At 34.5% G+C, this 57,671-nt stretch carries 49 protein-coding genes and 2 rRNA genes (1 of these 51 running past the window's edge); 23 read left to right on the forward strand and 28 right to left on the reverse strand.

Going from position 1 to position 57,671, the window contains the following annotated elements:
• Both AMQ68_RS14770 and rrf read left to right on the forward strand, forming a co-directional pair.
• Positions 1 to 922, forward strand: a 23S ribosomal RNA gene (locus AMQ68_RS14770); the annotation flags it as partial.
• Between the two features lie 207 nt (positions 923 to 1,129).
• Positions 1,130 to 1,237: ribosomal RNA gene (gene rrf, locus AMQ68_RS14775) — 5S ribosomal RNA — on the forward strand.
• A gap of 1,235 nt (positions 1,238 to 2,472) precedes the next feature.
• Here the strand turns inward: rrf and AMQ68_RS14780 are convergent.
• The 10 genes from AMQ68_RS14780 to AMQ68_RS14825 form a co-directional block, all read right to left on the reverse strand.
• Positions 2,473 to 2,997 (reverse strand): hypothetical protein, encoded by a 525-nt coding sequence (locus AMQ68_RS14780; RefSeq protein WP_241775144.1) that lies wholly within the window; start codon positions 2,995 to 2,997, stop codon positions 2,473 to 2,475.
• Positions 2,998 to 3,008: 11 nt separating this feature from the next.
• Positions 3,009 to 3,461, reverse strand: coding sequence for a hypothetical protein (locus tag AMQ68_RS14785; protein WP_241775145.1), 453 nt, complete (start codon positions 3,459 to 3,461; stop codon positions 3,009 to 3,011).
• A gap of 4 nt (positions 3,462 to 3,465) precedes the next feature.
• Positions 3,466 to 6,303 carry a hypothetical protein gene (locus AMQ68_RS14790; RefSeq protein WP_241775146.1) on the reverse strand — a complete coding sequence of 946 codons (2,838 nt, stop codon included), beginning with the start codon at positions 6,301 to 6,303 and terminating at the stop codon, positions 3,466 to 3,468.
• The gene (locus AMQ68_RS14795; protein ID WP_054511412.1) at positions 6,296 to 7,096 is read right to left on the reverse strand and encodes a DUF3324 domain-containing protein; all 801 of its coding nucleotides are present in this window, start codon (positions 7,094 to 7,096) and stop codon (positions 6,296 to 6,298) included. Before AMQ68_RS14795 ends, AMQ68_RS14790 begins: the two co-directional genes overlap by 8 nt.
• A 190-nt stretch (positions 7,097 to 7,286) precedes the next feature.
• Complete coding sequence (locus AMQ68_RS14800; protein ID WP_054511413.1) at positions 7,287 to 7,865, reverse strand: hypothetical protein; 579 nt, start codon at positions 7,863 to 7,865, stop codon at positions 7,287 to 7,289.
• A 199-nt stretch (positions 7,866 to 8,064) separates the two neighbouring features.
• Complete coding sequence (locus tag AMQ68_RS14805; RefSeq protein WP_054511414.1) at positions 8,065 to 10,410, reverse strand: phosphocholine-specific phospholipase C; 2,346 nt, start codon at positions 10,408 to 10,410, stop codon at positions 8,065 to 8,067.
• Positions 10,411 to 10,684: 274 nt separating this feature from the next.
• Positions 10,685 to 12,160, reverse strand: coding sequence for a SusD/RagB family nutrient-binding outer membrane lipoprotein (locus tag AMQ68_RS14810; protein ID WP_054511415.1), 1,476 nt, complete (start codon positions 12,158 to 12,160; stop codon positions 10,685 to 10,687).
• A gap of 19 nt (positions 12,161 to 12,179) precedes the next feature.
• Positions 12,180 to 15,356: a SusC/RagA family TonB-linked outer membrane protein gene (locus AMQ68_RS14815; protein WP_054511416.1), complete on the reverse strand. Its 3,177-nt coding sequence runs from the start codon at positions 15,354 to 15,356 to the stop codon at positions 12,180 to 12,182.
• A 187-nt stretch (positions 15,357 to 15,543) separates the two neighbouring features.
• Positions 15,544 to 17,121, reverse strand: a complete 1,578-nt coding sequence (locus AMQ68_RS14820) for a hypothetical protein (protein ID WP_241775147.1) — start codon at positions 17,119 to 17,121, stop codon at positions 15,544 to 15,546.
• Positions 17,122 to 17,167: 46 nt separating this feature from the next.
• Entirely contained in the window at positions 17,168 to 17,956 is a 789-nt protein-coding gene (locus AMQ68_RS14825; RefSeq protein ID WP_054511418.1) for an SDR family oxidoreductase, read from the reverse strand.
• Positions 17,957 to 18,329: 373 nt separating this feature from the next.
• On the opposite strand from AMQ68_RS14825, the gene AMQ68_RS14830 reads away from it, so the two are divergent.
• On the forward strand, positions 18,330 to 20,156 hold the full coding sequence (locus AMQ68_RS14830) for an alkaline phosphatase (RefSeq protein WP_054511419.1): 1,827 nt from the start codon (positions 18,330 to 18,332) through the stop codon (positions 20,154 to 20,156).
• Between the two features lie 103 nt (positions 20,157 to 20,259).
• Here AMQ68_RS14830 and AMQ68_RS14835 read toward each other — a convergent pair whose 3' ends face one another.
• The 5 genes from AMQ68_RS14835 to AMQ68_RS14855 all read right to left on the reverse strand — a co-directional run bounded on the left by AMQ68_RS14835 (position 20,260) and on the right by AMQ68_RS14855 (position 24,480).
• Complete coding sequence (locus AMQ68_RS14835) at positions 20,260 to 20,925, reverse strand: hypothetical protein (RefSeq protein ID WP_054511841.1); 666 nt, start codon at positions 20,923 to 20,925, stop codon at positions 20,260 to 20,262.
• 16 nt (positions 20,926 to 20,941) lie between these two features.
• Positions 20,942 to 21,427 carry a hypothetical protein gene (locus tag AMQ68_RS14840; protein WP_054511420.1) on the reverse strand — a complete coding sequence of 162 codons (486 nt, stop codon included), beginning with the start codon at positions 21,425 to 21,427 and terminating at the stop codon, positions 20,942 to 20,944.
• Positions 21,428 to 21,447: 20 nt separating this feature from the next.
• Positions 21,448 to 22,671: a 3-phosphoshikimate 1-carboxyvinyltransferase gene (locus tag AMQ68_RS14845; protein WP_054511842.1), complete on the reverse strand. Its 1,224-nt coding sequence runs from the start codon at positions 22,669 to 22,671 to the stop codon at positions 21,448 to 21,450.
• A 73-nt stretch (positions 22,672 to 22,744) separates the two neighbouring features.
• Positions 22,745 to 23,071 carry a nucleotide pyrophosphohydrolase gene (locus AMQ68_RS14850; RefSeq protein ID WP_034678907.1) on the reverse strand — a complete coding sequence of 109 codons (327 nt, stop codon included), beginning with the start codon at positions 23,069 to 23,071 and terminating at the stop codon, positions 22,745 to 22,747.
• Positions 23,071 to 24,480, reverse strand: coding sequence for a hypothetical protein (locus AMQ68_RS14855; protein ID WP_054511421.1), 1,410 nt, complete (start codon positions 24,478 to 24,480; stop codon positions 23,071 to 23,073). The genes AMQ68_RS14850 and AMQ68_RS14855 overlap by 1 nt, the downstream gene beginning before the upstream one ends.
• 184 nt (positions 24,481 to 24,664) lie before the next feature.
• Here AMQ68_RS14855 and AMQ68_RS14860 point away from each other — a divergent pair, with 184 nt between their 5' ends.
• The 10 genes from AMQ68_RS14860 to guaB all read left to right on the forward strand — a co-directional run bounded on the left by AMQ68_RS14860 (position 24,665) and on the right by guaB (position 35,390).
• Positions 24,665 to 24,916 carry a type B 50S ribosomal protein L31 gene (locus AMQ68_RS14860; protein ID WP_054511422.1) on the forward strand — a complete coding sequence of 84 codons (252 nt, stop codon included), beginning with the start codon at positions 24,665 to 24,667 and terminating at the stop codon, positions 24,914 to 24,916.
• 230 nt (positions 24,917 to 25,146) lie between these two features.
• On the forward strand, positions 25,147 to 26,307 hold the full coding sequence (locus tag AMQ68_RS14865; RefSeq protein ID WP_054511423.1) for a GlmU family protein: 1,161 nt from the start codon (positions 25,147 to 25,149) through the stop codon (positions 26,305 to 26,307).
• A 99-nt stretch (positions 26,308 to 26,406) separates the two neighbouring features.
• The gene (locus AMQ68_RS14870; RefSeq protein WP_054511424.1) at positions 26,407 to 26,916 is read left to right on the forward strand and encodes an RNA polymerase sigma factor; all 510 of its coding nucleotides are present in this window, start codon (positions 26,407 to 26,409) and stop codon (positions 26,914 to 26,916) included.
• The gene (locus tag AMQ68_RS14875) at positions 26,891 to 27,550 is read left to right on the forward strand and encodes a hypothetical protein (RefSeq protein WP_123905715.1); all 660 of its coding nucleotides are present in this window, start codon (positions 26,891 to 26,893) and stop codon (positions 27,548 to 27,550) included. The genes AMQ68_RS14870 and AMQ68_RS14875 overlap by 26 nt, the downstream gene beginning before the upstream one ends.
• A gap of 69 nt (positions 27,551 to 27,619) precedes the next feature.
• Entirely contained in the window at positions 27,620 to 28,900 is a 1,281-nt protein-coding gene (locus tag AMQ68_RS14880; protein ID WP_054511425.1) for a DUF4252 domain-containing protein, read from the forward strand.
• 12 nt (positions 28,901 to 28,912) lie between these two features.
• Complete coding sequence (locus AMQ68_RS14885; RefSeq protein ID WP_054511426.1) at positions 28,913 to 29,416, forward strand: DUF4252 domain-containing protein; 504 nt, start codon at positions 28,913 to 28,915, stop codon at positions 29,414 to 29,416.
• A gap of 410 nt (positions 29,417 to 29,826) precedes the next feature.
• Positions 29,827 to 30,327, forward strand: coding sequence for a helix-turn-helix domain-containing protein (locus tag AMQ68_RS14890; protein WP_054511427.1), 501 nt, complete (start codon positions 29,827 to 29,829; stop codon positions 30,325 to 30,327).
• The gene (locus AMQ68_RS14895) at positions 30,236 to 30,826 is read left to right on the forward strand and encodes an IS630 family transposase (protein WP_123905716.1); all 591 of its coding nucleotides are present in this window, start codon (positions 30,236 to 30,238) and stop codon (positions 30,824 to 30,826) included. The genes AMQ68_RS14890 and AMQ68_RS14895 overlap by 92 nt, the downstream gene beginning before the upstream one ends.
• A 606-nt stretch (positions 30,827 to 31,432) precedes the next feature.
• Positions 31,433 to 33,778 (forward strand): fibronectin type III domain-containing protein, encoded by a 2,346-nt coding sequence (locus AMQ68_RS14900; protein ID WP_054511429.1) that lies wholly within the window; start codon positions 31,433 to 31,435, stop codon positions 33,776 to 33,778.
• Positions 33,779 to 33,929: 151 nt separating this feature from the next.
• Positions 33,930 to 35,390 (forward strand): IMP dehydrogenase, encoded by a 1,461-nt coding sequence (gene guaB, locus AMQ68_RS14905; RefSeq protein WP_054511430.1) that lies wholly within the window; start codon positions 33,930 to 33,932, stop codon positions 35,388 to 35,390.
• Positions 35,391 to 35,486: 96 nt separating this feature from the next.
• On the opposite strand, the gene AMQ68_RS25350 is transcribed toward guaB, so the two are convergent.
• The 4 genes from AMQ68_RS25350 to AMQ68_RS14920 form a co-directional block, all read right to left on the reverse strand.
• Positions 35,487 to 35,660, reverse strand: coding sequence for a hypothetical protein (locus tag AMQ68_RS25350; protein ID WP_160317992.1), 174 nt, complete (start codon positions 35,658 to 35,660; stop codon positions 35,487 to 35,489).
• Positions 35,661 to 35,972: 312 nt separating this feature from the next.
• Positions 35,973 to 36,491, reverse strand: coding sequence for a thioredoxin domain-containing protein (locus tag AMQ68_RS14910; RefSeq protein ID WP_054511431.1), 519 nt, complete (start codon positions 36,489 to 36,491; stop codon positions 35,973 to 35,975).
• Between the two features lie 12 nt (positions 36,492 to 36,503).
• Positions 36,504 to 36,962 carry a redoxin domain-containing protein gene (locus tag AMQ68_RS14915; RefSeq protein WP_082384107.1) on the reverse strand — a complete coding sequence of 153 codons (459 nt, stop codon included), beginning with the start codon at positions 36,960 to 36,962 and terminating at the stop codon, positions 36,504 to 36,506.
• A gap of 132 nt (positions 36,963 to 37,094) precedes the next feature.
• On the reverse strand, positions 37,095 to 38,165 hold the full coding sequence (locus AMQ68_RS14920; protein WP_054511432.1) for a DUF4407 domain-containing protein: 1,071 nt from the start codon (positions 38,163 to 38,165) through the stop codon (positions 37,095 to 37,097).
• Positions 38,166 to 38,384: 219 nt separating this feature from the next.
• Here AMQ68_RS14920 and AMQ68_RS14925 point away from each other — a divergent pair, with 219 nt between their 5' ends.
• From AMQ68_RS14925 to AMQ68_RS14935, 3 genes are all read left to right on the forward strand, one after another.
• Entirely contained in the window at positions 38,385 to 40,292 is a 1,908-nt protein-coding gene (locus AMQ68_RS14925; protein ID WP_054511433.1) for a GEVED domain-containing protein, read from the forward strand.
• A 51-nt stretch (positions 40,293 to 40,343) separates the two neighbouring features.
• Entirely contained in the window at positions 40,344 to 40,811 is a 468-nt protein-coding gene (locus tag AMQ68_RS14930) for a lipocalin family protein (RefSeq protein WP_054511434.1), read from the forward strand.
• 86 nt (positions 40,812 to 40,897) lie between these two features.
• Positions 40,898 to 41,308: a hypothetical protein gene (locus AMQ68_RS14935; RefSeq protein WP_123905717.1), complete on the forward strand. Its 411-nt coding sequence runs from the start codon at positions 40,898 to 40,900 to the stop codon at positions 41,306 to 41,308.
• Positions 41,309 to 41,343: 35 nt separating this feature from the next.
• On the opposite strand, the gene ruvC is transcribed toward AMQ68_RS14935, so the two are convergent.
• Entirely contained in the window at positions 41,344 to 41,898 is a 555-nt protein-coding gene (ruvC, locus tag AMQ68_RS14940; protein ID WP_054511436.1) for a crossover junction endodeoxyribonuclease RuvC, read from the reverse strand.
• Between the two features lie 80 nt (positions 41,899 to 41,978).
• Positions 41,979 to 42,509: a 2'-5' RNA ligase family protein gene (locus tag AMQ68_RS14945; protein ID WP_054511845.1), complete on the reverse strand. Its 531-nt coding sequence runs from the start codon at positions 42,507 to 42,509 to the stop codon at positions 41,979 to 41,981.
• A 104-nt stretch (positions 42,510 to 42,613) separates the two neighbouring features.
• Between AMQ68_RS14945 and AMQ68_RS14950 the strand changes: the two genes are divergently transcribed.
• The gene (locus AMQ68_RS14950; RefSeq protein ID WP_054511437.1) at positions 42,614 to 42,940 is read left to right on the forward strand and encodes a PadR family transcriptional regulator; all 327 of its coding nucleotides are present in this window, start codon (positions 42,614 to 42,616) and stop codon (positions 42,938 to 42,940) included.
• Positions 42,941 to 42,951: 11 nt separating this feature from the next.
• Positions 42,952 to 43,674, forward strand: coding sequence for a hypothetical protein (locus AMQ68_RS14955; RefSeq protein ID WP_054511438.1), 723 nt, complete (start codon positions 42,952 to 42,954; stop codon positions 43,672 to 43,674).
• On the opposite strand, the gene AMQ68_RS14960 is transcribed toward AMQ68_RS14955, so the two are convergent.
• From AMQ68_RS14960 to AMQ68_RS14970, 3 genes are all read right to left on the reverse strand, one after another.
• Positions 43,655 to 44,824, reverse strand: coding sequence for a serine hydrolase (locus tag AMQ68_RS14960; RefSeq protein WP_054511846.1), 1,170 nt, complete (start codon positions 44,822 to 44,824; stop codon positions 43,655 to 43,657). The genes AMQ68_RS14955 and AMQ68_RS14960 overlap by 20 nt on opposite strands.
• A gap of 149 nt (positions 44,825 to 44,973) precedes the next feature.
• The gene (locus AMQ68_RS14965) at positions 44,974 to 45,870 is read right to left on the reverse strand and encodes a hypothetical protein (RefSeq protein WP_054511439.1); all 897 of its coding nucleotides are present in this window, start codon (positions 45,868 to 45,870) and stop codon (positions 44,974 to 44,976) included.
• 42 nt (positions 45,871 to 45,912) lie between these two features.
• The gene (locus AMQ68_RS14970) at positions 45,913 to 46,623 is read right to left on the reverse strand and encodes a diphthine--ammonia ligase (protein ID WP_054511440.1); all 711 of its coding nucleotides are present in this window, start codon (positions 46,621 to 46,623) and stop codon (positions 45,913 to 45,915) included.
• 124 nt (positions 46,624 to 46,747) lie between these two features.
• Here AMQ68_RS14970 and AMQ68_RS14975 point away from each other — a divergent pair, with 124 nt between their 5' ends.
• Complete coding sequence (locus tag AMQ68_RS14975) at positions 46,748 to 49,480, forward strand: pitrilysin family protein (RefSeq protein WP_054511441.1); 2,733 nt, start codon at positions 46,748 to 46,750, stop codon at positions 49,478 to 49,480.
• A gap of 98 nt (positions 49,481 to 49,578) precedes the next feature.
• Here AMQ68_RS14975 and AMQ68_RS14980 read toward each other — a convergent pair whose 3' ends face one another.
• Positions 49,579 to 52,926, reverse strand: coding sequence for a methylmalonyl-CoA mutase family protein (locus tag AMQ68_RS14980; RefSeq protein ID WP_054511442.1), 3,348 nt, complete (start codon positions 52,924 to 52,926; stop codon positions 49,579 to 49,581).
• A gap of 185 nt (positions 52,927 to 53,111) precedes the next feature.
• Between AMQ68_RS14980 and AMQ68_RS14985 the strand changes: the two genes are divergently transcribed.
• Positions 53,112 to 53,444 (forward strand): hypothetical protein, encoded by a 333-nt coding sequence (locus tag AMQ68_RS14985; RefSeq protein WP_054511443.1) that lies wholly within the window; start codon positions 53,112 to 53,114, stop codon positions 53,442 to 53,444.
• A gap of 40 nt (positions 53,445 to 53,484) precedes the next feature.
• On the opposite strand, the gene AMQ68_RS14990 is transcribed toward AMQ68_RS14985, so the two are convergent.
• On the reverse strand, positions 53,485 to 54,606 hold the full coding sequence (locus AMQ68_RS14990; RefSeq protein ID WP_054511444.1) for a DUF3667 domain-containing protein: 1,122 nt from the start codon (positions 54,604 to 54,606) through the stop codon (positions 53,485 to 53,487).
• Between the two features lie 346 nt (positions 54,607 to 54,952).
• Here AMQ68_RS14990 and rplM point away from each other — a divergent pair, with 346 nt between their 5' ends.
• From rplM to rpsB, 3 genes are all read left to right on the forward strand, one after another.
• Positions 54,953 to 55,408 (forward strand): 50S ribosomal protein L13, encoded by a 456-nt coding sequence (gene rplM / locus AMQ68_RS14995; RefSeq protein WP_054511445.1) that lies wholly within the window; start codon positions 54,953 to 54,955, stop codon positions 55,406 to 55,408.
• 8 nt (positions 55,409 to 55,416) lie between these two features.
• On the forward strand, positions 55,417 to 55,803 hold the full coding sequence (gene rpsI / locus AMQ68_RS15000) for a 30S ribosomal protein S9 (protein ID WP_054511446.1): 387 nt from the start codon (positions 55,417 to 55,419) through the stop codon (positions 55,801 to 55,803).
• A gap of 181 nt (positions 55,804 to 55,984) precedes the next feature.
• On the forward strand, positions 55,985 to 56,752 hold the full coding sequence (gene rpsB / locus AMQ68_RS15010) for a 30S ribosomal protein S2 (RefSeq protein ID WP_054511448.1): 768 nt from the start codon (positions 55,985 to 55,987) through the stop codon (positions 56,750 to 56,752).
• A gap of 231 nt (positions 56,753 to 56,983) precedes the next feature.
• Here rpsB and AMQ68_RS15015 read toward each other — a convergent pair whose 3' ends face one another.
• On the reverse strand, positions 56,984 to 57,433 hold the full coding sequence (locus AMQ68_RS15015; protein ID WP_054511449.1) for a DUF6759 domain-containing protein: 450 nt from the start codon (positions 57,431 to 57,433) through the stop codon (positions 56,984 to 56,986).
• Between the two features lie 31 nt (positions 57,434 to 57,464).
• Positions 57,465 to 57,671, reverse strand: partial view of a DUF6759 domain-containing protein gene (locus AMQ68_RS15020; protein ID WP_054511450.1) — the 3' end only. The gene runs 438 nt beyond the window's last position; only the last 207 of its 645 coding nucleotides appear in the window; its start codon lies off the right edge, out of view — the gene reads right to left on this strand; its stop codon occupies positions 57,465 to 57,467.

The following is a 57,671-nucleotide window of genomic DNA, read 5'->3' on the forward strand; positions in this document are numbered from 1 at the left end:
AGTTCCGACCTGCACGAATGGTGTAACGATCTGGGCACTGTCTCAACCATGAGCTCTGTGAAATTGTAGTCTCGGTGAAGATGCCGAGTACCCGCAATGGGACGAAAAGACCCTGTGAACCTTTACTATAACTTCGTATTGACTTTGAGTAAGTAATGTGTAGGATAGGTGGGAGACTTTGAAGCAGGCACGCTAGTGTTTGTGGAGTCAACGTTGAAATACCACCCTTTACTTACTTGGAGCCTAACTTCTTTTAGAAGGACATTGCGTGGTGGGTAGTTTGACTGGGGTGGTCGCCTCCAAAAGAGTAACGGAGGCTTTCAAAGGTACCCTCAGCACGCTTGGTAACCGTGCGTAGAGTGTAATGGCATAAGGGTGCTTGACTGTGAGACCTACAAGTCGATCAGGTGCGAAAGCAGGACATAGTGATCCGGTGGTTCCGTATGGAAGGGCCATCGCTCATAGGATAAAAGGTACTCCGGGGATAACAGGCTAGTCTCCCCCAAGAGCTCATATCGACGGGGAGGTTCGGCACCTCGATGTCGGCTCGTCACATCCTGGGGCTGGAGAAGGTCCCAAGGGTTGGGCTGTTCGCCCATTAAAGTGGCACGCGAGCTGGGTTCAGAACGTCGTGAGACAGTTCGGTCTCTATCTATTGCGGGCGTTAGATGTTTGAGAGGGCTTGATTCTAGTACGAGAGGACCGAATTGAACAAACCTCTGGTGTATCAGTTGTTCCGCCAGGAGCACCGCTGAGTAGCTACGTTTGGAAGAGATAAGCACTGAAAGCATATAAGTGCGAAACTCGCCTCAAGATGAGACATCTTTTAAGGGTCGTTGGAGATGACGACGTTGATAGGCTACAGGTGTAAAGTTGGTAACAGCATAGCCGAGTAGTACTAATTACCCGTAGATTTATTGCCTATTAAAAGGAATAAATATAATCATCAAATGAGTAATCATTAATATTACATTAAAAACCTATCTCAAGAATTGCTAGCAAGTGCAAGAAAGGTTTTGTCTTTGTGACTGTTTTTATCGATAAAATAAGGTATCAGGAAAAAGGTATCAGGATTTAGCGTAATGCTAGGGCCTAACCCCTAATCCCTCGAACCTTCATATAACGCCTTTAGGGTGGTTTTAGCGGTGGGGCTCACCTGTTCCCATTCCGAACACAGAAGTTAAGCCCACCAGCGCCGATGGTACTGCGAAAGCGGGAGAGTAGGTCGCCGCCAGTTTTTATTTAAAAGTCTCATACATTTATTTGTATGAGACTTTTTTTTGATACATACCCAAAGAAAACCCGCAACCCAACTCAAAGTTTGACTTTTGCTAGATGCTAGATGCTAGATGCTAGATGCTAGATGCTAGATGCTAGATGCTAGATGCTAGATGCTAGATGCAATCTCTTTACCCACCAACTCTGCCGCTCTCTTTGTCATCCTGAAAGGATCTCAACAGGTAAACTAAAAAAAGACAGAGATTCTTCACTCCACTGGATTCCATTCAGAATGACAGATTTACAAAATATTCCAAGATAAAATAAGAAAACGATGTATTCGAAGATAAATACTTCAAAGCTTACCTCGGGGATTATTTATTGGTAATTCTCATCGCCTCTAAACCTAACAGGTTTCAAAAACCTGTTAGGTTTAGATTTATAGGGTGGAACGCTTCGAGTCTGGATCCCTACGGGATGACAAACTGAGCGTTGATTTTGCTATAAGAAATAAAAATCAGACAGAAACCCCTAGCTCCGATGTTCTATGTTAATATGCAATATTATTTAGACTCAATTTTTAAAACTAAAAAATCAGATGGATTGGCTCGTGATAAGTATTGTTTTTGTTGTGAAGTTAAGAGCTGTAAAAACTTAGCTGTTAAAACATGGTTTCTCTGTTTGTTAATAACAAACCTAACAGGTTTAGAGATTTAAAGGGTGGAAAGATTCGAGCCTAGATCCCCACGGGATGGTAAACTGAGAGTTGATTTTGCTATAAAAAATGAAACTCAAACGGAAACCCTAGCCCCGATGTTCTATGTTAATATGCAAATTATTTAGACTTAATTTTTAAAACTAAAAAATCATATAGATTAGTTTGTGATAAGTATTGCATTTGTTGTGGAATTAAGAGGTGTAAAAATGAGATGTTGAAACATGGTTTTTCTGGGTGTTATAACAAACCTAACAGGTTTTTAAAACCTGTTAGGTTTATATTTATAATGTGGAAAGATTCGATTCTGTATTCCTACGGGATGACAAAATGAGGGTTGATTTTGCGATAAAAAAAATGATAACCAGGCAAATATCCTAGCCCTGATAGCAGCGGTTACCCCGCAACTTGGAGTTGAAAAAGGTGAGGGTTTAAGCGTTGGAGCGCGTTGGCGTGAGGAGTATGAGCGGATAGCAGGAAATAGCTCCTGAAAAATAGGAAAGTATAGGTTATTAGAGTTAATCTAGTTTATAGTAGTATCAAAGGGCACTTATGGTAAAAACGGCTCTGCTGTTATAAGCTGCTGCAGGAATGGTTACGGATACTCCACTTAACTGTAGCTGTATAGGAATATTACTGTATGCAGCCAATGCCGCAACTGCAGTGATTCTGAATAACTCAACATCAGTTAGTGTAAGGGTTTGATAATTTGTTCCTCCTGTTATGGAACATAATAAACAAACTGTTGTTCCATTGCCTGTTCTTCTAGTTGATAGGAGTAAAGAATTATTCCATGTTGGATTAGCCTGATAATGTACAGAAACTTTTGCACTTCCTAATAATACAGGAATACTTGCTGTTAAGAGTATCTGGTTGACTGCACTTTGATAGGGTCCGCTATAATCGGATCCAGCTTCAGTGATAGAAAGAATAGGAACAGCCCAACTTGTCCCATTGACACTCAATGTTTGTGCTTTAATGAGATAGCTAGATAATAATAAAATAACAAGATATATGTATTTTGTAATCAATCGTGGTTGTGTAAAATATATTTTAGATTTCATTGTTTTTAATTTTACTCAGTAATAGTGTACGTAATAACAACTGGAGTGTTGGTACGCGCTGATAAATTGGCATACGTGTTGGGAACAAGACTGATGGTGAGTTGATGACCGTTACTTACTCCATTCCCTGTAAATGCTCCTCCAATTCCACTGATGATAGTAACCGCTGTTGTGGTAAGCGTAACCTGCCCGGCGCTGGTTCCTAAAATACCGCCACCCATTCCTGAGGCTGCTGCTGCCTGTAATCTTATATTAACTCCGGGAATGACTTGATTTACTGATGCCGTAACTCTCCTTGTAAGACCTGCTGAAGCAATTGCTGAAGTATAATTAATCCATTTGGTGGTATTAGATGTTGGATTTACGACTCCCAGGCCTGCCTCTGTGGGAGCTGTAAAATTTAATGCAAAATTTCCGGTTGGTTCTATATCTAATAAAGTTACAATAGGTAATGTTATAGACACGGCACTATTCCCTGTTGTTTGTGAAAATACAGAGCCGGATATACCAAGGATTACTATATATAATATGTTGCTGAAGCCTTTCATTTTTTCTTTTTATTTCATTATATCCTACTTTTATAGATTCTTGTTGGTATTTTACTTCCGTTTGCTGTTTCACCACATTAATGGTTATATCTTTGGTTTCGGAAGGATTTAATAAAAAGCTAAAAGTATCCATTGATATTTTGTAGCGCTTATCCAACCCATTTCTATAGATCTTCATATTCCAATTTCCTGGACGGAGATAAGTGAAATCAAATTTCTCTCCCATGAAACCTACTTTTCGATATATCTGTTCGCCATTGGACGTTTCTATGATAATACTTTCTTTCTTCTTTTTATCTTTTTTAAATTGAAACTGTGCAAAGCCCAATTGATCATTTCCTGAAGATTCATTAAGTTGAACAGTCCCTTGAATATTTGCAGCTGTCGTTAAATTAAAATTAAAGATATTCTCTTTATTGGTTAGGAGTACCTGAGTCGGTAATGGTATATCCGCAATATCATTGATTTCTGTTGTTGAACGATCTATTTCCAGAAGATAATCTCCCGGCGTTATATTTTTAAAAATATAGTTTCCGTTTTTATCCGTCACTGAAAGATGACTGCCCATGGTAAGTCTTATCCCTTCTATTTTTTTTGCTCCAAGATTCCCGATGTTTCCCGACAACGTAGTGTATTCTGCAATTTTTTGTACGGGAGCATTGAACCGCCATGTATAACGAACTGAAAATATAAAGTCTTTATTTCCCAATTGTCCACGTTGTAAAGCATAACGCCCGGATACATCAAACTCATGACCTTGGAAAACCTGCTGATGAAAAAGGACTTCAAAGAGATTTCGGTCATTATAATATTCTTCAGGTAAATAATTATTTTGATAGAAAATACTTAAATAAGTGTTGTTTGAAAATCTGCTTAGAACACGGGCACCATAATATATTTGCTTTTCGTTTTTCATTTGATATCGCGATGTTATGGCATAGCTTCCATATACATTAAATGAAGTTTTAAATTTCTCAAAAGCAAGATTAAGCGTATAAAAACTTGAATTGCCATTAAAATCCGACAGATAATTATCCGTCTTCCCAAATTGAGTTTGCGCATTGATTTGAAAAGCACCAATCTGCTGATCAACAGTCACTCTCAAGAACCTTTCATAATAATCAAATTGTCTGGGCTCCAAGCGGTCTTGGTATTTCTGATATCCATTATAAATCATCAAAGATCCTTTTTTTGCATATTTATAATTGATTCCATACTGAAGATAATTTCTATAGGGTGCTGCTAAAAATAAGGTATCTCTTTTGAAGTTTTTGGCATCCTGTACATAATTGGCAAATAGATTGAGACGCTTTGAAATTTTGTATTGAAGGTTTCCGTTAAAGGTACTGGTGTTGGTAAAATATCCGGCAAATTGCGGACTGGACCTCATATACATTATATTTCCATTGATTCTTTCGAAACTTCCCAACACCTGCATCATGTAGGCACTTCCTTCTGTTCGTTCGGTTTTACTGTATGCTAATTCACCGGAAACATCAATGTTTTTATTAAGTTTAAATTTTCCTGTTGCATACGGAAGGTGGGCGTTAGAATCTAGATTCAATCTATTAAGGCTAAATCCTTCATCCTCGGTTCTTGGTATTTTGTATAAATAACCTGTGGTAATTTCAGATTCTTTATTGATTTTAAATGTTGAGTAAATATTAAATTCATCTTTTACATCCCGAAAAAATCTCGGATGATTGTAAAAACTTCCAATGCTAATTTTTTTGAAGTTGTATCTAAATTCTGCGCCTCGTCCATACCTGGCAAATTCTGTAAGATATGAAGACGTATAGGTTTTATCACCTAGATGAACGAAGAAGTTATCTCTTTTATAATTAATAAAATATTCTTCATATTGGGTAAAAGAACTAAACTCTACAGGATTTTTGCTGACTGCATGAAATTCAAGTTGTCCTTTATTGTCTTTATCAAGCGTTCCTTTCCCATAAATTTCTCCCTGAAAACCGTCATGATAAACTCCTCTGTTCTGCATTCCTATGAAAGATAAAGATGCTGAAATAGGGAGACGATGGTAGATATCATCTTCAATAGGTTTAACTGAAATAATTTTGGTAGTGGTATAAGCGGTTTGATTTTCTTTTAGGTTATCCGCAGAAGAAACTGAAAGATTTAGATTGAAATATTCATTTTTTCCTAGATCCGGATTTGTTTTCTTGCTAACGGTCACTATTTTTGTTTCACCTGGGAGTAGAAGGAGTTGAGATCCGGTATCTACAATTGCGTTTTTACTTTCGAGCACAAGGTTTTCGGTGATGTTTCCACTATTTTTTAATAGGAATGAAGAGCTGATAGTTTCGCCAGCTTTTACAAATTCTGGAGAATTAATTGCGGTTACCGTCAGTTTTTTACTTCCCGAAACAATTACCTGTAAAGTTTTGATGAGCGGGTCCCCATTATTTTTCTCTTTACCATACAAGGTGACTGTATAGTTTCCCTGTGGACATTCAGCAGCAATTCTTAGTGGAACAATATACACGGAACTTTGGCCTGCGGAAACAGAATATTCACTTTTTGTAATAATGGGTACTATAAACTGACCGGAAGTTTCTACATGAATATCATATACTTTATTTTCTGAGGTTGTATTTTCTATTGTAAAGGAAATAGAGGTAGCCGTTCCCGGCAGTAGACTATCTTTTTTGCTGACAAATTCTTTATGTTGTTGCTGAGAAAAAAAAAGTACTGGGAATAATAAGAGAATGATAAAGTATAGAATCCAATTTTTAATCATTTTTTACTTCTAGTTCCACATTCAAAGCGAATGCATTTTCGTCTTCATCAGTTGCTATGATGACAGCATTGTATTGATCTGGCGGTATTTTATTGAGATCAATATGGTAGGATTTGGATGTTTTTGGTAATAATCCCATAGCTTGACTGGAAAATACCCCCATTTTTTGTCCGGTTTTACGGTTATAGATTTCAATAGATGCCGTAGGTTTAGAATAAATATCACCTTTATTGGCAATTGCTATTTTTACAATTTGCTTGCCTTCTTCTTTTTCAATTTTTACACTTTCGAATTTTAGATCAGGTTTTACTTTTTCAGCATCATAATCTGTAATCACTTGAATGGCATATCGGATGATAGAAGTGATATTTACGCCTTGCTTACTGTCACTAGGTTTTATATCCTCTACAGGTTCAACAATAAAAACGCTCCAATAGCTTCCTGGTTTAGAAAGCTGCTTAGGAACGGTGATTTCATAATATACTTCTGTTTTTTCTTTGCCTTTCAGGGTAATGAAATTGGTATTAAGCTTAATCCAGTCTGTATTGGTTCTTTCGTTCGTATGCGGATTGGTATAACTGATGGTTCCGTCTGCCTGATAGCTGAAATCCTGTAAAAATATTTTTACACTTTGCGGTTTGCTCCCAGTATTTTCAATGGCAATTTTTCCTTTGTAAACCTGTCCGTTTTCCACTTTATAGTTGTGGGTAAGCCCGTTTAGAACGACAATACTTGCCTGTAAAAAAGTAAATGGTATCAGCAGGGATAAGAAAAAGAAAATGCGCTTTATCATTTTTTTATGTAAAGTTTTTGTAGTTAGTATAGAGCAAAAGAAAGGTAAGAAGAAACTGAGTACTCAATTTCTTCTTATATAAAATATTATTTTTCAGTGTTAATTGTGAAGATCGTGTTGTGTTTGTTGTAATGTTTGTAGTGTGAGTGTAGGTAACGGAACGGTGACATATAACTGCCATTTTTCAGTGTTAATTGTCTGAAATCGTGTAAGTAACTTTTGCAGTAGTTGTAGCAGTTGCCTGTAGATCTGCATAAGCAGCAACTCCACCAGGACCACTACCTGCCGCTAAAGCATATGTGAGGTTATGTCCGTTACTGGTACCATTTCCGGTATATGCACTTCCTATTCCTGAAACAATCGTTTGATCTACAGCACTTAATGTTAATTGTGCTGAAGGGGTACCCAATGTTCCCGCACCTGCTCCCGTAGCTGCAGCTGCTGTAACATGGATGTCTATTCCCGGGATAATAGCGTCTAGCTTTACAGTAACATTACGTGTTGGATCTGCAACAGATTTAATGGATGAATAATTCAGCCAAAGTGTCGTATTAGAAGCACTTGGTAAAAGAGGTTGTCCCGCTTCTGTAGGAGCAGTAAAACCTAAAGTAATGTTTTTAGTAGCTGAGGGCTCAATATCTACAATTGCGACTTCTGGAATACTAATCGTAATCGTGTGATTGTCTGTGTTGGTATCTTGTGCATTTACATGAGCAGAAAATGCCAAAGCAAAAAGAGACATTGCTAGAGAAAATTTAATTTTTTTCATGGTTTTTAAAATTTGGTAATGTGAAGTTAATAAAAATCATCAAATGATGAAATATTTTTTATTAATTATCAATATTTTATTATTTGTTTCCTAATTGTAATTTATTAAACTGAATTCTAATATTTCATGACTAGAATCAATAAAAAAGTCTTACATCATTGATGCAAGACTTTCATTCATTTTGAATGATATTTTTAAATTATATCCAATGCGGATCAGAAGTAGAAGTTTTTCCAGTTTCTATTCTTCCTGAAAAATGCCAATTGTTATTTCCTGAATTCAATGTTAGATCATACCAACCTTTCATGGTATTGAGATCGATAATTATTTTTTCTTCGGACTGTTGTAAAGAAATTTTCTTTTCACTTTTTGCGTAAAGATTTTCTAAAGAAACTGAGATGTTTTCTTTTGTATTCTTTTTGAAAACTAATTCTACTTGATTTTTTGCTGGATTGTTGAGCAATGAAATTTCTACATCAGGCTGAGCTTCTCCTTTAAACTTTCGATAAAAACCATTCGGACCAAAAACTTCAAGATCATATTTTCCTGAATTTACGGAATGAGATAATTCCTTTTTAGCATATAAAGCATACGAAAAATGGAATTGATCATTGTCAAATTGTGTTCTGTCATAAACTAATAAAGGAACGGCAGCTTCTTTTAAGTTAGCCATCTTTATTTTTCCATTCTCAAAATTTACATGATAATCATAAGGAAGCGGGTTAGATGGCTTGGCGCCTCTTTCCTGAATTTCCAGTAAATTAGGGTTCAGTTCATTTTCAGAATACCATTTAAGATTGGGAACAGGCTTGTTTTTTGCTGCATTAATGGTCTTTGCATAATCTTTTTGATTTAAATAATCCATCTGCGGAGCTTTCACATTAGATGAATTAAAAGCGGAAGTTAGATCTCCTGAAATTGCTCTTCTCCAATCGCTGATATTATCTATTGTAACATCTTTATTATATTTTTTCTTGATGAATTTTTCTAAAAACTGTAAGACGGAAGTATGATCAGACACTTCAGAATTTACAAAACCACCTTTAGTCCACGGAGATGCAATAATCATCGGAACTCTGTAGCCTAAGCCAACCGTTCCTTCTATTCTCTCATGGTCTTTCAATTGTTGGGTAGACATGTATTCCTGATTTTTATTCACATATTCCGCACCTTCTTTTCCATTCATATCCACAGGTTTACTAGGATTCATTGGGGGAGCAAAAGGTAAAACATGATCAAAATATCCATCGTTTTCATCATAATTAATAATGAAAATTGTTTTTTTCCAGGTTTCAGGATCTTTTGTTAAAATATTCAACACTTCAGAAATATACCATGCTCCGTACCAAGGCGAGCCCGGATGATCAGAAAAATGCTCTGGAGCCACCAACCACGAAACGAGTGGAAGTTTTTTCTCTTCTACATCTTTTCGGAACTGAAATAAGACGTCGCTTTTCGGAACAACCAATCTTTCTCCGTTTTCATCCTGTCCGATTTCTAAATCCCAATATCCGGGATCATTTGAATTGGTGGTGAATGCTTTTTCGTGAAGGTTTTTTTCTGTTGGTGAAAGTTTAGCAAAATTTTCAGGTTTATAGGTTACCAAATCTTCCTGAAGCTCGGCAATCATTCCTTCGAATCTTTCTTTTTGCGTTGGATTTTTCTCAATTTCCTGCTTTAGATACGCAATGATATTCGGAATATTTTTATGATATCTTTTTGAAAATTTTACATTGAATTTTGAAAACCACTCAATCGGGTTGTCTGTGAAATTACTCAACCAAGCTTCTTGCTCACCAGACATTCCTTTGGGAAGACTGATTTCATTCTGATATATTTTCCAAGAAACATGTTGGTCTTCTAGAATTTCAGGAAAACTTTTCCATTTTGCCTGTTTGGATTTTTCGTAATCAATATTTTCATTATAAACATTAGCTTTTGCTTTTCCATTCTGATGTTCTCTAATGGTTCCCGACCAATGAAAAAGACGATTGGGAGTTGTACCTGTTAACGAAGAACTGAAATATTGATCGAAAATCGTAAATGCATCTGCCAGCTGATAATAAAAAGGAAGGTCTTCACGATTATAATATCCAAGCGTCAGCGGAATTTCTTTGTAATCTTTATTCCCTGATGATTTTGCCTGAAGCCATTGATCATATTTTCCTTTATTCAACGCTTTCTGCTGATTGTCCCAAGAATGGGGAAGGGAGCTCATCCAGGTAGATTTTGTATTTCTAAGATCTAAACGAGCGGGAGATGCATATTTTCCGGCATCATTTTTTTGAAAGAAAACGGAATGCCCGTCTTGTTTTATGAAAGCCCTTTTATCTAAAAACCCTCTCACGCCTTTCAATGCTCCGAAAGCATGATCGAAAGATCGGTTCTCCTGCATTAAAATAACCACATGTTCTGCATCATAAAAAGTAGATTGAGCAGCAGGTTCTATTGTTAAAGCTTTTAAAATCGCAGGATGTAAAACACTGGATGTTCCCAAACCGGCTAATAAAAGACTTGATTTTTCTAAAAATTCTCTTCTGTCCATTTTTGAATTGTAATACAAAGAAACCGCAAGTTAATTTCTTTTCCTGCGATTTCTTTTATTTTAAGGTTAAAAAAATAAGAGTATCTGCTTTTTATTAGTACTCTCCTTTACATTTTTTATTAACCACAAAAGGAGCAAAAGTTTTTTAAGTTTATAATAATGTTGTTGAAAAGTACACTTAAGTTTTTGAAAATATTTGATTTTCTTATTGGGTAAACTTTATTATTTTTCAACATATTAAAGTAAGCTTTTATGCCTTTTGTGGTATAATCTTTTACTGCAACCACCAAGGTTTAGAATTGATATTATCATTTCCTCCATATTGTGAAGCAAGGGCAGCTTTCAGATTAGCATTGTTATAATTGTATTCAGATTGTGGATATCTGAATCTCAATGGTGCTGAAACTCCTGTCTGTAAAGGATAGTTTGGATATCCTGTTCTCAGATAATCATAATAAGAAGTCCATTGCGATTGGTGAAACATCGTCATGTATTTCTGAGTCATAATTCTCTCCAATTGAGACTGTAACGGTGCTGAGTTATCGTACAAAACTAAGGATTTAGTTAAATATTGATTCACATCAAATCCCGCAAAATACTGATTTGGATTTTTTACATAGGTCTGATAAAACGTGAAGTTTGCTTTAATTGCATTATCATAATGTGACTTTGCGGAACCCGAGATCCAACCTCTTGCCGTAGCTTCTGCCAAAATAAATTCCAATTCAGGATAGCTTAAAACGGATGAAGGTTCGTTGGTGGCATCTTTGTAAAAACGATCATTCACTTTAGAAATATTTTTTGCAGTAATCAATGCCGCATTATCAGAATAAGGTGAAGTTGGATTTCCTCCGTTGTAGCCTGTGAAATCGGTAAGAGGTTTTCCTGCTTCTTTGGCTCCTGTAGTCTGTGCTGCAAAAGTGAACAAACGCGGATCTTGTCTGTCTTTAAACAGATTGATAAAATAATCTGCCATATACAAACTTGAACCGTAGCCACTATTATTGAACATCGTGTATCTGCTGTCCGCAGCATCTGCAAATTTCAGTTCTCCGTTGTCGGCAATAGAGGTCATCAGATTTTGACTTCCAGCGATAGAAGAAAATTCTGTTGCCACATTATAAGTTCCCAAGGTTGCTTTTTTAGACATCGTCATCAGGATTTTCAAACGGAAAGAATTAATCAGTTTTTTCCATTTTGAAGCATCACCGTTGTAAATGATATCGCCTTCTATTTTATCGGTTGTATTAATTAAAGTATTAGCATCTTTTAATTCGGTTAAAATTCCGGCCATCACGGTTTCCTGACTGTCGTATTTTGGCTGTGTGATTCCAGATTCTCCTTTTACGGCTTCAGAATAAGGAATGCTTCCCAGCTTTAAACTCAAATTAAAGAAATAATAGGCTCTGTAGAATTTCCCAATCGCCTGATAATTTTTATTATTGATTTTTTCGGCTTCCTGCATCATTTTCCCAGTATTCAAAAGACCCTTTGAATATATATCGAAAGAGGTGTCATTCCACTTCATATATTGGTAAACATTTTCACCGTCGGTTCCAATCATCATTCTTGAAGCATACATATTATCGCCATTTACCTGAAAAGCATTTTGTGAAACGTAGGTTAAAAGAAATTTGGGATCAATGCTTGCTTGGTCATTGGGATTTTCGTTGATCTTATCGAGACTGGTTTCGCAAGAAGTAAGCGCAAGAACTCCGATAATACATAATGATTTTATACTATTTTTCATGTTGATAAATGCTTTTTAATTAAAATTTAAGATTGAATCCAATTCCAAACCATCTGCTTGAAGGGTCCTGAATATCATTTCCGGAACCAATTTTTGATGGATCTTTACTGTCATTTCCTACTCCTATTTTAAAATCAGGATCAGAGTATAGGTTTTTAGATTTTTTCCACATTGCCAGATTATATCCTGATATGTTGGCCGTGAATCCTTTTACCATTCCTTTTGGATTAAGCAAATAAGAGAAGTCGTATTCAAGAACTACTGATCTCAACTTTACAAAAGTTCTGTCGAATACATTGGCGAATAATTCGCTTTCATCTTCCGTTACTCTTGCTTGGTAAGGATAATTCTGTGCCCAATCCTGGAAACTGATGGCTTTGGTATGTGGAGTGTAAGTTCCTGTTGCAGCATTATAGTTCACTCCATCCGGAACGAAATAGTAAGTTCCCGGATTCGCATATTCCTGATCTCTGTATGCTACAGAATTCGGGTGTTTTCCACCCCACCACATTTTTTCAACGACCTGAGATCTCATCACCCCGCCAATACTTCCGTCGATTCCAATGTTTAAAGTGAATTTTTTATATTTGAATGTGTTGTTAAATCCAAACGTCCAGTCCGGACCAAAATGTCCTAAGTTGGTGGGCGCATTTGCTCTTGTAGGCATTCCTGTTTGCGCATCTAAAATCACTTTTCCGTCCGGAGATTTTTGCCATGTGATATCATAATAGCTGTCCATTCTTTCACCTAATTTGATATTGTTGTAATTGGACATGTTATCATAGATAGAAGTCAGCTTCTGGTTGTAGGTACTCCAGTTGATCAAAGATTTCCAAGTGAAGTTAGCTGTTTTAATAGGAACTAAGCCTAATGAAATCTCGAAACCTTTCGTTGTATATTCATTTCCATTCACATATTGGGATGTGAAGCCTGATGATTCTGCACTTGGGAACTGAAGAATATTATTATAGTCTAATGTTCTAAAATACGTAGCATCCAACGTCACTCTGTTTTTGAATAATCCTGCGCTTAGCCCCAGTTCATAAGATTTCGTCTGTTCAGGTTTTAAAGAATTTTCTTTGTTTAATGTGGTAGGATAAAAATAGGTAGGATTTCCATTGAAAGTAATTCCTTTATTAATATCATAATAATTTCTGATGGTGTAAGGTTGGAAGTCATAAGCTACTTTTGCCCATGAAGCTGATACTTTTAGAAGGTTAATGGCTTCAGGCATTTTTACTAAATTCGAAATCACAGCACTTAATGAAGCAGAAGGATAGAAATACGATCTGTTGGCTTTTGGTAGGGTAGAAGACCAGTCATTACGTCCTGAAACGTTGATGAAAAAAGCATTATACAATTCAAAATCAATCGTAGAATAGGCACTGTAGATTAATTTCTCTTTCAGATAATCGTAGTATTTTACATTCCCGATGGAATTGTCTAAGCTATATTGTTCAGGAACTTTTAACCCATCTGTTGAAGCATTATCTTTATTGTTTTTATAATAAAAAGTAGACCCTCCTGCGTTGATGGTGAAATTAAAGTTCTCTGAGATTTTCTTTTTGTAGGTTGCTAAAACATCAGAGTTAAGATTCCAAGTTTTGGTATCATTTAAAAGATAACCACCACTTCTTGGTGCGCTGTAATTGAAGTAAGAATACGGACTTAAAATTTCCTGTTTATTATGATTTTCAACAATGGAAATTTTACCTTTTATAGAGAAATCTTGCGTGGCTTTATATTCCAGCCCTGTTTGAGCATTGATGATATCGGTTCTGTTTTTATTCTTATAATATTCTGCTCCAAACCAAGGATTGTTGTACCATGCATAATTCCAGTTAGCCTGCGCTCTGCCTTCCTGTCCCGGAACCCACATATGATTTTTTAAATCTCTTCCGTTTACGTCGCCACCCATCCAGATCAGGATGGTGTACATATGCCCACTTGGGTTATAATCGTAGTTTGGAATGTTAGGCGTGAATGTTTGGTTGAAACTAAATTTGCTGTCAAAAATTAATTTATCACTGATATGATTTTCCGATGAAAAGTTAACCCCATAACGTTGAAGATAAGCATCAGGAATTCTATCATTGTAATTCATGAAATTCCCTGAAAATCTATAAACGTCTTTATTGTTTTTATAGCTGATGGCAAAATTGTTATTATTAATCATCGCAGGTTTCATGAACGTTTTTAAGTTGTCATGAAATTCCCAGTCGATCGGAACTCTTTCGTATCTTGATTTATCATTATACTGACTTCCCGCTACAGTTCCGTACCAAGGAATGGTTTGGCCTGTTAGTTTATCTCTAATCGGGCTGTTCCATTGGGCAATCTTGGTCCCGGGAACAAATTTTGGTCCCCAGATCATATCTCCGTCATTCACCCCACCGTCTGCGCCGTCCCAGAATTCATACTTTCCGTGGGAACCGTTTCCGTATTCAGTTTGTGTTTTTGGAAGATTGGTAAATCCAGCAGTAATCATTGTATTTTGGGAGAACTCCACGGTGAAGCCTTTCTTCTTTGCCGTTTTTGTCGTAATTAAAACTGCTCCGTATCGACCTCGTGAACCGTAAAGAGCAGAAGCGGTAGCCCCTTTCAAAACATTGATGTTTTCAATATTATTAGGATCTAAATTTTGAAAAACTTCTTTCTCAACAATAACCCCATCAATTACAAAAACCAAATTAGAATTTCCTCTTAAATTAAATTCCGGAGCCTGCTGCATTCCTGTAGGGTTAGAAACATTTAATCCGGCAACTTGCCCTGAAAATAAGTTTCCAATGCTTGGAGTGGTAATGGTTTCAAACTGTTTTGTTCCAACTTCCTGAGTAGAATATCCAATTTTTTCTTTCTTTTTGGCGATACCTAAAGCGGTAATTACAACGCCTTCGATTTGTTTTTCACTCACCTTTTTTAAAACCACAGAATAGTTCCTTTTTGAAGAAACTTCTACAGAATAGCTTGAAAATTCCGGGGAGTAAAATTCGAGGATGTCTTTTGGGTTGGCAGTGATGGTGAAATTACCATTTTGATCGGTGGTTACAGATTTTCCTGTGTTTTTGTCGGTGATATTTACACCTGAGATCGTGGAACCATTTTCGGATTTTACATTTCCTGAAATGTTGATCTCTTGAGCAGTTAAATAAAGGGGGAGCAAAAAAATCGCAAAAGTAGCTAAAGTCTTCTTCATTTTTTTGAGGACAAATTTAGTCAGCTACCATTACTTAGGCTTTAATATTATATTAAGATAAAAATATGATTTTAGGGTTAAATGTTAAGAAATTTAACATAATTGTAAAACGTAAAAATATATTTATATAACAATTTTTACTTTCTTTTAAAGGAGTATAAGTATAGATAAACAGGACGTTTTTGCCTTAGAATCTACTCAGGATTCCCCAGTGAATTTTTGTATCATTAAATTTAAACGGATTTCCAAATTCGTTACCGTTCGACAATTGGAAACTCATGAGCCCAATCGGAATAAAGAAATTGAAACCAAGCCCCACACTGTAGAGTTTAGGTTTTACACTTAAAGATTTATTATTGAGTTGCCCGTATTGCCCGAAGACATCAAAAAAGGCCTGATTTCCGATGAGGTACCGATATTCTAAACTTCCGTAATAATAGAAGTCGGCCGCGAGGGAGTTCTCATTGAAACCCCGCATAGAATTCCATCCTCCAAAACGGTATAATTCGTTGGTAGAAAACTCAACTTTTGAATCCATCATGGCGCCTTCTGCCTTTATATTGAGGAAATGATTTCCATTGATATGATAATTGTGTTCCCCAAAAAAGTAGAATTGATTTTGTGGAGCTTTAATATTGTTTTTTGTATAAGTTGTTGTCAGATAATCATATCCTGCGCTGATCTTTGTTTTGTAAAGGAAAAGATCAATATCCGTAGGTTCCACCATTTCAAACCAAACCCCGATTCCTTTTTTATTGTAATCTTTACCCTGAACATATAACGAGTCTATAATCGTTGAGCTTTCGAAAGTTCCTCGAAAACCAATCTTATTTCTGTTATTGATATGATAGTAGAAAGCAGGAAGTGCTTTTACATTGGCGAAAGTAGAGTCTTGCCTAAAGATGTTGACTTTCATATTTAATCCCACATTAGAATTAAACAGATAAGGAATATCGGTTTGTAAATCGAAATTCTGACCTTTGTCTGGGTTTCTCTGCCAGTATAAATTAACAGTTTCAAAACCATTGAACATGTTTTTGAAATTAACATTCAGGGTTCCGTTTAGCGTAAATTTCTCTGTTTTATCATTTCCAAAACCAATGACTCCATCAAAGGAATTGGTCTTTTTCTTTTCCATGAAGAGATAAATCTGGGTAGAGTCTTTTGTAAATAAGGTTTGCGGTTGCCGTTCTAAACTCAAAAAAGGATGCCCTTGAAAGGTTTTATTAATCGCCAAAAGATTTTTATCATCGTATATTTTACCTTTGAATTCTTTTTCAAGATTTTTCATAAATCTTTTGGGAACCCTTACGTAATTTTTTACCACAAAACCGTTGATGGTTCTTTTATCATTTTTATTGATATCTAATTCTACGATAGGATAGCCGTTTTTCTGACCTTTATATTTAGATTTAATTCTGCTGAAAGAATATCCGTCGTCAATATATTTTTTATTAAGAACCTTTTTGGTTGAATCTAAATTTTTAGTGAAAAAATCTCTCTGAATTTTTAATTTATGGGTAATAGAATCAGAAAGGTTGACGTACGTTTCGTTGAAGTTTTTTCCTTTATCATAGAAAATTTCTGTGCTGTCGCCTTTTATTTTCACGTCTTTTAATTCGGTGAAAAAATAATTGCTCTGAGCCAGAGAATCCAGAAACTTTACCGCAGATACAGAATCTTTTACTTTTTTCTTGACTTTGGTTTCAGAATCAATGAGAAAATAATGCTTCTTTTGCGCTTGTATAAAAACGCAAAATAGCACAAAAAATATTTTTAGAAATAACTTCAAACTCTTTTAAAAACTGAAACTAGGCCAGTTTATTATATTTCTTCATTAAATTTTCATAAGTTCCCTGAGGAAGAATCCATTTTAAGGGAACTCCAATTTTCTGCCCGAATTTACCAAAATAATAATGAGCTTTCCATTTATTTTTTCCTAAAAGATTCTCAACATATTCTGCAACTTCCAACGGTTCGGTTCCGTCCCCTACATGAGAATTCATTAAAGCATATACTTTATCAAAGACGTTTTTGTAAGGTTCAGAAACTTTTGTTTTCACTCTGTTTTCTGCAATATTGGTTTTAATATCTCCTAAGTGAAGAGAGCAAACATGTACGTTCCAAGGATACACTTCATATCTCATAGCTTCTGTTACTTTATCCAACGCAGATTTTGAAGCTGAATAAAACCCGCGGAAAGGCAATCCCATTTCGCTTCCAATACTGGAAACATTAATGATTTGTCCAAATTTATTTTTACGCATATTGGGCATAACGGCCGTCATCATCTGAACAGCGCCCACCAAATTCAGGTTGAATAATTGTAAAATATCTTCTTTCGTAGAATCTTCCACAGCACCAACCATTCCCATTCCGGCATTGTTGATCAAAACATCAATCTTGGATTCAGTTTTCAATACTTCTGCAATGGCATGTTGCACTGCATCATTATCTGTAACGTCTGTAGGAATCGATTTGAAATATTGGCTTTCTGTATGTTTTCGGCTCAACCCGTAGACTTTATGACCTTTCTTTCCGAAATACTCGGCTAAAACAAAACCTATTCCTGATGAGGTTCCTGTGATGATGATCGTCATTATTATATTTTCAGCAAATGTAAAAAAAGAAAAATGAACTTTATGATTTATTATATATGAAAACTAAATTCATAAGGGAATTGGATCTTTAGTATTAAGGTAATATGATAAGGAAATAAAATGTGGAAGTTCTGATTATTTTCTACTTCATAATTAAGTTTTTAGACTGTTTGATCTGATTTTTAATTAATCTTTTATTTAACGGAAACATAAAGTGATATTAACATAAGTAGGTCTAGGACTGATTTACTTTTGCGTCAGGAATGAGAAGGATGTTATTAAACAAAATGAAGGTTGGTGAAATTTTTAAATAATACGATACACGATATCATTGTGGAAAACGCTGCGATGATATCGTTTTTTAATACATATTATGAAGCAAACAAGAATATGGGTACTCTTAGCCATGGCTTTTTTCTCTAAAAATAAGGCACAGAATTACCAAAACTATAATGTGAGTAATGCACATTCTCATAATGATTATATGCAGGAGATCCCTTTTTGGGAGGCATATTATGCTAATTTTGGATCTATTGAAGCCGATGTTTTTCTGGTAAAAGATAAATTGTGGGTAGCCCACACAGAAAAAGAATTATCGCCTGATAGAACCTTAGAAAATCTTTATTTGGATCCTATTTCAAAACAGATTAAACTGAACAAAGGAAATATTTATCAGGATCCGAAAAAAAAGCTACAACTCCTTATTGATATTAAACAAGATTATAAAACGAGTCTGAATGCATTAGTCAAGATATTAAAAAAATATCCTGAAATTACAGGCAATAGCGGAATTAAAATAGTAATTACCGGTGGAAGGCCACAGCCTTCTGATTTTAAAAATTATCCAAACTACCTTTATTTTGATGGCGATTTAGATAAGAATTATACAGCGGATGAGCTGAAGCGGATTGGGCTTTTCAGTGCAGATTTTCCACAATTGGTAAAATGGAATGGAAAAGGAATTCCAAGAGATGAAGAAACAGATAAGATTAAAGAAGCTGTGGAAAAAGCACACGCTCAACAAAAGTCTATACGATTTTACGGAGCTCCTGATTTTACGAATGCTTGGGTGAATCTTATGGATTTAGGAGTAGACTATATCAATACCGACCATATTCCGGATCTCAAGAAATTTATGAACACGATTCCCAAAAGTTTCTATAAAAATACAAAAGAGTACAGCACTTATTCTCCCACTTATAAAACAGACGGAATTAGTAAAAAAGTAAAAAATGTGATTCTCCTGATTCCGGATGGTACTTCATTGCCTCAATATTATGCAGCATTCACCGCGAATAAAGGAAAGCTGAATGTATTTAATATGAAAGCTACAGGATTGTCTAAAACGAATTCTTCAAATGCATATATTACTGATTCGGCTCCCGGGTCAACGGCTTTTGCAACGGGGGTAAAAACAAAAAATACTTTTGTAGGTGTTGATGGAACAGGAAAAGCTCTCGCCCAGATTCCGGATATTATTGCAGAGAAAGGAATGGTTTCAGGGCTCATTTCTACAGGAGATATTACCGATGCTACGCCTGCGGATTTTTATGCACATTCGGATAATAGAAACAGCTCGGAACCTATTTTGAAAGATTTTGTGAGCTCTAAAACAAAGATTTTGATTGGTGGCCCAACAAATGGATTGTCACAGGAGAATCTGCAAAAAATAAAAGATGCTAAAATTGATTTGTTTCAAGATTTGAAATCGGTTAATAAAATCAATAACCGAACATTGGTCATTGATCCTTTAGCTTCAAAAAGAGTAACCGATGGCAGGGGGAAATGGCTCGCTGATGCTTTTGATCTTACTTTAAATGATTTAAAAGAAAATAAAAAAGGATTTTTTATGATGGTGGAAGCTTCCCAAACAGATGGAGGTGGGCATAGTAATAATCTGGAGCAGCTGGTTACCGAGTTGTTAGATTTTGATGAGGTAGTGGGAAAAGCCATGAAGTTTGCAGATGAAAATAAAGAAACATTAGTGATCGTGGTGGGCGATCATGAAACAGGAGGTTTGACGCTCTTGGACGGAAGTTTAAACGACGGTTGGGTATTTGGTAATTTCAGTACCAATGATCATACCTCTATTCCGGCAAGTGTATTTGCGTATGGTCCGAATTCTAAAGAGTTTACCGGATTATTTGAAAATACGGAAATCTTCAATAAAATACTGCAAGCCTACGGAATCCGAAAGTAAAACAGATATTCACAAATTGTGGATAACTCTGTGGATAAGTATGTGAGTAAAGATCAATAGAAATGAGCAGAATAAAATATTCTGCTCATTATGTTTTTGATAATCAATACGTAATTTCCTTTTTTGAATCGGGGATTTTAAATTTGTTTTCCCCAACCCTGAAATCGTCCATTTTTATTAAGGGGCTAGATTTGTGGATAAACTCCTTGTGTACATCTTTCGGGATTTTTCTGTCCTCATCTCCATCACAGTCAGAATACTTTTCATCAATGATGACTTTTCCTGTTGAAAAATTGATGTCATTTAGAAAATTAAATTCACAGGTGTCATCAAATGTATTGAGTGCGCCAATAAGATAAAAATCTCCATTTTGAAATCTAAACGTATGCTTGCTTGTATCGGTATGTCTGGAATTCGTAAAGAAGGATTGTAAAATGACAAGACAGTTGTTTTTTATACTTACTTCAAGTTGATTACTTTCCGGATAAAAACCTGCTTCACTTGATTCTAGTAAAGATGAGTTTTCCTTCCATAATTTTAGCTTTCCATTGATTTTTTTAAGGATATAGAATTTTCTTTTGTAGCCTTGGTATTCAATTTTTTCACCGATATTATAGACGATTACGGTTTCGCTAACGCCATCTTTATCTAAATCTCCTTCTGTTTCTAAAACTTTTGTAGCATTTTTAGGAACATAAAAATCTTTCAATTCCTGAGCATGAAGAATTGAGATTGATAAAATGAAGAAAAAAGACAACCACTTTTTCATGTAATTAGGATTGGAATTATTGTCCAAAATCTTCTTTCTTCACCTCTGTGTCCTGAAGATCACAAAGACAACCTTTAAAAGTTTTATAAATTCCTGTAATCTCGGTTTCTTTACCTTTGCTGTCGGTTACAGTAATGCCTGTAGAAAATGATTCATCTTCTGCAGAGTAAGTTCTGGAGACTACATAGTTGTAGTTGTTATTTGTAAATGATAAATAATCAAGACTCATTCCTGCATTTTGTTTTCCGCCGCCTCTATGATAAGATTTGTAGGTAAACTGCTTCCAGCTGTCTTTGTTTCTGCTTTTTGGAAATTCCATTTCAACAGTATTTTTGTTTCCAAATCGATACTGAATATATTGGTTTTGTTTGTCTTTTACTAAAGACATTTTTTTTCCATTTTTCGTTTCAAATGAATAGATGACTTCTTCGTTAGGCAACAGATATTGCGCCCAAAATGAAACTGGAATCAGAAAAGCGAAAATGATTAAATAATTTTTCATTGAATGGTCACAAGTTCAAATTATCGGGTTAATATACTATCAAGATCCTTCCAAAACATGGGGTAAGATTTTTCTACGACATCTTCCTCTTCAATATTTAATTCTTTGATCAGGCAAAACGGAGCAAAGCTCATCGCCATTCTGTGATCTTGGTAGGTTCTAATAGAAATATTTTCTTGTGGCTCGTTGAACCCAATTGATTTGATGGTTAAATCTGTAATTTCCGTTTCTGTTCCCAGTTTTTGCAATTCGATATGCAATGCTGAAAGGCGATCAGTTTCTTTTACTTTTAAAGTTCCCAAACCTGAGATGTCAAATGGAATTTTCAATGCTGCTGCCGTTACGCAAAGGGTTTGTGCGATGTCTGGACAATTATTCATATCCAAAATAATCTTTTCCGGAAATGAAAAATTAGGATCGGGCTGAAGCGTAAGCTTGTGTTCATCTTCTGAGTAGATTGTTTTAATTCCGAAAAACTCTTCATAAATTTTTGCAATCGCAGAATCTCCCTGAGTAGATTCTTTGTAAAAGCTTTTCAGATGCATTGTTTCTCTTCCTAGCGCAGCAATAGAGTAGAAGTAAGAAGCAGAGCTCCAGTCGCTTTCTACCTCGTAATTTATAATGGATGATTCGTTATTCACATTAAAAGGTTCCACTTTAATTGTGTTTCCTTCAAAGCTGTTTTTAATTCCGAATTTTGTTAGAATATCCAGCGTCATTTCAATGTATGACCTTGAAGTAATATCACCCACAAGATTAATTTCTAATCCGTTTTCTAATTTTCCTGCGATAAGCAAAAGAGAAGTGATGAATTGGCTTGAAATGTTGGCAGGAACATTCACCTGAGTTTGAGTGATCTTCTTTCCTGTAATTTTTAAAGGCGGAAAACCTTCATTTTCCATGTATTCAATTTCTACACCCAGATCTTGAAGAGCGCTTACCAAATTCTTGATAGGTCTTTCTTTCATTCTCTTTGATCCTGTAAGAATCGTAGTTTTTCCTTCTGTGATAGAATAGTAAGACGTAAGAAAACGCATCGCTGTTCCTGCATGGTGAATGTCTACAACTTCAGTAGTTTCAGACAGTGCTTTTTTTAGTAATTGGGTGTCTTGAGAATTAGATAAATTCCCTATTTTTATGTTTGAAAACAGACTTTCCAAAATCAATAAACGATTCGAAATACTTTTCGAACCGCTGATTTGTACTGTTTTATTTTCTACGAGTGTTGATTTTTCTAGCTTCATTGTTTCTTCAGATTTTATATTGTAGACATCAGATTTCAAATCGTCTAGCATCTGAAATCTAACATCTAGGATCTTATTTTAATTTTTCATTATTCTGATGACGATCCTTGTCGCGATCAGTCTTTATTTTCATTTTTTTATCGAAAGCTTCCTGCAAATTGACTCCGGTTTGGTTGGCCAGACATAATGTTACAAATAGTACATCAGCGAGTTCCTCTCCCAGATCTTTGCTTTTATCGCTTTCCTTTTCACTTTGCTCGCCATATCTTCTGGCAATAATTCTGGCTACTTCACCTACTTCTTCGGTTAACATCGCCATATTGGTGAGTTCATTGAAATAACGGACTCCAATTGTTTTTATCCATTCGTCAACTTGCTGCTGCAGATTTGTAATTTCCATTATTGATAGGCTCCAAGCGTTGGGTTAGTTGTTCTTGATACATTGACGATATCTGTGGGTACAGTTCCTGCAATCGTAGTATTTCCTTTTCCTCTTGCGAAAGAGTTAGGTTTTACTCGAAGATTCAGATGTGCTGTAAAATAATTAATAAACTGAGGATCTTCGTTTTTGAAACTTTGAATTACACTTGTATTATTATCAAATGGGAAGCCTGCTTCTGTAGTTCCAGAATATTTCAGCAAACTGTTTTGAATGATAAAATTGAATTGCTGTCCTGGCGTTTGTTCAAAATTCACAGCGTTATCTCTATCAGAATAAACAATACTGTTTCTTATATTCAATTGTTGTAATGCTCCCTGCTCGGTTTGTCCGGCATCATTCTTCCATTCATTGGTTGCAAAAATTCCGTTCCTATTCATAGAAGAAAGTACCCTAGAGTAATTAGCAATTGTAGCATGCGTATACGTGTGATTTCCACCTTTAAAGATTCCTATACAAGATTCTCCGCTGTTATTCATTACTAAATTTTTAGCGTTTACGGTAGAAGCAACAGCGTAAATTCCATATTCTTGGAAGGTGTGTATGAAAGAGTTGCTGATGGTTGCATTAGTCTGTCTCATATCTAAACCTCTTGTTCCTCCGAAAAGTCTTGCGTGGTTCATGTTAAGGGTTGAATTGGCAGCCATTCTGATAGAGTTCCAGTTTTTAGGAAGTGTATCATGGTCGGCATCATTTCTATCTCCTCGAAGAATAACTTCTTTGTCTAAGGCTCCATTAATATTTAAAGTAGATCCTGTAGAAACTTTCATTCCACTATTTTTATGGAAATATACTTTCGTTCCTGCCTGAATATTTAATACAACATTGGGATTAACGGTAAGATCTCCATAAATGATCTTCGCTTTATCATTATTCCATGTCGTATTGTTGGTGATAAGGTTTGGATTAGTCGGTGTTTGAATAAAAAACTCGGCATCCTGAACCACAGAAAATAAATTGACGTGTTGTTGACCAGCCGGACTGGTAAAAATTACTCGGTCTTCAGCAATAGCTTCCGGACCTGTGGCCTGAGGAGCAATTTCAACAAAAATATAAAGACTGTCTTTTTTTCTTAACGGAACATCTTTAAAATCATATCCTGGTTTTCCATCTACATTTATTTTATATAAAGAGGTTGCTCCTTTTTCAAGATTAATTCTTGGGATCAAAATATCCTTATTTTCATTATTGTACACTTTTACAACGTAGGTTTCAGAGCGAACCTGATGATATACGGTATCGCAAAATACAGTATCTCTTGAGAAGCTAAGTTGCTGTGAAGGAGCATCAAAGTTGATGTCATCCTTGTTACATGATACCACTATAAGAAGCATCCAAAAAGAAAGGGCCAGTAATAATTTGAATTTCATCGAAAGTAAAGTTTAAATAGATTTCAAATTTAACGAAAATACTTTAATTTTCTTATCATGAAAAAAATATTGGGTCAGTATTTGGAAATTAAAAAAAATATTGTATTTTTGCAGCCTAAAATTAGCAGAGAAATATCCATTACTATTTCGAAAGCAGAACTTTAATTTTTTAAAAAATTGTATTATGAAAAACGGAATTCACCCAGAAAATTATAGACTTGTTGTTTTCAAAGATATGAGTAACGACGAGGTGTTTCTTTGCAAATCTACTGCAGAGACAAAAGATACTATCGAGTATGAAGGACAAGAGTACCCTTTGCTTAAAATGGAAATCTCTTCTACTTCTCACCCTTTCTACACAGGAAAAGTGAAGTTGGTTGATACTGCAGGTAGAGTAGACAAGTTCATGAATAAGTACAAGAAATTCTCTAAGTAATTTTTTGAACCTCAAAAATACTAAAGTCTTCCAATTTTTTGGAAGACTTTTTTTATTGCTTTTCAGTGGAAATTAAAGCGCAGAAGTTAAAAGTTAGTGTTAGTATTTGTATTTTTGCGGTAAGCAGAAATGAGATATAGAAAGTAGAAGACAGAGTGATTATGCATCATTCAAAACCTTTATCTTTCGCCCTCTATCTTCTATCCTTTAATATCTAACTTATTATCAAAATGCAATTAGTATTTTCAGATGCGCAATATTGGGAAGATTTTCTTCCGCTTACTTTTACACGTCCCGTTGCCGAAATGCGATGCGGAATTCTTACGTTCGCCGAAAGATGGCAGAAAATCTTAGAAAACACAGAAGTTTCTTATTTCACGGAAAATTATTTACAGGGTAAATTCAGAAATCCTGAAGATAAAGAAAGTCTTTTTTTAGTCACTAACTTTCTACCTACTGAAAGCATTGTTCAGCAAATTAAAGAGCTGAAACAAGGGGAAGCTTTGGTCTATGAAGACGAACTGATTGCTGCAAAAATCAATATGAAAGATTTTTCTCTCCATCAGATCGAAAAAATGACGGATATTAAAGAGGATCTTGTTTTCTTTAAAAAACCAACCGACTTATTTACATATAATGATAAAGCAATTGATTTCGATTTTGAATTGCTTACAAAAGGAAGAGCTTCTCAAGAACTTTCTTCTACCAACGGATTTTTAGGAAATAAAAAAGATCTGTTTATTGAAGAGGGTGCAGAAATTGAGTTTTCTACCATCAATACTAAAACAGGAAAAATTTACATTGGTAAAAATGCTGAGGTCATGGAAGGTTGTAATCTTCGTGGTCCGATTTCGCTTGGGGAGAATTCGAAATTTAATTTAGGTGCTAAAATTTATGGTGCTACTACTATTGGCCCGCATTGTAAAGTGGGTGGGGAGGTCAGCAACATCATTATTTTTGGCTATTCCAGTAAAGGGCATGATGGTTTCATCGGAAACTCGGTGATTGGAGAGTGGTGCAATTTCGGAGCAGATACCAATTCTTCTAATCTTAAAAATAATTACGGACACGTTAAACTTTGGAACTACAGAACCAAAGCTTTTGAAGATACAGGATTGCAATTTGCAGGAATTATTATGGGTGACCATTCTAAAACAGCGATTAATACTCAGTTAAATACAGGAACAATTGTAGGCGTGGCTTCTAATATCTTTAAAGAAGGCTTTCCTCCCAATCTCATAGAAAACTTTTCTTGGGGCGGATTTAAGGATGATGAAAAATTTAAATTAGATAAAGCATACGAGGTTGCTGAGAAAGCGATGGCAAGAAGAAAAGTGCCTTTAACAGACGAAGATAAGGCTATTTTGAAATATGTTTTTGAAACGTATTAAGATTATTATAAATTAAAACTTCAAAATATTTGAAGTTTTTTTCATTTATGATGTAATAGAATTAATTTTTTAATTGTCTTACTAATAGAAACAAAACTCATGACCCAAGAAACTTTTAAGGATACGGTATTCATTCTCAAAAATGAGATGTATCGCTTTGCGAAAAGATTTGTTATGAGCAGCGATGAAGCAGAAGATGTAGTACAGGATCTTATGATTAAGTTTTGGCAAAAAAGAGAGGAGCTGGCACAGTTTGGGAATTTAAAATCCTATGCTTTGAAGGCCGTCCGGAATGAGTGTTTGAACAGGCTCAAGCACCACAACGTAAAACTGGGCTTTGCAGATATGCAGTTGCATCGGTCAGAGCTTTACAGTATGGAAGTGAATAATTTAAAAGAACATATTATTGGTTTTATTAATCAGCTTCCGGAGAAACAAAAAATGGTAATCCATTTGAAAGATGTAGAAGAGTATGAGGTTTCTGAAATTTCTGAAATGCTGGAAATGGAAGAAAATGCAGTAAGAGTAAATCTTATGCGAGCAAGACAAAAAGTAAAAGAACAAATCTCACAATTGATGAATTATGAACAACGACAAATTTCAAGATAAATACGAAGAAGTCTTCCAACAAATAAAGGAAGAGAAAATGGACTGGGATTTTGAAGATTTCCTTCAAAAAGCAGAAGGTGGAGTATCTGAAAATAAAGAAACGCCCATCATTCCGCTTCAAACAAAAGCGAAACCTTCTTTCCCTAAATGGTTTTGGATGGCTGCAAGTGTAGCATTGGTTTTCGGTGTTGGTCTTATTTTTAATGAAAATCAGCATTCAGCGGTAAAAGATAAAGCGCAGCTGGTTGAAAATCAAATTAGACAGCAGAAAAAAGATTTCATTGAAGAAAACAATGATCATCAGGGGCAGGTGGCAGTAGCTATTCCTAATGATTCTATTACTGAAGCTAAAAAAGATTCAATCTTCCAAGGGACTTCAGTAGCAGAAAAAGATGTTCTGGATGATATCTTACCTAAAAAAGGAAGGCTGAAAAAAGAAAGAAGACCAAAGTTTGTTAGCAACTCTTCTAAACAAGATTCTTCAGGATACAAAAACTCGTATGTGATTGTAAACGGGAAGAGAATCGATAATGTAGAAGAAGCTATTAATGTAACTAAATATTCATTTCAAATATTTGCAAATAACGTTAGTGAAAAATTAGCACAGCCCAAAGTGATGGACGACGATTATTAACTAAAAAAAACAAAAGATTTATGAACCTGATCAGGCATTAATCACCTCAGAAAAAATAAAAATTGACTCATGAAAAAAATATTGATAATATTCGCATTTGCTTTTTCCCACTTCTATAATGTGTATGGGCAAGGAGACAAATTTGATAAACTTTTTGAAAAATATCAGGAAGTAGAGGGAGTAACTTCTATTAAGATTGCAAAACCCATGTTTGGGATGCTGAGTAGTCTTAATATTGATGATGCTCAGCTGGATCAGATCAAACCATTATTGGCAAAAATCAATGGATTGAAAGTTTTGATCACAGAAAATCCGGAAAAAGCCAATAGCCCGGAAGGTAAAAAGGTTCAGGGGAATCTGATGCAATTAAGCAAAGACATTTCTTCGTATCTAAAAACGTTGAAGTATAATGAAATAATGTCTATCAATAATTCCGGTGCGAAAATAAAGTTCCTTTCCTCAGAAGCTAAAGATGGAATTTTGGACGACTTGCTGTTAAGTATCAACAGTGACAGTGGAGAAAATATTCTGGTGATGCTGGATGGTAAACTTTCGATGGATGATGTGAGTAAGATCATTAATTCAAGCGAAACAAAATTAAATCCAGTTAATAATACAAGAAGCAGCCTGACATCGGAGAATAATCCATCTTATTTAAATGGTGAGGCAAGAAATGTGGGCGAGTTTTCAGGAATTCACGTCAGCACAGGAGTGAATGTGGTATACAAACAGGAGAGTCCTACCAATATTAAAGTAATTGCGGATGCAGACAAACTTCAATATGTGATTACTAAGGTTGAAAACGGAATTCTGAAGGTATATATTGATAATAAAGGAGTGAGAAACTTAAGATTCAAGAATTTAAGTGTGAATGTTTCTTCCCCAAGAATGAACAGTATTAAAACCTCTTCCGGTGCCAATTTCTCAACGGTAAACACGGTTAAAGAAAATAATCTTACAATTGATGCTTCTTCAGGGTCCATCGTTAAAGGGAAGTTTAATATATCTAATACAACGAATGTTGAGGCAACTTCCGGTTCCAGTGTTAAAGCAGAGGTTGATTCTAAAGATTTTGTATTAAAAGCTTCAAGTGGTTCTGATACCAGTTTTGAAGGACAGGTAACAGCGGCGGTATTTGATATCAGCAGTGGAGCACTTTGTAAAGCAGAGAATCTAAAATCAAGTATTGTTGAGGCGGAATCTACATCTGGGGCAAGTCTTTCTGTAAATGTTAGCAATACATTAAAGGTGAGAGCATCTTCCGGAGGTCTGGTAAAATATAAAGGAAATCCTGAGATTACTTCAAATATCAGTAAAAATTCGGGCGGAACATTAAAACCGATCAACTAAAAATCAATTGCCATGAAAACTTTAAAAAATGTCTTTCTAATAGCCTGCGCAATGTTCCTGTTGCAATCATGTGTAGTGTCTCACAGACCTAATATGGATTTTTTCAGCAATTCAGATTATGATTTTAAAGGAGCAAGGTTTGAAAGTGTCAACGTGCCGATGTTTTTAGCAAAACCTTTTATTAAGAAGGCTTTGAAAGAAAAAGGGGAGGATGAAGAATTGTTGAACTTGGTTAATAAAGTTTCTAAAATTAAAGTGTTGACGGTGGAAAATGGTGATCCCGCGATGTTGAAAGATTATGCCACTTATTTAAATAAAAATAATTACGAAGATTGGGCAAGCATAAAACACGACGGAGATAATGTAAATATTCGTGTAAAACAAAACGGAGAGATGATCAAAAATATGTTGATTACCGTAAACTCCGATAAAGAATTGGTTTTTGTAGATGTAAGAGGAAGCTTTACGGCAGATGATATTGCAAAAATGATCAGTTCTGCAACTGATAAAAAATAATTAAACCCTTCATATACTCAATTATTTTGTACAAGTAAGCCGTTCCTCATAAGAACGGCTTTTTTATAGGGAGGATATTTAATATTTGAATTTATTTAATTGAAATGAATTATATTTTTAGTTATATATTAAATTAAGATTAAAATAATTATATGAAATATGTTTTTATGTATTTCTGAAGTATTTTTGCAGAGAAATAAACAGTTGTAATAACAATTGCCCCTTTCATCCTAGTTAGAATAAGTTAACCCTTATATATTCAAGTTATTTTGTACAAGAAAGACCGTTCCTCATAAGATCGGTTTTTCGATTTAAGGTATTGGCTGTTATTTCCGGTTTATAATGTTCATAGGTTCATCTATTAAGTAGTACTCGTTAATTATCCGTCATTATTTTTATAACTTTCAAGCATGAAATTTATAGTTTTAAATGAAGAGGAAATGTCAACCTTGAAAATGATGTCAAGCCACCATCCCAATTCATTCGTTCGGAACCGTGCCCAAGATTTGATAATGAATCATAATGGTATTAGAGCAAAGCAAATTTCGGATGTTTTCTTAGTGCAGATCAGAGCTGTTTATTCATGGATTAGATCGTATGAAGATAAAGGATTTATAGGACTTTATACGAAAAAGGGACAAGGAAGGATAGGTGTTTTTTCTTCATTTTCTTCAGAAGAACAAAAATGTATTTTGGATAAAATAGATCAGGGAGATTCTGTGAAAGAAACGACCTGTTTTATCAATGAAAATCTTTCAGAACGTGTTACTGAAAGAATGCTTAAAGTCTTTCTAAAAAAAAGGTTATGTCTGGAAAAGAATACGATGTTGGCTCAAACCTCTTCAAAATCAAGAGGAATATCTGTTGAAAGCAGAGCAATTGAAGAGTTTAATGAGCTTAGCGAAAGATGATTATTTGGATTTATACTTTGCTGATGAGAGCGGATTTTCTTTAACACCTTCCATTTCTTACCATTGGCAACAAAAAAATGAAAATGTGAAAATCGTACTTAGGCACAGTAAAAGAATCAATGTTTTTGGGATTATGTCGAAGAAGAATGATCTTTTCCAGTGTCATCATATGGGAAAAATAACTTCTGATTTTGTGATTCGGGCAATTGATGAATTTTCAAACATCATCAAAAAGAAGACTGTTATTTGTTTAGATAATGCACGGATACATCATTCTAAGGAATTCCAAACTCAAATTTCAAAATGGAAGAAGTTAGATATTGAAATTTTTTATCTTCAAAAATATAGTCCATATCTTAATTTTATTGAGATTCTTTGGAGGAAAATAAAGTATGAATGGCTTCGTGCAAAGGATTATCTCTCTTGGGAATCTCTTGAAAAAGCGTTGGAGAATATCTTTTCAGGATTTGGAAATATTTATAACATAATTTTCAAATGAAAAATGATCAATAATTAACAGTTGGTACTTAACATAAGTTATGCAAAACATAAATATAGTCTATGTAGTAAAAAAACATAAATTATTAACAGATTTAACAAAAATTAAATATAGATTAAATCTGAAACATAAAATATTCAATAAATATATTTTTTTTTATTTTTGCAGTATAACAAATGTCGAAACAAAATAATTTTATAATGAATTCTGAAGTTCGGTTAAAATATCCTCCAATCTTTTTGTATTTTAATAATTTCCTAAATTGATTATTAAAAATAAATAATATTAACCGCTCATCCAAATTATTGATAATTTATTATTAATACTAAATCCATTTTAATTTTTTGATAGAACAAGATTGAAATAAAATTATAATTTTTTTTGATTCGCCTTCTAATACTGTTTAATAATATTTTACGAGCAATAATAGTTTTAGCAGGTAGGGATTGATAATGATTGTAGTATATTATATGTTATCAAAGATTAAAGTGTGAAAGTATATATAAGGCTTGCTTTTGAATTTCAATAACATAAATGGGCATTAACATAATTATATAATGAAAAAAAATTACCTTCCTGTTTTTTAGTATAATAGGAGTTTCTGTGATGGGAAATCCCCAGTCTGTTCAAAAGGCTTTTGATCCATCTAAAGCTAATGAAAATCTTCTTATTAGAAATGTTTTTCTATCTAAGAGTATTTCTGATCTGGATCCTGCATATTTCTTTGAAGGATGTGCTTTTCCAGAAAATATAAAAAGCATAAACATTACCATAAATTCGGCTAAAGTAAATTGGTCATTGGTAGGAACGGCTGAGAATTATTTGGTTCGTTATCGAAAAATAGGTGAACCAAGCTGGCAAGCAGTTTCTTCCAGTTCGAATGAGGTAAGCTTATCAGGATTAAATGCTTCTGCTAACTATGAAGTTCAGGTAGCCTCAAGATGTGATGGAAAAATTGGAGAGTTTTCAAATTCTGAAAAATTTAGAACTCTAGATACTGTATGTGAAGCACCAGGAAACATAAGAATGTCTGAAGTTGGTTCGAACTATGCCCATATAAATTGGAATGCATTACCAGGAAGAAATGGTTATTCGGTGAGTTATAAGCAAATAAATCAGCTAGATAGCGAATGGAAAGAAATAAAGATTTGGTATGGCGGATTGGGTAGTACACTTGGTCAGTTGTCTGATTTAAAGTCTAATACTGAATATGTAATAAAAGTAGCTTCCATTTGTGACTACCATAAAGGGGAGTTTTCTAATTCAATCAATTTCAAGACTCAACCTGCACCAGCTTGTGAAACGGTAAAAGGTATCGGTACTTCGAATATTACAATGGATGCTGCAAGAGTAAACTGGACATCTGTAGGAACAGTTGGTAGTTATGCGCTTCGTTACAGAAAAGTAGGGGCATCAAATTGGCAACCACAATATGCATATACAAATTCTAGAAATTTATATGGTTTAAGCGCTAATACTGACTATGAAGTTCAAATAGCATCAATATGTAGCGGAAGTATTGGTGAATATTCAGCTTCAATAAACTTTAAAACACAATCTACCCCGGCTTGTGAAGCAGCAACAGGTATCAGTACTTCGAATATTACAATGGATGCTGCAAGAGTAAACTGGACATCTGTAGGAACAGTTGGTAGTTATGCGCTTCGTTACAGAAAAGTAGGGGCATCAAATTGGCAACCACAATATGCATATACAAATTCTAGAAATTTATATGGTTTAAGCGCTAATACTGACTATGAAGTTCAAATAGCATCAATATGTAGCGGAAATATTGGTGAATATTCAGCTTCAGTAAACTTTAAGACTCAAGCGGCTGGAGTATGTGAGGCACCGACAGAATTAAATATAGTAAATATTACGACGAATGCCGTAAGATTAACTTTTTCTTCTATATCTACAGTTCAATACGTTGCAGTAGGTTATAGAAAAGTAGGAACATCAAATTGGCAAGAAGAGACTTCGTATTCTACTACTGGAAAGTATCTGTCCAATTTAACTCCTAATATAGATTATGAAGTTCAGGTGGCTTCTGTATGTAACGGGATTAGAGGAGCGTTTTCAGCTTCTGTAAATTTCAAAACTAATTCACCAGCGGCTGCATGTGCTGTACCTTCGAGATTAAGAGTGAATACTGTTGCAATGAATACAGCTTTAATAGCTTGGGATAATGTAAATGGCGTGACTAGTTATACTGTTAGATATAGAACAGTAGTGGCAGGATTTATATCCAATTGGTCTTCTGTGACAGCGTATACAAATACGGCTAACTTATCAGGCCTATCTGCGGATAAAAATTATGAAGTTCAGGTTTCTACAATTTGCGGATCTTCTTTTACAGATTATTCAGCTTCTGTAAGTTTTAAAACACTTCAAGGAGGAGGAACTGGAGCTTGTGATGCTCCTAACGGAATTCAAGCTAGTAATATTACTACGAATACAGCTGGTATAAGCTGGGCGGCTGTAAGTGCGGCTACAGGTGGATATGTTATTTTTTACAAACCGACCACTCAAAGTACTTGGAAAGAAATTTTGTCTTCTACTAATAGTGTAGCATTACCTATACTGGCTTCAGGTATTAATTACCAAGTTAAGGTAGCGTCTGTATGCAATAGTTTAGGTAAATTTTCTGAACCAATAACTTTCAAAACTTTCAAAACTTTAGATAACTCAGTAACATCTAATGTACAAAATGCTGTTGCGAGCTCTACTGAAGCTATTAAGTTATACCCTAATCCGGTAGTAGATGTATTAAATGTAAGTAACATTTCTGGAAATGCGACTTATAAAATCTATAATGCATCGGGTACGTTGTTAAGCTCAGGAAATATTAATGATAAAAAAATTAATGTTTCTCAATTAGCACAAGGAAATTATATTATTATGATTGAGCAAGGAAAAGATATTTTCAGATCTCAGTTTATCAAAAGATAATAGCACTTATTTATTTTTTTTATAATGCGGCCCTCAGATTTTTCTGAGGGCTTTTTTCGATTTAAGTTATTGATTATTAATTTTTATTTAAACTATTGAAAAGGATTTTCATATCTCGTTGAAATAGCCTAATTTTGCAAAGAAAGTAAAGATGTCTATTCATAACAAAATTGTAGAGGCAGCCATCACTTTCGATGACGTTCTTCTAGTCCCTTCTTATTCAGAAGTTTTACCTAACCAGGTTTCATTAAAATCAAGACTTACCGACAAAATCACGCTGAATGTTCCGATAGTATCTGCCGCAATGGACACAGTTACTGAAGGAGATCTTGCCATTGCTTTGGCAAGAGTAGGAGGTTTAGGTTTCATTCACAAAAACATGACGATCGAAGAACAGGCTGCACAGGTTAACCGTGTAAAGCGTTCTGAAAACGGAATGATCTTTGACCCTGTGACCCTTTCAAAAGATCATACTTTGGCTGAGGCTAAAGAAACAATGGCCAGATATAAAATTTCAGGTTTACCGGTGGTAGACGCTGATAATGTATTGATCGGAATTATCACCAACAGAGACGTAAAGTATCAGGAAAATCTTGATCTGAAGGTTGAAGAGATCATGACGAAAGAAAATCTGATCACTTCTGATAAAAATACCAACTTAGAAAAAGCAAAAGCAATTCTTCTTAAAAGTCGTGTTGAAAAACTTCCGATTGTAGATCAGGACAATAAATTGGTTGGTTTAATTACCATCAAAGATATCGACAATCAGCTAGAATATCCAAATTCCAATAAAGACCAAAAAGGACGCCTTATCGTAGGTGCCGGAGTAGGTGTTGGAGAAGATACCATGGCTAGAATCGCTGCTTTAGTAAAAGCTGGTGTTGATATTATTGCCATTGATTCTGCACACGGGCATTCTATAGGAGTTCTGGATAAAATCAGACAAATCAGACAGGCGTATCCGGATTTGGATATCGTAGGTGGAAATATTGTAACTGCAGAAGCTGCAGAAGATTTAATTAAAGCTGGAGCAAACGTTCTTAAAGTAGGTGTTGGTCCTGGTTCTATCTGTACAACGAGAGTTGTTGCCGGAGTTGGGGTTCCTCAATTATCTGCAATTTACAACGTGTACGAATATGCTAAATCTAAAAATGTAGCAGTAATTGCTGATGGAGGTATTAAACTTTCAGGTGATATCGTAAAAGCCATTGCAAGTGGAGCAGGAGCAGTAATGCTAGGCTCTCTTTTAGCTGGAACTGATGAGGCTCCGGGAGAAGAAATTATTTTCCAAGGTAGAAAATTTAAGTCTTACCAAGGAATGGGAAGTCTTTCTGCAATGAAGAGAGGAGGAAAAGAAAGATATTTCCAAAGTGAGGCTAAGAAATTCGTTCCGGAAGGAATTGAAGGAAGAGTACCACACAAAGGAAAATTAGAAGATGTAATTTTCCAATTAACAGGAGGCCTAAGAGCTGGTATGGGATATTGTGGAGCTAAAGATATTGAAGCTTTACAAACCGATACTAAAATGGTAATGATCACAGGAAGCGGATTGAAAGAATCTCACCCACATGATGTTATCATCACTCAGGAAGCTCCAAATTATTCTTTGTAATAATAAATAAATAAATATAATAAATAAGGCTATCTCAATGTTGAGGTAGCCTTATTTTGTTTTTAATAAAAAAGTGTTAGATGATATTGTAAATCATTAAGCAATGCAAGATCCTGGTTTAAGATCTGATATTCTTCTACAGCCACCAGGTCCACAGCAAAAAAACTCTGCATCACCACAACCATAATTTATTGCTTCATTATCGCACATTTTAAATCCACCCTTAATACTTTTTAAACTTTGTCTTGAAATTTTGTTTAAATTTTTCATAATAATTAATTGTTTTGTATTTGGTATAACTTTTCAAATTTAGATTTTTTTTCTAAACCTTAGTTGTTTTTTTCTAAAAAATGTGATTTATTTAATTACAAGCTGAAGAAAATATTTCTTTGTAAGTTTTTAAATATGTTTGTTTTACGGTTGTAAAAGTTTCGATAGTTTGTTATGATATAGAATAATCAATAAGAGCGGACTTTAGTCCGCTTTCAAAACTGTAGATTGATAAAACTGGCTTTAGCCGAAACTTATATTTAAATTGCTTGATGGTTGAGGTTTTGAAAAACAGCACTTTATGAGATTAAACTAAGAAAGTAGGTCAATAAAACAATCATATGTCCCGTCGTAATCTTCCCATTTCTGATCATTCACAAAGAATGATGGAGTTCCGTTAACGCCACTTCTTACCCCGCCTTCAAAATCTGCTTCAATTTTGTCCTGAATTTCAGATGTGCTTATATCATTTTCAATTTTATTAACATCCAGCTGCAATACTTTTACACATTCTTTAAGCAAGCCTTCATTCAGTAAATCCTGATTATCGTAAATAAGATCGTGCATTTCCCAGAATTTCCCCTGATTTCCTGAGGCTTCAGCAATTGCAGCAGCCGACATTGCATATTCATGAGAATCGGTTAAAGGAAAGTTTCTAAAAACAAAGGCAACATCATCGGGATATTCCTCTACAAATTTCTTCACTAGAGGAAAAGCATGTCCACAATAAGGACATTGGTAATCACCATATTCAACCAACACAATTTTTGCAGTTTCCGGATTTCCCTGAACATGATCTTTCGGACCAATCGGAATTCTTAAAGTAGACATATTTATTGTTTTTTATTTTAAATTTTCTAATGCATCGATAATTCCATCAGCTCCAGGATTAATTCCGTCTGGTGACAAATAACTCCATTGAATTATTCCATCCTTATCAATCACAAACAATGCTCTTTTTGAAGTTCCATTTTCTTCATTGTAAACTCCATACGCTTTGGAAACCTCACCTTTAGGATTAAAATCTGCCAATAGCGGATAGTGTAATTTCCGATCTGCCATAAAAGCATCGTGACACCAAGAGCTATCTACAGAGATCCCAAGAATATCTGCATTGTATTTATGAAAAATACTAAGCATCTCATTATACAAAGCCACTTGATCTCCACAAACAGGACTCCAGTCTGCCGGATAAAAAACCAATATTAAATTTTTACCTAAAAAATCAGAACGCTTTAATTTCTGATCCGGTGTGGCGTGAAGTTCAAAATCGAGTGCTGAGGTTCCTTGTTGTAATATCATAGGGTTGTGGTTTGGTTAATAAAATTAAGGATAAAGATTTAATTATTGAAAAATGATGAGGTAAATTAATATTTAAAACTAAAAAACCTTCCAGCATCAACGGGAAGGTTTAGTTATATAATTGTAAAAGTTTTATTTGTCTAAATTGTCTTTAAAATCTTCGATTCGGAAATCGGTGAGGGCATTTCCTTTTTCTATTTTTTCTTTGGCATACAAACGGAAATCATTTTCGGTTTTTTCCAGGAGATGATCATAAGGTCCAACCGCTGAAATTAGCTTTACGAGAACAGGTGATATTTCCAGGCAGATAAAAAGCCCCATAATAAAAGTGGCAGCTAAGGCAATAATCGCTGAGTTTTTTCCTAATTCGTCTAGCGCCTGAAGTCTTGCTGCAAATCCGTTGAATTTATCTTCAAAGGTTTCTGTAGACTTTCTTTCGGTCTCAAGATTCGTATATACTTTTGAGATCTCTTTATCTAGATATTCTAATCGCGGAGATACTTGTTTTTGATAGTTTTCTAAATCCTGTCTGCGTTGCTCTTTAAGTTCCTGCTTACGTTTTGCATTGGATCCGAAACCTTCTTTTCCACTCGTTAATCCAGATTGCTTTCCTAAAATTTCCTTTTCTAATTCTACAGCAGCAGAATCATAGGATTTTTGATATTGAACAACCTTTTCTGAAATTTGTTTCTTTTCTGTTTCAAAAGGTCCGCTTTGTTGCAAGATCCTTCCGTTCATTTCCCCTTGAAGCTGTTTCTTGTTTCTCTGAATAATAGTATTCAACTGTTTATTAACTTCTTTCTCAAAAATTTTAAGCTCTAAAGGTTTAGAAATAATAATTCCTAAAAAAGTGGCTAAGATTAAACGGGGAATTGCCATTAAAATCTGATTCCACCATGTTCCTGTTTTTTTGATGGACGAGACAATGTACCGGTCAAGATTAAAAATCATTAATCCCCACAAAATTCCGAAGCCTGTAGATGCCCAAATATTATCAAATACGGTAAACATTGCATAACCGGCAGAAAGAGTTGCAAAAATAGCAGTGAATAGAACGATGCCTCCTATTCCTGCGAACTTATTCCACTCACTGGGTGTTTTTCTTAAAATATGAAGGTTTCCTCCGGAGCAAACCATCAGAAACTTCTGGAACCAATTAATCTTATGATTCACTTGATTTATAGTTTGTTGATTGTTTTTCATTATTGAAAATTTATACAAAAGTAATACTAAAAATCGTACCAATGTTAAAGATAGTATTATGTTTTACCAAGTATAGTAGGTTTTAAGTTTAAAATAGTATAAATAAGTATTTTACAGGATAAAATTAATGTTGATTGTGAGTTTACTTCTTTTCTCTCATTAGAATTTGCATTTTAATGAAAAAAACATAGTTTTGCAGTCAATAAAATAATAAAAAATATGAAAATAAAGAGAATTATTAGCTTTGTTGCGTTAATGGCTTTTATTAATGCATTTTCTCAAAATCAACAGAAAGATTGTGGTTTTGATGTTGTAATGAAGAAAATGGATCATCGATATCCAGACTTAAAGAAAAAAAGAGAAGTGGCAGATGAAAATTTTGCAACTATTAATAAACAATCATATTTAAATAAATTCGGAGCAACAACTTCATGGAATGGTTTATATACCGGACAGGTTTATGAAATTCCAGTAGTAATACACGTAATTGAATCGCAAGCTGCTGCCAATTCAAGTTTAGCGTTAACAGATCAGGAAATTATCAATTGGATTGATAGAGCGAATAGAATGTATGCTACTACGTATGGTAATGGTTTCTATCCAGAAGGTACAGGCCCAACGGGTGGAGCAGTAATGCCATTTAAGCTTGTATTAGCCAAAAGATCTCCTAGCTGTACACCTACAACAGGAATTGTAAGATACAATGGAAGTGTACTTCCTTCTTATGATACCTATGGAGTAAAAATGCAAGGGAACAACGGAGCTGCTGATTATGACATTAAAAACCAACTTGCTCCGCACTGGCCGGAGACCTCTTATTTTAATATCTATGTAGTGACTGGTTTCGATGGACAACAGCTATTATCTTATGGATTAATGGGATATGCAATGTTCCCTGATGCTTATGATTATAGCTATGAGAGTTTTATGAAAGTAGCTACCATTAAAAACTCAAATGATACTACACTTACTCATGAATTGGGACATGCATTTGGTTTGTACCATACTTTCCAAGGAGTTTCCTATACTAACCAGAATGCTTGCCCAGTAAATAATAACTGCGCAACAGACGGAGACAGAGTTTGTGATACATCTCCATCTAGAAGTATGTACGGAGTGAATGTTCCTAATAATACCGCTACAGATCCTTGTACGAGTCAGAATTATGATGGAACGCAGTATAATATCATGAACTACACGAATGTGGAACGTAAATTTACAGACGGACAAAGAGACAGAGCAATACTGATGATGATGGAATATAGAAAGAATCTAATGAATTCTACAGCAGGAAAAGATCTGGCAGTTGTTGTTCCTTCTCCGGTTTCTGTTATTGCGGCACAATGTAGTCCTGTGGGGACTGCACATCCAACCAATAACAATTTTGCAATAGGACCTTATAAAGTTAGTTTTGCATCTATAAATAGTACAACAAATGGGTATGACTCTGATGAGCCATCACCAATATATTATGCTGATTATTCTACAGCAACTTGTATTAGACCTTCATATGCTACAGAGATTTCTTCAAACTCTAGTACTCCGTTGAAAATAAGTTATATGAATGGGTTTAATCAGGCAGATAAATTCAAAACAAAGGTTTGGATAGATTATAATAACAATGGTTCTTTTGAAGAATCTGAATTGGTTGTGAATAATACGTCGGCAACCGCTATGGCTTCAGGAGCTTCAATAACACTTACCAATAATATTACTCCACCGGCTTCTGCGGTAAAGGATACATATTTAAGAATGAGAGTGGCAGTAGATGCTGCAACATTTGCTTCGGCAGTACTTCCTGATGTTACTCCGTGCTCACAGTTACAATATGGTCAGGTAGAAGATTATGCGGTGAAAATTCTAGGTGTATTGGGAACTTCTGAAACTAAAGAAAATTCAGATGTTAAGATTGTATATTCAAAAGGTGAGAATAAGCTTACTCTTGTAGGCGCTAAAAACAATGTATTTGGAGATTATCAGATATATGACTTAAGTGGAAAATTAATCCAAAAAGGAAATTCTAAAACGAATGAAGTTCAGGTGAACCAAGAATTGGTAAAAGGAGCTTACATTATTAATTATTCAGATAAAGATAAAAAAGGATCTAAGAAATTCTTAAATAACTAAATCTATGAGAGGCCCTTTTTTAAAGGGCTTCTTTTTTGTTTATAAAATAACATGGGGAAAATTATAAGTATTATTTTATTATTCATATTGATGAGTAACTGCCAGTCTCAGCAGAAAAATAAAGATGCAAGAAGTAAACCTACGCTTTCTGCAAAAAATGAGGCTGAATATTTTTTAGGAAGCTGGAAATTGATAGAAAAAAATTATGTTGATGGAACTGAAAAAAAAATCTATCCGCTGCATGAATGTATGAAAAAGTACACTCTTGTATTCGAGAAAGAAGGTGGAGGTATCTTTCTTACTAAAAATTATGCTACAGGTAAAGATTGTTCTATTAAAAATTCATCGGGTAAAATTCAGGTAACCATCAATCAAAGTGCTTTTTCGTATTTAGATGCAGATTTAAAAAGGTTAGATCAATATAAAATACTTTCTCCGGAAAAATTTGCTATCCTATATCATGATATTCTTGAGGGTAAAGTAAGAGAAATTGAAGAGGTGTATGAAAAGCAGAAGTGAGTTTTAAATTAATGATATACAGATGTTTGATTATTTTAGTTGAAATAACCTTAACTTTAAGAATCAAATCATCAAAATTTTTAATTATGAAAAATCTAATCGCCGTTTCATTAGCTTCATTTCTATTAATTATAGTCTCTTGTAATAAAAAGAAAACAATTGATGATGAATTGAAAGAAGCAGCAATTAATATGAATAAACTTACTCCCCAGATTCTTAATGACGGAATACGTCTGGACAGTGTTTCTTCAAAGCCCAATAAAATCTTTAGGTACAATTATACATTGATACAGGATGTAAAAGAGAATGTAACAGAAGAAGAGATCAATATCTTTAAGAAAGAAGTAAAAGAAGGTGCATTGAATGCCATTAAGACCTCTGCAGACATGCAGGAGTTTCGGGATAATGATGTGACGTTGAAGTATTTTTATTACGATAAAAACGGAAAACCTACGGCTGATTTCATCATTACTTCTACGGAATATAAAAAGAAATAATTGAGGTGATAAACTCATCAAAAAAATCCGGAGGCTTATTTCAAGCGATCCGGATTTTGTTTTAAAAAGCTGTCCCAGCCTGTATAAGATTTATCACTGCTAATGGTTCCTGAATTAAAGTGGTGGCAAACCGCAACGGCTAATCCATCCGATGCATCAAGATATTTTGTTGGAAATTCTTTTAATTTTAATAAATTTTTCAGCATTCCTGCTACCTGTTCCTTACTGGCATTTCCGTTTCCGGTAATCGCCATTTTTATCTTTTTGGGAGAATATTCTGTGATAGGAATATTTCTATATAAACTTGCCGCCATTGCGACGCCTTGGGCACGGCCTAATTTAAGCATACTTTGTACGTTTTTCCCAAAGAAAGGAGCCTCAAGAGCTACCTCATCGGGATGGTATTCATCAATTAGTGCCAAGGTTTTGTCGAAGATATATTTAAGTTTAGTTTCGTGATTAGGGTATTTTTTTAATATCAATTCATGAATTGAAACCATCTCCATATTGCCCTTCTTAACGGAAATAATACCGAAACCCATAATAGCGGTTCCAGGATCTATTCCTAAAATTATTTTTTCTGAAATCATTGAGCCAAAGATATGACTTTCCTTAATTGTTAAGAGATAAAAGAAAAATAGTTAATCATTTTTACACTTGCTTTTTTGTGTTAAAGAATTGTATTTAACTTTTTCTCAGCGATAGGGACCCATTTTCCATCGTGACGGAGTAAGGTTATTTTTTCAACGATGAATTTAGTTTTATATTCTTTGTCCTTATATACTTCAATTGCTTTTAGATAATTATCAAAGCTTAAATTTCTATAACCTACTGTAATATGAGGATTGAAAGAATATTTCATAAAATTAAATTGTTGCTTTACCCGATTATAAAGCTCTATTAAATGATCATTGGCTTCAGGCTTTATAAAAAGAACAGGGTTTTTAGGATTCGAAAAGCCATCGAAACCATTCAATGTAATTTCAAAAGGAGAAAGATTGGTATCAATTTTTTGAAATGCAATATGAAGATCTTCTTCTAATTTTATTTCTCTGGAGAAAGGAGGAAACAACGTAATATGTGCCTCATTTTTTAACGCTTTTGAATTATCGTAGTTTGAGGCTAAATCTTGCTTAAATAAGTTGACCTCATCAATGATCTGTTGAGGCGGAAATACGGCGATGAAATAAAGCTTTTTCATGGGTCTAAAATAAGACATTAATTATTTTCAGTTTCAATTTTTTAAATAAATATTGATACATAAGAAAATTATGCATAAGTTTGCTAAGTATAAAAGAGGTCAGATTGAAAAAAAATAGTCTTTACAAAGGAACGCTTCAGAATATCATTTTAAAACTTCTCGCCAAAGAAGTTAAAATGTATGGTTACCAAATTACCCAACATGCCAAAGAATTGACAAAAGGGGAATTGGAAATGACAGAAGGCGCTCTATATCCAATTTTGCATAAGTTGGAAAGTGAAGAGATGATTATTTCTGAAATTCAGAAAATTAACGGAAGAGATCGTAAATACTATCTTTTAACAGAAAAAGGTAAGAAGCAACAGGCGGTGCAGGAGGATGAAATGAAAAGCTATCTTTTTAATTTAAGTACAATTTTTAATATCAGTTAAATACACAAGTGATGACAGCAGAACAGGAAAAACAAATAACAGGTTATCTTATTTTTCAAAAATTGCCTTTGGATATCTTATTTGAAGTGAAAGATCATATGATTTCTCAGGTTTTAGAAATTCAGTGTAATGATAATTTAGATTTTGATGAAGCATTTCATAAAACTAAAAAATTATGGGAAAGCGAATTTAAGCTGACCCATTATTATGCTTTTTATTCAGAGAAAATTCCTGTCATTGTTAAGAAAATTGTGAAAGAACGATATAATAATATTCTCAAAAAATCACTTTTATTGGGGTTGCTCTCTTTTGGAATGAGTCTGTTGTTAATTTATTTTTCAGATAGTACGGAAACATATACTTCATTCTTTAGAGCACAAAATTGTCTGTTTCTTATTGCTCCTTTACTGGTGTTAATAAGTAATTACAAAATGAGAAAGTATATCAAAACAGATTTTAAATACAAAGGAAGATTGTTTTACACCATGTATCAGCAAAATATGGGGTTATTGCTTATATGCACAACTTCAATGGCTCAGATTATTTCAAAGGAAGGGAAGTATGGCTATTTGTTTTTTAAGACAGGAGACACCACGCATATTCTTTTTATTTTGGTTACTTTAATTCTTCCATTTTTAGTACAAACTATGATTATCTTTTTCCTCATCAATTTCTTTGAGCATAAAAAAACAATTATAAGACTTCAAAATTCTCTTAATCCTTCCGGTGGCTAATAAGTTCTTCGTTCGGGGTCATCATTTCTGTTCTTAAATCAATCACTGTATTTTCTATCCCGTCTGTGATTTTCTTTATTTCGATATGAGGTCTGAAGATGGAGCTTTTCCCTTTTTCTTCATCCGCAATATTAGATAAGATAATAACAGAGGTTTTGGTTTCAGGGTAATAAATATTCAGAGAAGGGGAGCCTTTAATATATCCGCTGTGGAAATAGGCATTCGGTTTTCCAATATTAAGCATGATTCCGTAGCCATAGCCCATTTTTCCGAAGATTTGATGTTGTCTTTCTGAACTTTTTGCCATGAATTTTTGAAGCGTTTCCTGATTTAAAATTTTCCCACCATATAAAGCGTTATTCCAAGTATTCAAATCCTGAATGGTCGAAAGAATACCTCCTGCGGGAATTCCGATTTCTTTTCCGCCTAGTCTTTTAGGCATATTCTGGATGAGCTCAGCATTCTTTGTGTTACCAAGATAAGCCGAGGCAAAATCAGTTCCTTTAAAAACATTTCCTGTAGAAGAACTGTTCATTCCTGCTTTTTTAAACAGATCCAACACATTTTCGTCATAAGATCTTCCTGATACCTTTTCAATGATCTTTCCGAGTGCATTAAATCCATCATTGGAATAGAAAAAGTTTGAACCACTTTTAAACATCAGTTTTCCTCCAAATAAATTCAATCCCGAAGTATGATTTAAAAGTTGATGAATGGTGATGTTTTCATATTCTTTAGTCTGAAATTCTGTTAAATATTTCGATACTTTATCATCAGTCTTTAGTTTTCCTTTCTCCATTTCAAGTAAGACCATAACGGCAGTGAACTGCTTGCTTATTGAGCCAATAGCGAAAAGAGTATGATCGTCAATTTTCGTTTTTGTTTTAAAATCTGAAAATCCGTTTTCTTTTTGATATAGCTTAGTAGAATCTTTGAAAACAGCAACACTTCCATTAAAGTTATATTTCTTAAATACAGAATCTATCTGCTGCTCCAGTAATTTTTTTTCAAAAGCGGTGATCGTAGAATCTATGATCGCATTTTTGTCAATTGGCTGAGCTGCTATCTGTTTAATTTCATTTTTCTCACATGAAATGATGGTAACCAAAAGGAAGAGAAGTGCGAAAAAAGAATATTTTTTTTGTGTCATTTTAGGGTAAATAATTTTTGAATCAACTTTGTTTTTCAAAAATAAGAAAAACCGCTTAATTTCACTTAAGAGGTTTGGAGTAAATAATATTAAAGTAGTTTTTATCTTCCGAGGTCAACCATACATTAAGCAAAGAAATGTACAGGCTTCTATTTGACGAATGTAATAAACAGATCATTTATATTTTCATCTGTCGTAAAGACTTTTATAAATGCTTTCGGAATATAGTATACTTCGTATTTGTTATAGAATAGAGAGAAACTTTTATTGAACATTTTATAGTCTAATTTTTTTCCGCCTAAAAAGACTAAAGATTTTTCATTGGCAAATAATCCTTCTGCAGAAACACCTCCGTATTCTTTTATTCCCTCGTTTTCTGTAAGATATAACGTGTTTTTTTTAAGGAGCTCCTCCTTTTTGAAGATCATTAATTTTCCCGCATAATGATAACCTTCGGGACTAAATTCGAGTAGATTTTCTGTTTTGACGCTTTCTTGTGGAACCTCCAAATTGTAGAAACCTTGAACGTCTGTTTTTGCAGAGTATACCTTTTGAGGAGTAATAAAATGAATTGTGGTTTCCGGGCCCGGTTTATTGGTTCCTTTAATTAAAACTTTCCCTGAAATAATCATATTCCCGTCACCTGTTTTATCTTCTTTTTTCTGATTCTCTTTAGCTATTTTTGATGGGGAAGATACAAATTCAGTTTTGGCGACAACTTTTGTCTGTGCGGGATAAGAATTAATCATACTTGCTGTTAAAGCCAATCCAGCTGCGATCTTAGTAAAAGAAGTTTTTCTTGGATGATGGTTGTGTGAAAATGAAATTTCAGGTTGTAAAGCTAGGTTTAACGGTCTCTTAAAAACGATTCCACAGAATTGTTCGCCTTTGTTTTGCAGAATAATATTAAAAATCTCCGAATCATTCAGCTTAGATAAGTCTAAGACTTTTTTTGAGCATAGATCGCAGAATTTCCCGTCAGGAAGATCATGCATTTTTTCTAACGCTTCTTCACAAGGTTTTTCAATTTTTAAAAATGGTTTCATAAGATGGTTTTAGTTTACGATATAAACGAAAACTTTTATCTATTATTTTGAGATCAGATCACAAAACCAGAAAACATATTCTTCCTCTGTATCGTTCTCGTCAGATTTGGGCTTGGGATAGGTTTTCTTTACGGTTTCTCCGATTTCAAATGAGACCGGTTGTTTAAAAATAGGTCCATCAAAAGTGAAGGTGTGAAACTCTCCATTTTCTCCACAAGGATCAACGTTTTCAGGTAAGTCATTAATAAAATCCTGATCAATAATTCTTCCTGCAAAACTTTTATCTAAATACGTTTCGTTCACGCAAGTAACAATGGTTTTAAAACCGATAGCTAAAAATTCATGGATGAGGTCTAGCGTATTCTGTTTCCAAAGAGGAAAAACAGCTTCCATCCCGATAGCGTGTAATTGCTCCTCACGATACTTCCGAAGATCTTCCAGAAAAATATCTCCAAAAATGGAATGGGTAACTCCTTGCGATTGTATTTCTGTCATTGTTTTATTCATGATCTCACGATATTGCTCCATTGAAGGCTCTTTCGGAATTTGCATAATCTTTAAAGGAATTCCAAGACTTGAAGCCTGTTGTTGTAAAAGATCTATATGAACGCCATGCATAGAAATTCTTTGAAACTCTTCATTCACACTCGTCAGTAGGGAAGTGACTTCAAAATGATCTTCATTTAAGGTTTTATATAGTGCCAGAGCAGAATCTTTTCCGCTGCTCCAGTTAAAAATGGCTTTTGGCTTCATGTAAGGATGATATTTTATAGATATTTATTATGTTAAATGTAACGAATTGGTGAATTAAGTTGTCTTATTTAAGTAAGGACCAACAATTTTTTTTTAAATTTAAACCAAATAAAAATAAAACGAGATGAAAAATTTATTATTGGGAACTGCTGTTCTATTTTTTACAGGAAGTATTAGCCCTGCTTTCTCGCAAAGTACGGAAGCTCCAAAATTTATCAGTAATACGGAAGGGGTAAAAGAATACAGCCTTAAAAATGGGATGAGAGTTCTTTTAATTCCTGATGCATCACAAAGTAATATGGTGGTGAATATTGTGTATAATGTAGGCTCAAAAGATGAAGGATATGGGGAGAAAGGAATGGCACATTTACTTGAACATATGTTGTTCAAGAGCACGAAGAATATGGGCGACATAAAAAAGCAATTGTCGGATAAAGGAGGGCAGGCTAATGGAACTACCTGGTTTGACAGAACCAATTATTATGAAATCTTTCCTTCCAGTGAAGAAAACCTAAAGTGGTCTTTACAGATGGAGGCCGACCGAATGCTGAATGCTACAATTTTACAGACAGATCTTGATAAAGAATTTTCTGTTGTAAGAAATGAATTTGAGATTGGAGAAAATAATCCGACAAGAGTGATGATTCAGAATGTATTTTCTAACGGATATACTTGGCATAATTACGGAAACAGCACCATCGGGAGTAAAGAAGATATTGAGCGTGTAAAGGCACCAACATTAAGAAAATTCTATGAAAAATATTATCAGCCGGATAATGCAACCTTAATTATCGCCGGAAAGTTTGATGAAAAAAGTGCCCTAAAATACATAACAGATTATTTTTCAGGATTAGCAAAACCAACCCGTGAATTGGGTGGAACATATACGGTAGAGCCTGCTCAAAATGGAGAAAAATATTTTGAGGTTAAGAGAAATAATGATCAGCAGATCATTGCTGCAGGATATCATACGCCTGCTTTTGCCGATAAAGATTATGCGGCTTTGTCTGCACTATATGAGATTCTAACTTCTGATCCTTCAGGATATCTGTATAAAAATTTAGTGGAAACACAGAAGGTTTCTTCTATCTGGACATTCAGTCCGGTGGTAAGAGATCCGGGAATGGTTTATTTTAATTTTGATGTTCCAAAAGATAAAAATCTGGATGAAACAACAAAGCTTGTAAAAACAGAACTAGACAAAGTATCCAGCATAAAGTTTACAGCAGAAGATCTTAAAAGAGCGAAAGCAAAATTGGTAAAAGACATCGAAAACGAAAAAAATAATACCATTAATTATGCGATCGGACTTACAGAAATTGTTGGAGCCGGAAATTATAAATTGAACTTCCTGTATCGTGATAATGTAGAGAACCTTAAACTGGAAGATATCAACAGAGTAGCTCAGAAGTATTTCAAAAATAACAACCGTACCATTGGCGTTTTCCGTCCTTCTCCTAATGAAGAGAGAGTTGCACCTACTGAATTCAGAGACAATCAGATTGCTGATTTGGTAAAAGACTATAAAGGTAGAGCCATAGAAAAAGAGGCAGCTCCTTTTGAAGCTACTATTGCGAATGTTAAGAAAAACCTTACCGAAGGAAAGCTTTCTAACGGAATGAAATACGGATTAATTAATAAAGAACTTAAAGGAGAAAAAATTCAGGGAAATTTCCGATTCAGAATTGGAAATGAAAAAGATCTTGAAGGGAAAGATGCAGTAGCAAGTATCACTGCTGCTCTATTAAAATCAGGAACTAAAACGCGAACAAAAGAGCAGATTCAGGATGATCTTGATCAAATGAAATCTTCTGTAAATGCTTATGTTTATGGGCAGAATTTAGTTATCAATGTAAATACGTACAAACAATATTACCCGAAAGTAATGGCTATTGTACAGGATATCCTTACAAATTCTACCTTTCCGGAAAATGAACTTACCAAAACAGTAACCGAAACGAATACTTGGTTGGAAGGACAGCTAAAAGATCCGAATGCCATTGCAAGGAATGAATTACAAAGATTGGCTTCACCCTATCCAAAAACAAGTATTTTCTATGTGGCATCTTTACAGGAACAAATTGATAATAATAAAAAAGTAACAAGAGCTCAAGTTGCAGATTTCTATCAAAATATTATGGGAGCTTCAGATGGAGCAGGGACTTTGATAGGAAGTATTGATGCAAAACTAGCTTCTACAGAATTGGAGAAAACATTTGGGAAATTTACTGCTAAATCTAAATTTGTTGAGGTAAAACCTACCTTCTTTGAAACGAAGAAACAAGATAAAAATATCATTACTCCGGATAAAGAAAATGCGGTAGCTCTTGGAACTTCAAGTTTTAAAATGGCTCAGGATAGCCCAGATTATCCTGCATTGGTTATGGCTAATGAAATTTTAGGAAGTGGAGGATTTCTTTCTGCCAGATTACCGATGAGGTTGCGTGAAAAAGACGGAATTTCGTATGGAGTAGGTTCTTATCTAAACGTTCCCGTTACCAATGATGTTGCGTCATGGAACTATTATGCATACCTGAATCCAACGAAGAGAGATGCCGTAGAAGCTGCTGTGAAGGAAGAAGTAAGCAAAGCGCTAGCCTCAGGATTTACGCAGGAGGAATTAGATTCTAACAAGAAAAGTTATGCAAACGAAAGAAAGACCAATTTAGGTTCAGACAATATGCTTATTAATCTTGTGAATACCCAACTTCTTTTTGGGGTTCCATTGGAAAGATTTGACGAGCAGAATTCAAAAATTCATAATCTGAAATTGACAGAAGTAAATGCAGCCTTGAAAAAATATATTTCTGAAAGTAAGGTGATCTCTGTTTTTGCAGGAGATTTTAATAAAAAATAAAATAACTCAAATTTTAGCAAATAAAAACCTCACAGTGTGTGTTACTGTGAGGTTTTGTATTTTGTGAGATTTACCAATAATTGGCTACGGCCCAGCCGTTACATATTTCTTCTGTACTTACCACCTACTTCAAACAAAGCATTGGTAATTTGTCCTAGAGAACAATATTTCACGGCATCCATCATAACATTAAATAAGTTCTGTTGGTTGATGGCTGCGTATTGCAATGTTTTTAATGCGGCTTCAGATTTATCTTCATTCGATTGTTGGAAGTTATGAAGCGTTTCAATTTGAACCTGCTTTTCTTCCTCAGTTGAACGGATAACTTCTCCTGGGCGAACGGTTGGTGAACCATCTTTTCCAAGGAAAGTATTTACCCCGATGATCGGATATTCTCCGGTGTGTTTCAACCATTCGTAATGCATCGATTCTTCCTGAATTTTTGAACGTTGATACATGGTTTCCATAGCACCAAGAACTCCACCTCTTTCGGTGATTCTGTCGAATTCTGCATATACTGCTTCTTCAACAAGATCTGTCAATTCTTCAATGATAAATGAACCTTGAAGCGGGTTTTCATTTTTAGCTAATCCTAATTCTTTATTGATGATCAACTGAATCGCCATTGCTCTTCTTACAGATTGCTCAGTCGGCGTTGTAATCGCCTCGTCATAAGCATTCGTGTGAAGAGAGTTACAGTTATCGTAGATCGCATAAAGCGCTTGAAGCGTTGTTCTGATGTCGTTGAAATCAATTTCCTGAGCGTGAAGCGAACGTCCTGAAGTTTGGATGTGGTATTTCAACATCTGGCTTCTTTCGTCTGCACCGTATTTCAGTTTCATGGCTTTTGCCCAAATTCTTCTTGCTACACGTCCGATTACTGAATATTCAGGGTCAATACCATTAGAGAAGAAGAACGATAGGTTAGGCGCAAAATCATTGATATCCATTCCTCTTGATAAATAGTATTCCACATATGTGAAACCATTCGCTAAGGTAAATGCCAACTGAGAAACAGGGTTTGCACCCGCTTCTGCAATGTGATATCCTGAAATAGAAACCGAGTAGAAGTTTCTTACTTTTTCGGTAATGAAATATTCCTGAACGTCACCCATTAATCTAAGGGCAAATTCAGTAGAGAAAATACACGTATTCTGTGCTTGATCTTCTTTTAAAATATCAGCCTGAACGGTACCACGAACAGTCGCGATAGTTTTAGCTTTAATTTCAGCGTATGCTTCAGCAGGAATTACTTCATCTCCGGTAAGTCCTAATAATTTTAATCCTAAACCGTTGTTTGATGGAGGTAATTCACCGTTATATTTTGGTCTTTCTAAACCTTTATCGTCGAATTTTGCTTTTAAAGCCTTCTCAACATTCGCTTCTAATTTATGTTCAGCGATATATTTTTCAACATTCTGATCGATCGCAGTATTCATAAAGAAAGCTAATAGCATCGGAGCTGGTCCGTTGATCGTCATGGAAACGGAAGTCATGGCATTCACCAAATCAAATCCGGAATACAATTTTTTAGCATCATCTAACGTTGCGATAGAAACTCCTGCATTTCCGATTTTACCATAGATATCTGGTGGTAATGCTGGATCTTGACCGTATAAAGTAACGGAGTCAAATGCTGTAGACAAACGTTTTGCATCCATTTCCGCCGAAACGTAGTGGAATCTTCTGTTCGTTCTTTCAGGGCCTCCTTCTCCGGCAAACATCCTTGTAGGATCTTCCCCAGTTCTTTTGAAAGGATAAATTCCGGCTGTATAAGGGAATCCTCCCGGAAGGTTTTCCTGACCTTTCCATTTGATCAAATCTCCCCAATCTGTATATTTTGGTAAAGAAATTTTCGGAATTCTTAAGTGTGATAAAGATTCTGTAGAGGTTTCAACTTTAATTTCTTTTCCACGAACGAAATAAGAGTAAAACTCAGCCTTGAAAGCATCTTTCGTATCGTCCCAAGTTTTTAGGAAGTCGATATTTTCCTGTTGAAGATCTTTTTCAGCTTTTTGATATTCAGTATCTAAAGTTTCATTTGAAAGGAATTTTTTCACTCCTTCAATGTGATACATCTTTCTTGCTAATTCAGCCTGTTTTTCAACATTAGCGTCATAAATTCTATTATTTTCAACAATTTCAGATAAATAACGAACTCTTTTTGGAGGAATTATCGTGATATCTTCAGAAACTTCTTGTTCAACAAAACCTTTTAGGTTTAGACCTGAAAACTTATCATTTACTTTTTCAACTAATCTATTGTATAAATCGGTTGTTCCGTGATCGTTAAACTGAGATGCTTTGGTTGCATAAACAGGCATGTCATCCAACGGACTTTCCCATAATAAATGGTTTCTCTGGAACTGTTTTTTTACGGCTTGAAGTGCGTCTAAAGCACCACGTTTGTCAGATTTATTTAAAGCAACTAAATCTGCATAATCCAACATGTCGATTTTTTCCAACTGTGTCGAAGCTCCATATTCAGGAGTCATTACATACATGGAAACATCTGCGAAATCTGAAACTTCTGAACCAGATTGTCCAATCCCTGAAGTTTCTAAAATGATAATATCCGGATGAGCCAGTTTCAACACATTCAAAGCTGAATGAATAAACGGAGAAACAGAAACGTTGTTCTCTCTCGTTGCCATCGAACGCATATACACTCTCGGATCATTGATCGCGTTCATACGGATTCTATCTCCCAACAATGCACCTCCGGTTTTCTTTTTCGAAGGGTCGATGGAGATAATAGCAATTTTTTTATCTGTATTGGAACGTAAGAAACGTCTTACCAATTCGTCTGTTAAAGAAGATTTTCCGGCTCCACCAGTACCTGTGATCCCGATGATTGGAATGTTTAAGTCTTTTGATTTTTCGTCAATGGCTTTTACCAAGTCCGGTTTTTCTTCTGAGAAGTTTTCAACGGCAGAAATGATTTTAGCAATACTTGTAGAATTTTCAAAATTAATTGAATCTAAATCCTCTGCTGTGACTTCTTTTCCGGTTGCGAAATCTGATCTTTTCACCAAATCATCAATCATACCTTGTAAACCAAGTTCACGGCCATCATCCGGAGAATAAATCCTGTCGATTCCATAAGACATGATATCTTCAATTTCTTCGGGTAGAATTACACCGCCACCGCCACCAAAAATTTTGATCTGCGGAGAGTTTTTCTCCCTTAAAAGGTCGTAGATGTATTTGAAATATTCGTTGTGGCCACCTTGATATGAGGTTAAGGCGATTGCATTGGCATCTTCCTGAATAGCTGTGTTTACAACTTCTTCTGCTGATTTGTCGTGACCAAGGTGGATGACCTCACATCCTGTTCCCTGAATGACACGTCGCATAATATTAATTGCTGCATCATGGCCGTCAAATAACGACGCTGCGGTTACAATTCTTACTTTGTTTTTAGGAGTATATTTTTGGGTTTCCATAAAAAATCTAGAAATTTTCTGAATTCTCAAATATAACAATAAAATAACAACCTTTTTTTTGTGTTTAAAATATTGATTATTAGATTTTTATTTCTTTTTCAGTAAAATAATTTTCCCCAAGAGAACAAACATTCGTTTAAGAATGACAACTAAATTATCTATTTTTGCGCCTTAATATATATAGTATGAAAAAGGCTTTGATGTATTTTGCTTTAGGAACGGTTTTAAGTTTCCTTATTAATTATTTCTTTTATAATTCCAATAATATCGGTCTTGATATATATTATGCATTATCTTTTGGGATTGCCTGGGGGATTGCTTATTATTTAGATACGCCCAATATCACGCTACCACAGAAATTAGGTTTTTCTTTTGTAGCCATGGCAATCTTGGTATTGGTGGGAACATTAATCTTTAGTTTAGAATTGGCGATTCCTTCCATCCTTAAATTTTCAACAGTTTTTGTCGCCTATTATTTATTTGCGAGTTTTAGGGGAAGCAAGTCATTAAGAAAATAAAAAAATCGGGCTGTCTTTTAAGGCAGCCCGATTTTGTGTTTTAATGGATCATCAAGAAGCTGATCATCGCTAAACCAACTAATAAAAAGCTGAAAACAAAAAAGTTGATGAAGAGTAGGAAAGTACCGATGATAAAACTTACTAAACCATGAGAGTGATATACTTTACGATGGGCAATGAAGAAATAGGCAATACTATATAGGGCCAGTATATAATATGATATATCAATTACAGTATCAAAGAACTTAATATGTTCAATAAGTCTTTGGGTATGAATTAATATTGAAATAAAGGTGACCAAAAATAATAGAAATGAAAAGTAATGAAGGGTGAATACACCATGGTCAAAATACCACCACTTTTTCTTATTGTGAAAGATCCACAATAAAAAGGCAAAAATTGGGAGGTAGATAAAAAGGGCTTTCGGAAGATTATGAAAAGAAACTTCATAGATCTTTTGAAATATTTCTTTTTTTGGAATTCCACTTTCTTTCAATTCGAAAAACTTGTGAACAAAAGGAGAAGAAAGGTTATATCCGAAAGAAGGGTTTTTGGCTACAATCGAGTCATATTCTTTAGCATTTTTGGCGCCCGATATTACTATAGATTCGTCTATACCATAATTAAAATTCATCTCTTCTTTCGGTTCGGTTGCTTCTTTGGCTCCCTCTTGAATCTTTTTATTTATTGTTGCAGCTAGCGTAGAGTCATTTTTAGAAAGATTCTTCGTGTTTTTGTTGACAGCTTCCGTTAGTTGTGCGGAAATTACTTTTTTAATACTGTCATTTTTTGCCTTAGTCTCAGCCACTGTAGCGGGAGATTCCTGATGGTCAAAATTAAGATTGATCAATGGGAAAAGCGAAAACATAAAAAAAGTAATGAAACTCATAAATATGTAAAGCTTTACGGGAGGCACATACATTTGTCTCTTGCCTTCTAAATAAATTGCGGTTAATTTTCCGGGTTTGAACAGAAGATTTTTAATCGTCTTCCAGAATTGTCCGTCGTAGTGGGTAAAATCTTCAATAAAGTGGGTAAAGAGATAATGAAAGACTTGTTTAGGCTCTGTATTTTCCTGCCCGCAGTGGGTACAGAATCTTTCTTCTACTTGGTATCCACAGTTTAGACAGGTTTTGTCTTCTCTGATTTTTCCGTGACTCATGATATAAGGATTTGCCGCAAATATAATTATTTAACTGTATACAATAATTAGATTGGTAAGCTTTTGCGACAACGTTTAAGGAAAAGTTAATAAAGCAAGAGTTTGGCGTACAAACTCTTTACTTTATCACTTGTGTTTTTAGAATCTTCTAAAACGTTTTTTTTCATCGTTAAAGTCTTTACAACATTTATGCCATAAATAATATACATAGATAAAAGTTGTCGAATCGTTTAAGCAAAACATGTAGTCAACACATTATCTGAAATATGTTTTCCTGTTACAAAATTAATTTGTATCTTTGCACACCCTTACGGGGAAAATTATGTTTAATCTTTAACTAAAACGTGTGAATACATTAAGTTACAAAACTGTTTCAGCGAACAAAGCTACTGCAAATAAAGAATGGGTTGTGGTAGACGCTGAAGGACAACCATTAGGTAGATTAGCTTCTACGGTTGCAAAGATTTTGAGAGGAAAGCACAAAACAAACTTTACACCTCACGTAGATTGTGGTGATAACGTTATTGTTTTGAATGCTGGGAAAGTTACTCTTTCCGGAAACAAGTGGAATGATAAGACTTATATCTGGCATACAGGTTACCCTGGAGGTCAAAAGTCTATGACTGCAGCTGAACTAAAAAAGAAAGATTCTTTAAAAGTATTAGAGAAATCTGTAAAAGGTATGTTGTCTAAAAACAGATTAGGATCTGCTTTATTGAAGAACCTTTATTTGTATGAAGGAACTGAGCACAAACATGAAGCTCAACAGCCTAAAACAATTAATATTAACGAATTTAAATAATTATTAATATGTCTATAGTTCACAAAATCGGAAGAAGAAAAACTTCTGTAGCAAGAGTTTATGTAAAACCAGGTTCTGGTATCATTACAGTAAACGGTAAAGAAGCTGCAACTTATTTCTCTACAGACGTTATGGTTTACAAATTAAACCAACCGTTTATCCTTTCTGAAACTGTTGGTCAGTATGACGTTACCGTAAACGTATTCGGTGGTGGAAATACAGGTCAGGCAGAAGCTATCAGATTAGGTATTTCAAGAGCTTTATGCGAAATCAATGCTGAGTTCAGATTAGCTTTGAAGCCTGCTGGTTTACTAACGAGAGATGCAAGAATGGTGGAAAGAAAGAAGCCAGGTCAGAAAAAAGCAAGAAAGAGATTCCAATTCTCAAAACGTTAATTTTCAGACTTTCAGATACAAGGTCTCAGATTTCAAAGTTTTTTGGTCTGTTATCTTATGTCTTAAATCTATTATCAAAACAAAAAATTGCCCGTTACGTTTAGCATCCAAACACTTCTCCCATCTAAAGAAGCTGTTGATTGCATAAGAAGCGGAAAGTAAACTAACAAAAACAGAAAACATGGCAAAAGCAAATGTAAAAGACCTTTTAGAGGCTGGCGTACACTTCGGTCACATGACTAGAAAGTGGAATCCAAATATGGCTCCATACATTTTTATGGAGAAAAACGGTATTCACATTGTAGACTTACATAAAACAGCGGTTAAATTGGATGAAGCTTGTAACGCTTTAGAAAAGTTAACTTCTGCAGGTAAAAAAGTTCTTTTTGTTGCTACTAAAAAGCAAGCAAAAGAAGTAGTTGCAAAGCATGCTGCTGAACTTAATATGCCTTATATTACAGAAAGATGGCCGGGAGGTATGTTAACAAACTTTGTTACTATCAGAAAGGCTGTTAAGAAAATGAACCATATCGACAAAATGAAAAAAGACGGTACGTTCGAAACTTTATCTAAAAAAGAAAGACTTCAGGTTGACAGACAAAGAGCTAACTTAGAGAAAAACTTAGGTTCTATCTCAGACATGGTTCGTCTTCCTTCTGCAATCTTTGTTGTAGATATCATGAGAGAACACATCGCGGTAACTGAAGCTAAGAAATTAGGTATTCCAGTTTTCGGTATTGTTGATACAAACTCTGATCCTAGAAAAGTTGATTTCGTTATCCCAGGAAACGATGATGCTTCTAAATCTATCGATATGATCTTGAGCGTAGTTTCAGAATCTATCAAAGATGGTCAGACTCAAAGAAAAGCTGATAAAGAAAAATCTAAAGAAGAAGGAGAAGTTGTATCTGCTGATAAAGACGCAGATTTCGACGCTGCTGCTGAATAATTGAAGATTTATCTTTGAAATATTAAAACCGCTAAACTTGTTTAGCGGTTTTTTTTGTGCTTTTTAATAATTATATCCTATTTAATTTTTTACAATTTAGATCTTATTGAGAAGTGAAGAATAATAAGCTCTGTTTTAAGACTTAAAAATCTACATCGCTTTACTTAATTAAACTTACCTTATTTAATTTTCTTAGTGTGATTTAAACGTTTTTCAATCTCTACATCTTTATTAATTCGAAAGTTTAATCTTATAAGTAGAAGTAACAAATGTGGTTTTCTTATAAACAGAATTGCATAGCATTCCCGATAAATTATAATTTTGATTTTTAGGAACCATTGCATATCCTGTTTTATTGGCAGCTATTGGTATCTTTTTAAAATAATGAGTTCCACTAATTGTCAAAACCATATTACATCGTGAATTGTTTTCTACAGTAATAGATGTTTTATCCCCTTCTGAGCCGTTTAATATATCATTGAGGACTTCCGTTGTTTCAGGTTTATACGTCTTTATAAGCGTATTGTATTCCATTTCTACTTGGCTTGCAGAATTGGTGCTATGAGCTGTAGTATTTTTAGGAAGAGATGTTCTTTTAACGGGATAGTTTGACGTAGGATTTACTCCACAACTATGAAGTATAATTACTATAAGGCTACAAAGGAGGTATTTCTTTTTCATTGTAAAAATTCAACTTATAAAAGTACTGTTTTTACTTATTATCTGAAATAGGCTTATTCCCTACCTGAGTTGGATTATTAATGCTGAGTAAAATATTCTTTCTAATGTCTTTTTGTGAATTATATTTTACATCACAGACATTGCTGTTGAGGATATAAATTCCCTTATTAATAACAATAAAATTCTCTCCGTGGGCAGGAATTGCCATGTTGTAGAACTCTTTTCCCTGAATTTTTAA

This window comes from Chryseobacterium sp. ERMR1:04, assembly GCF_001297705.1.
Taxonomy (GTDB): Bacteria; Bacteroidota; Bacteroidia; order Flavobacteriales; family Weeksellaceae; genus Chryseobacterium.

Excerpts from the sequence above, each read along its gene's own strand:
- AMQ68_RS14965 (WP_054511439.1), bottom strand. The coding sequence starts at position 45,870 with ATGAAACCATTTTTAAAAATTGAAAAACCTTGTGAAGAAGCGTTAGAA.
- AMQ68_RS14870 (WP_054511424.1), top strand. The coding sequence starts at position 26,407 with ATGACCCAAGAAACTTTTAAGGATACGGTATTCATTCTCAAAAATGAG.
- AMQ68_RS14875 (WP_123905715.1), top strand. The coding sequence starts at position 26,891 with ATGAACAACGACAAATTTCAAGATAAATACGAAGAAGTCTTCCAACAA.
- AMQ68_RS14975 (WP_054511441.1), top strand. The coding sequence starts at position 46,748 with ATGAAAAATTTATTATTGGGAACTGCTGTTCTATTTTTTACAGGAAGT.
- AMQ68_RS14865 (WP_054511423.1), top strand. The coding sequence starts at position 25,147 with ATGCAATTAGTATTTTCAGATGCGCAATATTGGGAAGATTTTCTTCCG.
- AMQ68_RS25350 (WP_160317992.1), bottom strand. The coding sequence starts at position 35,660 with ATGAAAAATTTAAACAAAATTTCAAGACAAAGTTTAAAAAGTATTAAG.
- rpsI (WP_054511446.1), top strand. The coding sequence starts at position 55,417 with ATGTCTATAGTTCACAAAATCGGAAGAAGAAAAACTTCTGTAGCAAGA.
- AMQ68_RS14955 (WP_054511438.1), top strand. The coding sequence starts at position 42,952 with ATGACAGCAGAACAGGAAAAACAAATAACAGGTTATCTTATTTTTCAA.
- AMQ68_RS14935 (WP_123905717.1), top strand. The coding sequence starts at position 40,898 with ATGAAAAATCTAATCGCCGTTTCATTAGCTTCATTTCTATTAATTATA.
- guaB (WP_054511430.1), top strand. The coding sequence starts at position 33,930 with ATGTCTATTCATAACAAAATTGTAGAGGCAGCCATCACTTTCGATGAC.
- AMQ68_RS14880 (WP_054511425.1), top strand. The coding sequence starts at position 27,620 with ATGAAAAAAATATTGATAATATTCGCATTTGCTTTTTCCCACTTCTAT.
- AMQ68_RS14780 (WP_241775144.1), bottom strand. The coding sequence starts at position 2,997 with ATGAAATCTAAAATATATTTTACACAACCACGATTGATTACAAAATAC.
- AMQ68_RS14840 (WP_054511420.1), bottom strand. The coding sequence starts at position 21,427 with ATGAAAAATTATTTAATCATTTTCGCTTTTCTGATTCCAGTTTCATTT.
- AMQ68_RS14920 (WP_054511432.1), bottom strand. The coding sequence starts at position 38,165 with ATGAAAAACAATCAACAAACTATAAATCAAGTGAATCATAAGATTAAT.
- AMQ68_RS14825 (WP_054511418.1), bottom strand. The coding sequence starts at position 17,956 with ATGACGATCATCATCACAGGAACCTCATCAGGAATAGGTTTTGTTTTA.
- rpsB (WP_054511448.1), top strand. The coding sequence starts at position 55,985 with ATGGCAAAAGCAAATGTAAAAGACCTTTTAGAGGCTGGCGTACACTTC.
- AMQ68_RS14795 (WP_054511412.1), bottom strand. The coding sequence starts at position 7,096 with ATGATAAAGCGCATTTTCTTTTTCTTATCCCTGCTGATACCATTTACT.
- AMQ68_RS14915 (WP_082384107.1), bottom strand. The coding sequence starts at position 36,962 with ATGATATTACAACAAGGAACCTCAGCACTCGATTTTGAACTTCACGCC.
- AMQ68_RS14800 (WP_054511413.1), bottom strand. The coding sequence starts at position 7,865 with ATGAAAAAAATTAAATTTTCTCTAGCAATGTCTCTTTTTGCTTTGGCA.
- AMQ68_RS14890 (WP_054511427.1), top strand. The coding sequence starts at position 29,827 with ATGAAATTTATAGTTTTAAATGAAGAGGAAATGTCAACCTTGAAAATG.
- AMQ68_RS14970 (WP_054511440.1), bottom strand. The coding sequence starts at position 46,623 with ATGAAGCCAAAAGCCATTTTTAACTGGAGCAGCGGAAAAGATTCTGCT.
- AMQ68_RS14830 (WP_054511419.1), top strand. The coding sequence starts at position 18,330 with ATGAAGCAAACAAGAATATGGGTACTCTTAGCCATGGCTTTTTTCTCT.
- AMQ68_RS14985 (WP_054511443.1), top strand. The coding sequence starts at position 53,112 with ATGAAAAAGGCTTTGATGTATTTTGCTTTAGGAACGGTTTTAAGTTTC.
- AMQ68_RS14860 (WP_054511422.1), top strand. The coding sequence starts at position 24,665 with ATGAAAAACGGAATTCACCCAGAAAATTATAGACTTGTTGTTTTCAAA.
- AMQ68_RS14910 (WP_054511431.1), bottom strand. The coding sequence starts at position 36,491 with ATGTCTACTTTAAGAATTCCGATTGGTCCGAAAGATCATGTTCAGGGA.
- AMQ68_RS14980 (WP_054511442.1), bottom strand. The coding sequence starts at position 52,926 with ATGGAAACCCAAAAATATACTCCTAAAAACAAAGTAAGAATTGTAACC.
- AMQ68_RS14925 (WP_054511433.1), top strand. The coding sequence starts at position 38,385 with ATGAAAATAAAGAGAATTATTAGCTTTGTTGCGTTAATGGCTTTTATT.
- AMQ68_RS14885 (WP_054511426.1), top strand. The coding sequence starts at position 28,913 with ATGAAAACTTTAAAAAATGTCTTTCTAATAGCCTGCGCAATGTTCCTG.
- AMQ68_RS14930 (WP_054511434.1), top strand. The coding sequence starts at position 40,344 with ATGGGGAAAATTATAAGTATTATTTTATTATTCATATTGATGAGTAAC.
- AMQ68_RS14815 (WP_054511416.1), bottom strand. The coding sequence starts at position 15,356 with ATGAAGAAGACTTTAGCTACTTTTGCGATTTTTTTGCTCCCCCTTTAT.
- AMQ68_RS14835 (WP_054511841.1), bottom strand. The coding sequence starts at position 20,925 with ATGAAAAAGTGGTTGTCTTTTTTCTTCATTTTATCAATCTCAATTCTT.
- ruvC (WP_054511436.1), bottom strand. The coding sequence starts at position 41,898 with ATGATTTCAGAAAAAATAATTTTAGGAATAGATCCTGGAACCGCTATT.
- AMQ68_RS14845 (WP_054511842.1), bottom strand. The coding sequence starts at position 22,671 with ATGAAGCTAGAAAAATCAACACTCGTAGAAAATAAAACAGTACAAATC.
- AMQ68_RS14855 (WP_054511421.1), bottom strand. The coding sequence starts at position 24,480 with ATGAAATTCAAATTATTACTGGCCCTTTCTTTTTGGATGCTTCTTATA.
- AMQ68_RS14790 (WP_241775146.1), bottom strand. The coding sequence starts at position 6,303 with ATGATTAAAAATTGGATTCTATACTTTATCATTCTCTTATTATTCCCA.
- AMQ68_RS14960 (WP_054511846.1), bottom strand. The coding sequence starts at position 44,824 with ATGACACAAAAAAAATATTCTTTTTTCGCACTTCTCTTCCTTTTGGTT.
- AMQ68_RS15015 (WP_054511449.1), bottom strand. The coding sequence starts at position 57,433 with ATGAAAAAGAAATACCTCCTTTGTAGCCTTATAGTAATTATACTTCAT.
- AMQ68_RS14805 (WP_054511414.1), bottom strand. The coding sequence starts at position 10,410 with ATGGACAGAAGAGAATTTTTAGAAAAATCAAGTCTTTTATTAGCCGGT.
- AMQ68_RS14850 (WP_034678907.1), bottom strand. The coding sequence starts at position 23,071 with ATGGAAATTACAAATCTGCAGCAGCAAGTTGACGAATGGATAAAAACA.
- AMQ68_RS14990 (WP_054511444.1), bottom strand. The coding sequence starts at position 54,606 with ATGAGTCACGGAAAAATCAGAGAAGACAAAACCTGTCTAAACTGTGGA.
- AMQ68_RS14810 (WP_054511415.1), bottom strand. The coding sequence starts at position 12,160 with ATGAAAAATAGTATAAAATCATTATGTATTATCGGAGTTCTTGCGCTT.
- AMQ68_RS14900 (WP_054511429.1), top strand. The coding sequence starts at position 31,433 with ATGGGAAATCCCCAGTCTGTTCAAAAGGCTTTTGATCCATCTAAAGCT.
- AMQ68_RS14945 (WP_054511845.1), bottom strand. The coding sequence starts at position 42,509 with ATGAAAAAGCTTTATTTCATCGCCGTATTTCCGCCTCAACAGATCATT.